Annotated in this window: 52 protein-coding genes; 37 read left to right on the top strand and 15 right to left on the bottom strand. The window is 35.3% G+C overall.

Annotated elements, in window-relative coordinates:
- Positions 1-17 precede the first annotated feature (17 nt).
- The 3 genes from H6W52_RS07340 (at position 18) to H6W52_RS07330 (ending at position 2,900) form a co-directional block, all read left to right on the top strand.
- A complete protein-coding gene (locus H6W52_RS07340; protein ID WP_116097314.1) occupies positions 18-1,610 on the top strand; it encodes a SulP family inorganic anion transporter in 1,593 nt (530 codons plus the stop codon).
- A gap of 53 nt (positions 1,611-1,663) precedes the next feature.
- The gene (locus H6W52_RS07335) at positions 1,664-2,302 is read left to right on the top strand and encodes a carbonic anhydrase family protein (protein WP_076391687.1); all 639 of its coding nucleotides are present in this window, start codon (positions 1,664-1,666) and stop codon (positions 2,300-2,302) included.
- Positions 2,303-2,489: 187 nt separating this feature from the next.
- Positions 2,490-2,900: a hypothetical protein gene (locus H6W52_RS07330; RefSeq protein WP_116097312.1), complete on the top strand. Its 411-nt coding sequence runs from the start codon at positions 2,490-2,492 to the stop codon at positions 2,898-2,900.
- A 48-nt stretch (positions 2,901-2,948) separates the two neighbouring features.
- On the opposite strand, the gene pth is transcribed toward H6W52_RS07330, so the two are convergent.
- The 7 genes from pth to mfd all read right to left on the bottom strand — a co-directional run bounded on the left by pth (position 2,949) and on the right by mfd (position 11,964).
- Positions 2,949-3,512, bottom strand: a complete 564-nt coding sequence (gene pth / locus H6W52_RS07325) for an aminoacyl-tRNA hydrolase (protein ID WP_087708796.1) — start codon at positions 3,510-3,512, stop codon at positions 2,949-2,951.
- Between the two features lie 90 nt (positions 3,513-3,602).
- Entirely contained in the window at positions 3,603-4,544 is a 942-nt protein-coding gene (locus H6W52_RS07320; RefSeq protein WP_116097310.1) for a hypothetical protein, read from the bottom strand.
- Between the two features lie 103 nt (positions 4,545-4,647).
- Entirely contained in the window at positions 4,648-5,499 is an 852-nt protein-coding gene (locus H6W52_RS07315; protein ID WP_116097308.1) for a hypothetical protein, read from the bottom strand.
- A gap of 140 nt (positions 5,500-5,639) precedes the next feature.
- Positions 5,640-6,383, bottom strand: a complete 744-nt coding sequence (locus tag H6W52_RS07310) for a hypothetical protein (protein ID WP_087708713.1) — start codon at positions 6,381-6,383, stop codon at positions 5,640-5,642.
- Between the two features lie 3 nt (positions 6,384-6,386).
- Positions 6,387-7,199, bottom strand: a complete 813-nt coding sequence (locus tag H6W52_RS07305; RefSeq protein ID WP_185216622.1) for a hypothetical protein — start codon at positions 7,197-7,199, stop codon at positions 6,387-6,389.
- Between the two features lie 8 nt (positions 7,200-7,207).
- Positions 7,208-8,032, bottom strand: coding sequence for a hypothetical protein (locus H6W52_RS07300; protein WP_087708709.1), 825 nt, complete (start codon positions 8,030-8,032; stop codon positions 7,208-7,210).
- A gap of 560 nt (positions 8,033-8,592) precedes the next feature.
- Positions 8,593-11,964, bottom strand: a complete 3,372-nt coding sequence (gene mfd / locus H6W52_RS07295; protein WP_116097304.1) for a transcription-repair coupling factor — start codon at positions 11,962-11,964, stop codon at positions 8,593-8,595.
- 230 nt (positions 11,965-12,194) lie between these two features.
- Between mfd and H6W52_RS07290 the strand changes: the two genes are divergently transcribed.
- On the top strand, positions 12,195-12,584 hold the full coding sequence (locus H6W52_RS07290; protein ID WP_116097302.1) for a hypothetical protein: 390 nt from the start codon (positions 12,195-12,197) through the stop codon (positions 12,582-12,584).
- A gap of 56 nt (positions 12,585-12,640) precedes the next feature.
- Here H6W52_RS07290 and H6W52_RS07285 read toward each other — a convergent pair whose 3' ends face one another.
- Positions 12,641-12,979 (bottom strand): hypothetical protein, encoded by a 339-nt coding sequence (locus H6W52_RS07285; RefSeq protein WP_116097300.1) that lies wholly within the window; start codon positions 12,977-12,979, stop codon positions 12,641-12,643.
- 122 nt (positions 12,980-13,101) lie between these two features.
- On the opposite strand from H6W52_RS07285, the gene H6W52_RS07280 reads away from it, so the two are divergent.
- The 24 genes from H6W52_RS07280 to H6W52_RS07165 all read left to right on the top strand — a co-directional run bounded on the left by H6W52_RS07280 (position 13,102) and on the right by H6W52_RS07165 (position 42,448).
- Entirely contained in the window at positions 13,102-13,365 is a 264-nt protein-coding gene (locus H6W52_RS07280; protein ID WP_116097298.1) for a hypothetical protein, read from the top strand.
- A gap of 131 nt (positions 13,366-13,496) precedes the next feature.
- A complete protein-coding gene (locus H6W52_RS07275; RefSeq protein WP_116097296.1) occupies positions 13,497-15,011 on the top strand; it encodes a GH3 auxin-responsive promoter family protein in 1,515 nt (504 codons plus the stop codon).
- A gap of 69 nt (positions 15,012-15,080) precedes the next feature.
- On the top strand, positions 15,081-15,443 hold the full coding sequence (locus tag H6W52_RS07270) for a hypothetical protein (RefSeq protein WP_116097294.1): 363 nt from the start codon (positions 15,081-15,083) through the stop codon (positions 15,441-15,443).
- Between the two features lie 95 nt (positions 15,444-15,538).
- Positions 15,539-16,774, top strand: coding sequence for an MFS transporter (locus H6W52_RS07265; protein ID WP_185216620.1), 1,236 nt, complete (start codon positions 15,539-15,541; stop codon positions 16,772-16,774).
- A 90-nt stretch (positions 16,775-16,864) separates the two neighbouring features.
- On the top strand, positions 16,865-17,509 hold the full coding sequence (locus H6W52_RS07260; RefSeq protein ID WP_116097290.1) for a hypothetical protein: 645 nt from the start codon (positions 16,865-16,867) through the stop codon (positions 17,507-17,509).
- A gap of 30 nt (positions 17,510-17,539) precedes the next feature.
- Positions 17,540-19,630 (top strand): T9SS type B sorting domain-containing protein, encoded by a 2,091-nt coding sequence (locus H6W52_RS07255; protein WP_116097288.1) that lies wholly within the window; start codon positions 17,540-17,542, stop codon positions 19,628-19,630.
- Positions 19,631-19,714: 84 nt separating this feature from the next.
- Positions 19,715-22,060, top strand: a complete 2,346-nt coding sequence (locus H6W52_RS07250) for a T9SS type B sorting domain-containing protein (protein ID WP_228457545.1) — start codon at positions 19,715-19,717, stop codon at positions 22,058-22,060.
- 163 nt (positions 22,061-22,223) lie between these two features.
- Positions 22,224-23,819: a replicative DNA helicase gene (gene dnaB / locus H6W52_RS07245; RefSeq protein ID WP_116097286.1), complete on the top strand. Its 1,596-nt coding sequence runs from the start codon at positions 22,224-22,226 to the stop codon at positions 23,817-23,819.
- A 33-nt stretch (positions 23,820-23,852) separates the two neighbouring features.
- On the top strand, positions 23,853-24,329 hold the full coding sequence (rnhA, locus tag H6W52_RS07240; protein ID WP_116097284.1) for a ribonuclease HI: 477 nt from the start codon (positions 23,853-23,855) through the stop codon (positions 24,327-24,329).
- Positions 24,330-24,490: 161 nt separating this feature from the next.
- The gene (locus H6W52_RS07235; protein WP_116097282.1) at positions 24,491-26,743 is read left to right on the top strand and encodes a T9SS type B sorting domain-containing protein; all 2,253 of its coding nucleotides are present in this window, start codon (positions 24,491-24,493) and stop codon (positions 26,741-26,743) included.
- A 109-nt stretch (positions 26,744-26,852) separates the two neighbouring features.
- Positions 26,853-27,479, top strand: coding sequence for an NAD(P)H-dependent oxidoreductase (locus H6W52_RS07230; RefSeq protein WP_116097280.1), 627 nt, complete (start codon positions 26,853-26,855; stop codon positions 27,477-27,479).
- A 30-nt stretch (positions 27,480-27,509) separates the two neighbouring features.
- Positions 27,510-29,081, top strand: a complete 1,572-nt coding sequence (nadB, locus tag H6W52_RS07225; RefSeq protein WP_116097278.1) for an L-aspartate oxidase — start codon at positions 27,510-27,512, stop codon at positions 29,079-29,081.
- A 16-nt stretch (positions 29,082-29,097) separates the two neighbouring features.
- Positions 29,098-29,739, top strand: a complete 642-nt coding sequence (locus H6W52_RS07220; RefSeq protein WP_116097276.1) for a hypothetical protein — start codon at positions 29,098-29,100, stop codon at positions 29,737-29,739.
- A 10-nt stretch (positions 29,740-29,749) separates the two neighbouring features.
- Positions 29,750-30,610, top strand: coding sequence for a carboxylating nicotinate-nucleotide diphosphorylase (gene nadC / locus H6W52_RS07215; protein ID WP_076391631.1), 861 nt, complete (start codon positions 29,750-29,752; stop codon positions 30,608-30,610).
- Between the two features lie 209 nt (positions 30,611-30,819).
- Positions 30,820-33,549, top strand: coding sequence for a TonB-dependent receptor (locus H6W52_RS07210; RefSeq protein WP_116097274.1), 2,730 nt, complete (start codon positions 30,820-30,822; stop codon positions 33,547-33,549).
- Positions 33,550-33,622: 73 nt separating this feature from the next.
- Positions 33,623-34,366 (top strand): nucleotidyltransferase domain-containing protein, encoded by a 744-nt coding sequence (locus H6W52_RS07205; RefSeq protein ID WP_116097272.1) that lies wholly within the window; start codon positions 33,623-33,625, stop codon positions 34,364-34,366.
- 36 nt (positions 34,367-34,402) lie between these two features.
- The gene (locus H6W52_RS07200; protein ID WP_116097270.1) at positions 34,403-34,630 is read left to right on the top strand and encodes a hypothetical protein; all 228 of its coding nucleotides are present in this window, start codon (positions 34,403-34,405) and stop codon (positions 34,628-34,630) included.
- Positions 34,631-34,665: 35 nt separating this feature from the next.
- The gene (locus H6W52_RS07195) at positions 34,666-35,823 is read left to right on the top strand and encodes a lanthionine synthetase LanC family protein (RefSeq protein WP_116097268.1); all 1,158 of its coding nucleotides are present in this window, start codon (positions 34,666-34,668) and stop codon (positions 35,821-35,823) included.
- 8 nt (positions 35,824-35,831) lie between these two features.
- Entirely contained in the window at positions 35,832-38,090 is a 2,259-nt protein-coding gene (locus tag H6W52_RS07190; RefSeq protein ID WP_116097266.1) for a lantibiotic dehydratase family protein, read from the top strand.
- Positions 38,083-38,964, top strand: coding sequence for a thiopeptide-type bacteriocin biosynthesis protein (locus H6W52_RS07185; protein WP_116097264.1), 882 nt, complete (start codon positions 38,083-38,085; stop codon positions 38,962-38,964). Before H6W52_RS07190 ends, H6W52_RS07185 begins: the two co-directional genes overlap by 8 nt.
- Positions 38,965-39,846 carry a lanthionine synthetase LanC family protein gene (locus tag H6W52_RS07180; RefSeq protein WP_116097262.1) on the top strand — a complete coding sequence of 294 codons (882 nt, stop codon included), beginning with the start codon at positions 38,965-38,967 and terminating at the stop codon, positions 39,844-39,846. It begins immediately after the preceding gene.
- Between the two features lie 86 nt (positions 39,847-39,932).
- Positions 39,933-40,364: a hypothetical protein gene (locus H6W52_RS07175; protein ID WP_087708792.1), complete on the top strand. Its 432-nt coding sequence runs from the start codon at positions 39,933-39,935 to the stop codon at positions 40,362-40,364.
- Positions 40,365-40,396: 32 nt separating this feature from the next.
- Positions 40,397-41,389, top strand: a complete 993-nt coding sequence (locus H6W52_RS07170) for an aspartate-semialdehyde dehydrogenase (protein WP_087708675.1) — start codon at positions 40,397-40,399, stop codon at positions 41,387-41,389.
- A 54-nt stretch (positions 41,390-41,443) separates the two neighbouring features.
- Positions 41,444-42,448 carry a cation diffusion facilitator family transporter gene (locus H6W52_RS07165; protein WP_116097260.1) on the top strand — a complete coding sequence of 335 codons (1,005 nt, stop codon included), beginning with the start codon at positions 41,444-41,446 and terminating at the stop codon, positions 42,446-42,448.
- Positions 42,449-42,467: 19 nt separating this feature from the next.
- Here the strand turns inward: H6W52_RS07165 and H6W52_RS07160 are convergent, their stop codons facing one another.
- The gene (locus tag H6W52_RS07160; protein ID WP_116097258.1) at positions 42,468-42,896 is read right to left on the bottom strand and encodes an exosortase F system-associated membrane protein; all 429 of its coding nucleotides are present in this window, start codon (positions 42,894-42,896) and stop codon (positions 42,468-42,470) included.
- On the bottom strand, positions 42,883-43,413 hold the full coding sequence (xrtF, locus tag H6W52_RS07155; protein WP_116097256.1) for an exosortase family protein XrtF: 531 nt from the start codon (positions 43,411-43,413) through the stop codon (positions 42,883-42,885). Before xrtF ends, H6W52_RS07160 begins: the two co-directional genes overlap by 14 nt.
- A gap of 48 nt (positions 43,414-43,461) precedes the next feature.
- Between xrtF and H6W52_RS07150 the strand changes: the two genes are divergently transcribed.
- From H6W52_RS07150 to H6W52_RS07125, 6 genes are all read left to right on the top strand, one after another.
- Positions 43,462-44,478 (top strand): aminoglycoside phosphotransferase family protein, encoded by a 1,017-nt coding sequence (locus H6W52_RS07150; RefSeq protein ID WP_116097254.1) that lies wholly within the window; start codon positions 43,462-43,464, stop codon positions 44,476-44,478.
- 36 nt (positions 44,479-44,514) lie between these two features.
- A complete protein-coding gene (locus tag H6W52_RS07145) occupies positions 44,515-44,919 on the top strand; it encodes a GxxExxY protein (RefSeq protein ID WP_116097252.1) in 405 nt (134 codons plus the stop codon).
- Between the two features lie 93 nt (positions 44,920-45,012).
- Positions 45,013-45,423, top strand: coding sequence for an RNase adapter RapZ (locus H6W52_RS07140; RefSeq protein WP_116097250.1), 411 nt, complete (start codon positions 45,013-45,015; stop codon positions 45,421-45,423).
- A gap of 116 nt (positions 45,424-45,539) precedes the next feature.
- The gene (locus H6W52_RS07135; RefSeq protein WP_116097248.1) at positions 45,540-46,253 is read left to right on the top strand and encodes an NDP-sugar synthase; all 714 of its coding nucleotides are present in this window, start codon (positions 45,540-45,542) and stop codon (positions 46,251-46,253) included.
- 7 nt (positions 46,254-46,260) lie between these two features.
- On the top strand, positions 46,261-47,013 hold the full coding sequence (locus tag H6W52_RS07130) for a TIGR00730 family Rossman fold protein (protein ID WP_116097246.1): 753 nt from the start codon (positions 46,261-46,263) through the stop codon (positions 47,011-47,013).
- 34 nt (positions 47,014-47,047) lie between these two features.
- Positions 47,048-47,542 carry a DUF6702 family protein gene (locus H6W52_RS07125; protein ID WP_116097245.1) on the top strand — a complete coding sequence of 165 codons (495 nt, stop codon included), beginning with the start codon at positions 47,048-47,050 and terminating at the stop codon, positions 47,540-47,542.
- A 138-nt stretch (positions 47,543-47,680) separates the two neighbouring features.
- Here the strand turns inward: H6W52_RS07125 and H6W52_RS07120 are convergent, their stop codons facing one another.
- Both H6W52_RS07120 and H6W52_RS07115 read right to left on the bottom strand, forming a co-directional pair.
- Positions 47,681-49,027 carry a DUF5689 domain-containing protein gene (locus tag H6W52_RS07120; protein WP_116097243.1) on the bottom strand — a complete coding sequence of 449 codons (1,347 nt, stop codon included), beginning with the start codon at positions 49,025-49,027 and terminating at the stop codon, positions 47,681-47,683.
- Positions 49,028-49,054: 27 nt separating this feature from the next.
- Entirely contained in the window at positions 49,055-51,946 is a 2,892-nt protein-coding gene (locus tag H6W52_RS07115) for a carboxypeptidase-like regulatory domain-containing protein (RefSeq protein WP_087708654.1), read from the bottom strand.
- A gap of 252 nt (positions 51,947-52,198) precedes the next feature.
- Here H6W52_RS07115 and H6W52_RS07110 point away from each other — a divergent pair, with 252 nt between their 5' ends.
- Together H6W52_RS07110 and H6W52_RS07105 are read left to right on the top strand one after the other, a co-directional pair.
- Positions 52,199-53,389, top strand: a complete 1,191-nt coding sequence (locus H6W52_RS07110) for an endonuclease (protein WP_116097241.1) — start codon at positions 52,199-52,201, stop codon at positions 53,387-53,389.
- Between the two features lie 48 nt (positions 53,390-53,437).
- Complete coding sequence (locus tag H6W52_RS07105) at positions 53,438-53,860, top strand: DUF6146 family protein (protein WP_116097239.1); 423 nt, start codon at positions 53,438-53,440, stop codon at positions 53,858-53,860.
- A 50-nt stretch (positions 53,861-53,910) separates the two neighbouring features.
- Here the strand turns inward: H6W52_RS07105 and H6W52_RS07100 are convergent, their stop codons facing one another.
- Both H6W52_RS07100 and rho read right to left on the bottom strand, forming a co-directional pair.
- A complete protein-coding gene (locus H6W52_RS07100; protein ID WP_116097237.1) occupies positions 53,911-54,507 on the bottom strand; it encodes a superoxide dismutase in 597 nt (198 codons plus the stop codon).
- A gap of 499 nt (positions 54,508-55,006) precedes the next feature.
- Positions 55,007-56,851, bottom strand: a complete 1,845-nt coding sequence (gene rho / locus H6W52_RS07095; protein WP_116097235.1) for a transcription termination factor Rho — start codon at positions 56,849-56,851, stop codon at positions 55,007-55,009.
- 146 nt (positions 56,852-56,997) lie between these two features.
- Here rho and H6W52_RS07090 point away from each other — a divergent pair, with 146 nt between their 5' ends.
- Positions 56,998-57,387: a DUF4293 family protein gene (locus tag H6W52_RS07090; RefSeq protein ID WP_076391587.1), complete on the top strand. Its 390-nt coding sequence runs from the start codon at positions 56,998-57,000 to the stop codon at positions 57,385-57,387.
- 113 nt (positions 57,388-57,500) lie between these two features.
- Here the strand turns inward: H6W52_RS07090 and H6W52_RS07085 are convergent.
- Positions 57,501-57,671 (bottom strand): transposase (locus H6W52_RS07085; RefSeq protein ID WP_185216478.1); only part of this gene is annotated, 171 nt, incomplete at its 5' end.

Below are 57,671 nucleotides of genomic sequence, written 5' to 3'. Positions count from 1 at the left end.
TTCACAGCATTTTCATCATGAAAAAAACATCATTAATCGGAGGAATTAAGGAGAATTTCCCTTCAGGACTCGTGGTATTTTTAGTAGCGCTTCCTTTATGCTTAGGGATCGCATTGGCTTCTGGAGCCCCGCCTTTGTCCGGAATCATTGCCGGAATCGTCGGAGGTCTTGTTGTAGGATCCATCAGTAATTCGAATATTTCCGTTTCAGGTCCTGCAGCGGGATTAACGGCAATTGTTTTAACTGCCATTACAGATCTTGGCGCATTCGAACTTTTCCTTTGTGCCGGAATTATTGCAGGGTTGCTTCAATTGATTTTAGGATTTATAAGGGCGGGAAGTATTTCCAATTATTTTCCTAATAACGTGATCGAAGGAATGCTTGCTGCCATCGGAATTATCATTATTTTGAAACAGATTCCCCACGCTTTGGGATTTGATAAGGATTATGAAGGACATGAATCTATATTCGACAATGGTCTAAATTTCGGATATTTTACAGAATTATTCGGAGCGATTCAGCCGGGTGCGATCATTATTACCTTAATTTCAGTAGCAATTCTTATTACCTGGGACAGAGTTCCTGCTCTTAAAAGAATTAAAATGCTTCCCGGAGCTCTGGTTGCCGTTGTAACAGGGATTATCCTGAATCAGATCTTTAAAATGACAGGAAGCTCATTGGAAATCCAGACCCAGCATTTGGTTTCTCTGCCCGTTCCACAGTCTTTTGATGACTTTAAAAATCTTGTGACGATGCCGGATTTTAACGGATTCACCAATCCGAAAGTGTGGATTGCAGGAGCAACAATCGCTATTGTCGCTTCTATTGAAACCCTGCTTTGTATTGAAGCTTCCGACAGACTGGATTTACAGAGAAGAATTACCGACACCAATCTGGAACTAAAAGCTCAGGGAATCGGAAATTTGATCAGTTCATTCATCGGAGGACTTCCGATGACTTCTGTGGTGGTAAGAAGTTCGGCAAATGCCAATTCGGGAGCAACCTCAAAATTATCAACCATTATTCATGGAATTTTATTGCTAATATGCGTTCTGTCGATTCCGGTAGTTTTAAATTTAATTCCACTGGCGACTTTGGCAGCAGTATTAATTATGGTAGGTTATAAACTGGCAAAACCTGCTACGTTTAAACATTTCTGGCATTTAGGAAAGTTTCAGTTCATTCCTTTCATTGCAACGGTGGTGGCTGTTGTGGCAACCGATTTGTTAAAAGGTGTTGGAATAGGTCTTGCTATTTCAGTATTCTATATTCTTCAGGGAAATATGAAAAGAGCTTATTATTTAAGCCGTGAGAAGCTGGATGATGCAGATGAAATAAAAATGAAACTGGCGGAAGAAGTTTCTTTCCTGAATAAAGCAGCTATCAAAAAAACATTAAAAAACATTCAGCCAAATTCTAAAGTAATTATTGATGCAAGAGAAACGTCCTACATCGCAACCGACGTTTTGGAAATGATTCAGGATTTTGCCAATATCCGTGCAAAAGAAGAAGACATTACGGTTGAATTGTTAGGATTTAAAACGTCTTACAGAGATTATGAAAGAGACGAAGAATCTCACATTTTAGTTACGCATAAAAGAGCAATGTAAGCTCAAAACAATAAATTTTATACCTTTAAAAAATTCAATTTAATAAAAATTATATGAAAGCACATACATCCGAAACGCAATCGACGATTACTCCTGAAAAAGCATTAAACTTTTTAAAGGAAGGAAACCAGAGATTTGTAAATAACTTAAAGGCTAACAGAGATCTTTTGGAGCAGGTAAACGCAACCCGTGAAGGACAATGGCCTTTTGCGGTAGTATTAAGCTGTATCGACAGCCGTACTTCTGCAGAACTTATCTTCGATCAGGGATTGGGAGATATTTTCAGCATCAGAATTGCGGGAAATTTCGTTAATCAGGATATTTTAGGATCTATGGAATTCGGTTGTAACGTTGCAGGTTCAAAGCTTGTCGTAGTATTGGGACACACAAAATGCGGCGCTTTAAAAGGCGGTCTTGATGCAGCAAAAATCGAAGGTTTGGGAATGGATAACCTTAACCATCTGATCAACCACTTCAACCCGATTATCAATGATATTATCGAAGAAGGAGAAGAGCGCTCTTCTGCCAATGCAGATCTTTTGGAAAGACTGAATCAGCATAACGTCATTAATGCGATTGATGATATCCGTAAGCAGAGTTCTACCCTTAGAAAACTTGAAGAGGAAGGAAAAATTAAGATCGTGGGAGCCAATTATGATGTAGAAACAGGCGTTGTAACCTGGTTAGCATAAGAAATGTTATAGTTTAGATAAATTGATTGGAAATTAGCTTTAAGAGTACAATCGCAAAGACCATCGGATTTCGATGGTCTTTTGTTTTATTTAAACAGTTTTAGAAAAAATTCAAAGAAAATGATGACCAAAGTATATAAAATCTTACTTTTGATTATTAAATTTTATTCTTTTCATGAAAATACGGATGAAAATATTCTGGGGAACCTTTATTTTGTTTTTTAATACAGATCTGCATGCTCAAAAAACAGTTTCGGATACTTTAGCATATGCCAAAAAATTTGAAACCAATAAGCAAAAATATATTGGAAAACCTTTTTCTTTATTGCTGAAAGACATGACGCAGCTTCAGTTTAAGAAAGCAAAATCCGACATTAAAGAAGATCAGGAAAATGCTCTTCCGAGTACAATTTTCAGGTTTTCTGATAAAGAGCTAAATTCTCCGAATGAAGTAAGTTTTGTGATTAAATGGAAAGCTGACACGGCTCCTGTAACTCCGATAGAATTTTTTGAGCAGGAACATAATTATCGTTTTACACTTAATGAAAGAAACTTTTTCGAAAAGAAGATCATAAAAGATATTGTAGTGTACAAATAACAAAAAACCTCCATTTCCGGAGGTTTTTGACATATTATTTTCTGAGAATTATTTTCCATTGAATGCAGACATCGTATTATTGATTCCTGCGAATACAAATGAGAGACACGCTTTGGAGAATTTTTCAATTCTTTCCGGAAGTTTTTCATTTTCTTCTTCATTCCAGGTTCCCAAAACATAATCTACCTGTCTTCCTTCCGAGAAATCGGCAGAAATCCCAAACCGAAGACGCGCATAATTCTGCGTCTGCAATACTTCATTGATGTTTTTTAAGCCGTTATGTCCTGCATCTGAACCTTTTCCTTTCATTCTTAAGGTTCCGAAAGGCAAAGCCAAATCGTCTGTTACAATAAGAACATTTTCCAGAGGAATGTTTTCTTTCTGCATCCAGTAACGTACAGCATTTCCGGAAAGATTCATGTAAGTATCCGGTTTTAAGACCAGAACTCTTCTACCTTTGTATTTTCCGTCTGCCATCCAGCCGAAATTGGTGGTATTGAAAGAAACTTCCATGGTTTCTGCTAATTTGTCTGCAACTTTAAAGCCTATATTGTGACGTGTATTTTCGTATTCTGCGCCTTTATTTCCAAGACCGACAATTAAATATTTCATTGAGAAATTTTTTGCAAAATTAAAGGATTTCAAATAAAAAAACCCAACCTTCATGAAGATTGAGTTTTTTATTATTTTAATTGTAAATTTTTACAATGGTTTGTAGATGTAATTTACACCATATCCTTTTTGCATATAAGTCTGTGCATCGTAGTTGTAATTTGTGGAGAATACAACCGGTGTAGGAATTGGTGTTCCTAAATCCGTAACGGAATATCTCTGAGGGCTGTTTGGTGACAAAATCCAGCTTTTTACATCATTCGCTTCCGTTGATAATAATCTTGAAATTTTGTACGCATTCGGAATTAAAGTAAACGGATTGATTTTCGTATCATAATTTGTAAACTCGTATCCTAGTTTGGTTGTTGCCGCACCCATAGTTCCTGTAGATCCCATTGGTCCGTAATTTCTTGTTACTTTAGAAACATTATCTCCTGTATATTCATATTTTGTTTTTGAATAAGAGGTATATACAAATGGAGTTCCTGAAGCTTCAGGTCCGTTTCTCATGATAATTGAATCCAGTTTTGCCGTTGCCGCAGCATACTTCAGGGTATAAAGTGTCTTTGTCTTTTTATAAAGCGTCTGTGGTCCCGGTACTAAAGGAGTATATGGAGCTGTAGTACTTCTCTTAAAGAAAGATCTGTTTTCTGAGATGGTTTCTATTCTTCCTGTACTTCCATAAGTAAACTGCTGTGTAAAGATCACGCTGTCTTTATCTAAATCTCCGTTTCCGTCAAGATCTAAAAATCCTCTGAAATCGATTCTGCTTACCTTGTCTCCGCTCCATGCTAAATCTGTAGTAGAGTTCATACTGTCTGTTACCACTTTAGACAATTGAAGACCATTGTAATAATAGGTTGCTAAAGTATCTGAGTCTGTGATCTCTCTGTATAAAGCTCTCGGACCATTCAGTCCTGTATTGTCATTAATATCCACCAGAGGATTTCCGTCTTCATCCAATAAATCTTTACAAGAATGAATTGTAGAAATACCTACCAATAGTAAAACAAAATAAAAAAGTCGTTTCATTCCAATAGGGGATTATTTATTTTTTCACAAATATAATTTTTTTTTGAATAAAAATCACGTTTTTATTCATATTATCATAAAACTAGTAAAAGATAATTCTTCTTTATAACGGTTTATAGATATATTTAATTGTCTGACTCTGATCTGAAACCGGATAATTCTGTGAATCATACAGATACCCTTTAGGATAAGAAATGGCAGCTCCGGCAGGATTCTGTATCGTAACTTTCCCTACATTATTGGCAGACAGCATATAAGAGTTGAGCTGCGTCATAGTGGAAGATACCATAAAATATTCCTTCGGAAGCGTAGTATAAGGGTTTACTTTAATATCATAATTTTCATACAGATAAGAAGTGGTAGATGCCGTGGAAGCCGTAGGAGTTCCTCCGCTCATTAACATCGTGGTGTAATCTGCTTTTACGATATTGTTTGCCGAAAAGGTAAATTTAAGTTCTGTATAATGAGTATAGGAAGTACTTCCTGCCATTTTTTTCTTCTCAACAATTCTGTACAGTACACCGTTTGCATCATAATATACCGTAAAATCGCTGTGGTTAGCCACTCCCATAACAGTCTGATCCATCGTAAATGCGGATAATTTTCCGCTTGTATAAGTAAGTGCGTAAGTATTATCTGTAATGTGCGGAGTTACATTATCCTGAATTTTTATCTGAGAAATCGTAGTTCCTGAATAGGTTACGGTAGAAGTAAGCGTATTGCTGGACGCAGCATCTCTTACAAAAACCTGAGAAAGCGCTCCTCCTGTTGTAACATACTCTTCAAGATCTTTTGTCCCATTGTTTACTTTGGATAAAATTCTGGGACCTGTAATCGTAGTTCCGGATGTTGTATTCTTGTTCTGATTCGGCGGATCTTCCGTTGTATTGTCACAAGAAACCACAAAACCAAGGGCAATTGCAGCAAAAGTGGACAGGATGTAATTTTTGGTCATATTATTAATTTTTAATGCCGTCAAATATAATTTATTTTCTCCTATCAGAGCCTTAAAATCATTAAATAAATATCACTTTAAAATAAAAAAATCTAAAAACTTTCGCTTTTAGATTCTAATTTATGAAAAATAATCTGTTTTTAATAAGGCTGCAAAACAGATGTTGTTAAAACAGACTGAGACATATCGGAATTCAGAAAGTTGGTATTCACTGCCGTTCCTATTCCCAAAGTTCCGCTATTCAGGTTTCGTTTTGTACAGGCAACTTTTACTTTATAATTATTTTTTGGAGTTACATTCGTAAGTGTTGTGTTCATGTTATAAATTTTATAGGAACCGTCTGTCCCGATTAAAACATCGGTTCTTACTGCTTTTAAAAGATCATCCACAAAAATTCCGCACGCAAAACCTGAAGACGAGTTTGAATTATTGGTTTTTTGAGCAGTTGTCTGAAACGTAAAAACAACTTTATTAGTGGTATTGGTTACCGAATACGTATCCTGGGCTCCTGTAATTACTGTCCAATCTGAAGTAAGCGCAGAGTTTTCTGCATAAGGAGAAGTAGAACCGTTATTTCCACTGAAGGTTACTCCTGTCTGATCCGAAACCGTATTCATGGAAAATAAAGACATACTTCCCTGTCCGTCTGCAATTTTCACACTCTTCCAGTCGTTAACTGCAAGATCCGAGTTATTATGAAAAATGGTTCCGGCTGTTCCGGCTGAACCTTTTACGGTATTTGTTCCGCCCATTCTCATTTCTTTATTGATGTTCAGATCCCCGTTGATATCAAGTAAACCTACAGGTGTTGTAGTCTTTATACCGACTTGGGCATAATATCCTAATGAGAATATAGAAAATATTACTAAAGCTATTTTTTTCATGATTTAGTTTAAGATTGAATTAAATACTTGCGGTATTTCGTAAACATCCACTTTAAGCGAGGATTGTGTGATAAAGCTGTCGATATTTGAAGACACGTTAATACCGATACCTAAATTTGCCGTAGTATTGTACGATTTTAATCTGGAGCATGCTACACTCACTGTATGCTGCCCTTTGGTAAGGTTCTGCACCATCCCGATCTGGTTATGCGTAATAAAAGTATTGGTAGCACTACTTGCCTTTATATTTCTCTGTCTTAGATTCACAAGCTTATCGTCTACAAAAATTCCGCATGCATAATCAATAGAAATATCGGTCGTCCCATTGGCAGGAAACGTAGCCTGAACCACTGTTTCAAACTGGAAGTAGGTTTTACTTTCTGTACTGTAAACAAAGAATGGCTGAGATAAAGATGCTATTTTTTTAAACTGATTTAAACTGCTGAAATCTGTATCTTTTACAAGGGTTGTAGATCTGCTTGTTCCATTGGAAGATTCTTCCGTACTGGAAAAAGTAATCCCTGTTTTATCTGAGAAAGAGTTATTAAAAATTAAATAAAATTTATTCGGTTCATATTCCGGAATACGAAGAGACTTCCAGATCGGAGGATTTCCTGCTCCCTGCGAAACAAGTATGTGATCGTTATTTCCCTGTGAAATACTGTTATCCGTAGGATTGAAAACAGATAATTTATCTCTTAAATTAACATCACCGTTTACATCAAGAGTAGATTTCGGAGTGGGTGTTTTTATACCTATTTGCGCAGAAGATAAAATTCCTGCGGAAATACAGAAAGCTAATAATATTTTTTTCATGGAGGGATTTAGTTGCTTTTATACGTTACATATTCAATAATATCCACCTTAAAATCAGATTCAAGATTAAATGCATTGGAAACTGAATTTGAATTCGAGATATTTTTTCCGATGGTAAACTGAGAATTGATATCTGAAGATTCAATTTTTCTGCAGGCGACCTCAATTTTCTGGGTACCTACCGGAACATTCTGCTCCGTATAATTCAGCGTGAAAATATAATCCTGAAAACCTCCTTTATCGGTATTGTTATTGGAAGTAATCTTATCAGGACGTACCGCAACCAGTTTATTGTTTCGGAATATACCACAGGCAAATGTAACACTTTGAGAAGTTGTTGCAGCGGGTGCTTTCATTTCGACTCCTGTCTGAAACTGGTAAGTAAGCCTGTTTTTTCCGTTTTTAATGATGAAGTTATTCTCAAGACCGGCAATCTTTACCCACGTACCGTTTGCAGTAGCAGCAATGTCGTTTCCAACAGAATTTTTATAAATTCCGTCTGCAGCAACACCGTTAGAAAGCGTACTGATACCCACCTGATCGGAAGATAAATACGAGTTGATGAGTTTATACTGACCTTCTTCCATAAAAGTAACATTTATGGATCGCCAGTTTGGGGGAAGACCTTCGCCCTGAGAAACCAGCACCTGTCCGTTCAAGCCGGGATTCCCCAGCGTAGTAGCAGTACCTCCTACTCTCAATTCTTTTCTTAAGGTGGTTTTCCCGTTTACATCGAGAACAGCATTGGGGGTACTAATACCAATTCCCACCTGAGCGTATGCCTGAACAGAAAATAATAATCCGGCTACACAGCTATATAGAGTTTTTTTCATAATAAGGGACTGCAAAGATAAATAAAAAAACATACAGAAAGTAGAGTAGAAATACGTAAACTGATAGAAATTAACTAATTACGCCATAGCAGCAATTGACTAAAAAGTAGAATTATTACTACTAAAACTTATTATTCCATATCAATTTTTAATGATATTTCAAGTTAAATATCCCTTGTTAATGAATTAAACAATTTACTTTTCTTCCGAATTATGATTTACATAAAAATCATATCTTTTTAATATTGAAATATTTACAAATTTAAAAAAGCATTTAACACCTTATTCATTTATCCAAAAATCGTGATAAATAGAACCTTTTTATAACATTTCAAGACTAAAATAAATTCGTTTTTATTATCCAATTTTTTCGATCAGAGCTAAAATTACAAACACGATAAAAATCATGTTACATGCCGTCTTTTTAATCTTTTTTTAATGTTAAATCCCCTTAACATTAAAAAACATAAAGTATTGTTCTTCAGCTATCTTTAAAATATGTGATAAAAAATGCCGCATTGTAGAACAACACGGCAAAATATATCAGATAATACAATGAACTATATTTCACTCTTCAGAATTGTTTTCAGAAGATCATTCACCTCATCTACATTCCTTACTTTATCTTTTCTCATCATCAACTGATTTCCTTCCTTACCTGTCTTTTCCTTAAGCTGTGCTTCTTTAGGATTTTTCGTTAAATAATTAATGATAGTCCTGAATTTATCCGTCTGATAAAATTTATCCTGAGGATTACCCGGAAAATATCCTAAGAACACTCCGTTCTTCATGACGATCTTTTCAAAACCGATGTCTGAAGCGAGCCATTTTAAGCTTACACTTTTTAGTAAATTTACCGCTTCTTTCGGCAATTCTCCAAAACGGTCAATCAGTTCAGATTCAAATTTATTCAGATTTGCCTCATTATCTATCTCCGCAAGTTTCTGGTACAGCAACAATCTTTCTTCTGTATTGGAAATATACCAGTCCGGAAGCATCAGTTCCAGATCCGTATCAATATTAACGTCTTTTGTGGTTTTAAATAATTTGTTCCTTTCTTCTTCATTTTCGAAAAGATTTTCAAATTCCTCATCGTCTTTCAGCTCTTCCAAAGCTTCCTGCATCAGTTTTTGGTAAGTTTCAAACCCCATTTCATTAATAAACCCACTCTGTTCCGCTCCCAGTAAATCTCCTGCTCCACGAATTTCAAGATCTTTCATCGCAATCTGAAAACCGCTTCCCAGATCCGAAAACTGTTCAATGGCTTCCAGACGTTTTCTGGCATCGGAAGTCATCATATCATAAGGCGGCGTAATAAGATAACAGAACGCTTTCCTGTTGCTTCGCCCGACACGGCCTCTCATCTGGTGAAGATCTGCCATCCCGAAACGCTGCGCATCATTAATAAAGATGGTATTCGCATTCGGAACATCTACTCCACTTTCCACAATGGTTGTAGAAACCAGAACATCATATTTCCCTTCCATGAAATCCAGAACGTTTTTCTCCAGTTGTTTTCCTTCCATCTGTCCGTGTCCCGTAATTACTCTCGCATCCGGAACCAATCTTTGGATCAGTCCTGCAATATCTTTCAGGTTTTCAATCCTGTTGTTGATGAAATAAACCTGTCCGTCACGCTGAAGCTCATAGGAAACTGCATCTCTAAGAATTTCTTCGTTAAATCCGATCAATTGCGTATCTACCGGCTGTCTGTTGGGCGGCGGCGTTTTAATAACGGATAAATCTCTCGCTGCCATCAAAGAAAACTGTAACGTTCTCGGAATTGGTGTTGCCGTTAATGTTAAAGTATCAACATCTGCTTTTAAAGTTTTCAGCTTATCTTTTACAGAAACCCCGAATTTGTGTTCTTCATCAATAATCAGCAATCCCAAATCTTTAAACTTGACAGAGCTGCTTGCCAACTGATGTGTTCCTATAATAATGTCTACCTTTCCTTCTTTTAAAGCTGCAAGCGTTTCAGATTTCTGTTTTGCCGTTCTGAAACGGTTCACATACGCAACATTTACAGGAAAATCCTTAAGTCTTTCTTTAAAACTTCTGTAATGCTGAAAAGCCAGAATCGTGGTGGGAACCAAAACAGCAACCTGCTTTCCGTCGGTCGCCGCTTTGAATGCAGCACGGATAGCAACCTCTGTTTTACCGAAACCAACATCTCCACAAACGAGACGATCCATCACCGTATCTGCTTCCATGTCTTTTTTAACGTCGATGGTTGCCTTTTCCTGATCCGGAGTATCTTCGTAAAGGAAACTTGCTTCAAGTTCATTCTGCAAATAAGAATCGGGAGTGTAGGCAAAACCTTTTGCCGATTTTCTTTGAGCGTATAATTTTATTAAATCAAAAGCCAGTTGTTTTACCCTTGCTTTCGTTTTCTGTTTTAAAGATTTCCATGTTGGAGATCCGAGTTTGCTTAAAACAATTTCTCTTCCTTCCGGACCGTTGTATTTTGAAATCTTATGAAGAGAATGAATGCTCACATATAATAAGTCTCCGTTTTTATACGTCAGTTTAAAACATTCCTGAATTTTCCCGTCATTATTCACCTTTACCAATCCCATGAATTTTCCGATTCCATGATCGATGTGGGCAATGTAATCTCCTATTTTCAAAGACATTAAATCCTTCAGTGTCAACTGTTCAGATTTGGCAAATGTATTTTTTGCTTTGTATCTCTGGTAACGGTCGAAAATCTGGTGGTCTGTGTAGACCAGAATTTTATGATCATTGTCTACAAACCCTTCATGAAGTTCAGATTTAAAACTTTTAAAAGGAAGTTTATGTTCCAGCTCTTCAAAAATCAGTTCCAATCTTTCCTTCTGCTTTTCTGTGGAAAAAGAAATCCATGTATCGAAGCCTTCATTCTGTTTGCCTTCAATATCTTCAATTAACAGTTCGAAATTTTTATTAAAAGCAGGTTGTGAAGTCTGCTCTATCTTCATTTCCGATAATTCAATCAGTCCTTCAATAGAAACACTTCCGAAATCAACGGTTTTAAATTTTTTATAATCAAACAGAAATTCCTGATCGGAAATAAACAATTCCTGCGGCGACCTGTGTGCAATGTCCTTGCTTAAGGTTTCATATTTTTCCAGAGATTTTTCATAAAATGATTTTAGTCTCTGCATTCCCACAATTCCGTTTTTAGAAACCACGAAACTCTCTTTTGGCAGCAATTGCAATAAAGAAACCCTGCTTCCCGTTACTGTAAAATTCATATTGGAAACCAACTGAAAATCGCTTACTTTATCAATGGAAAGCTGTGTTTCAATATCAAACGTTTTAATGCTTTCCACTTCATTCCCGAAAAATGTGATTCGATAAGGCTTTTCATTAGAGAACGAAAAAACATCTACAATTCCCCCTCTTACTGAAAATTCTCCCGGCTCCGAAACGAAATCCGCCTGCTGAAAATGGTAATGATTGAGCAGTTCATCCACAAAATCAAAATCCAACTGATCGCCTACTTTTATATGATGCGATATCGCCTTAAAATCTTCCTTTTTTAAAACCTTTTCAGACAGCGCTCCTGCATACGCAACGATTACGCGCGGAGATTTTCCGGATGTGATCTTATTGATAACTTCCGTTCTCAGAACAAGATTGGCGTTCTGCGTCTTTTCTACCTGATACGGCTCCAGATGAGTCGCCGGAAAATAGAGTACTTTATCTTTCCCTAAAAGATCTTCCATTTCCGTATTGGCATACAAAGCATCTTCTTTATCGTCCAAAATATAAAGAATGGTTTTCTTTTGGGTAAGAAATAATTCGGCTACAAAAATAGAAACCGAAGAACCCGCGCTTCCTTTTACAGAAATATGTTGATTATTTTCCAGTTGAATGAAAATCTCTTTTCCGAATTCTTTCTGAAGAAGCTCGGGAAGAAATTTTTCGCTGATGGTTTTTAATTGCATAGATAATTTGGTATAAACGCAAAAAGCGATTTCGGGAGTTTTCCGAAACCGTTTTGGCTATACAAAGATAAGGATAAATATTTTTCTTTTAAGAAGTTGGAAAGTATTTAAACACTTCAAAATTCTTAATTTTTTACTAAAATTTTAAATTAAAAGTTAAAAAAAAATTACTCCTACCACATGGCACTTTGTTTGGATAAACCCTCTACAACCACTAAAGAAATATTATTATGAAAAAAGCAATCAGAATTTTAGGAGCATTCCTATTACTATTCTTTGTAGTCACGACCGTTTCATGCAGCGACGATGATGATCCTGCCAACAACGACTTTTTTGCAGGGACTTACAAAGGCAGCGTCGGTTATAACGACAGCGACAACAACATCAGTTCCAATGACGGAAGTGTATTTGTAACAAAAATTGCGAGCGGCACAAAATACAACTTTGCCTTCTCAAACGGAATCCCGGATCTTAACGGAGTAGAATTTAATCAACAGGGAGACAACACTTTGGTAATGGTAGGATCTACCGCAACATCGTACATTAGAATAGACAACAACGATCTAAAAATCTTATACATAAAAGATGGAAAAACCTGGACAGCAAACTGTACCCGATAAACCAACTTTTCATACATATGTTAGAACCTGCTTTTTCTTCGGAGAAAGCAGGTTTTTTATTTCAGTGGAAGTAAATTGGGATTATTGAAATCAAACTCAATATATTTATCTTTATTTTTGATGACAAGTTGTGTTGATTGTTCAGGCTTGATGATTGAATCTCCAACACTTATGTATTGATCCCAACTTTCAGAAATCATGATACTGTCTTTTTCATAAACAATGTAATGAATGCTTTGATTATCATAGTTAACAAACTTCTTTGCAACAACAGATTTTATCTCTTCTTTTTCTATTTCTTCTTCATACGTTTCATCTTTGTACAGAGATTTATAAATGATTACTAATCCAATAGCAAAAATTACGACCAAAGTATTTTGCGCCTGCTTTTTCATTATATCAAATGTATCATTTAATCTTTTTTTAAGCTGTAATAAACTTTAGTTAAGTTTAAAAAAATAGATTTTTCAGTTGGAATTTTCTCTACCTTTGATTCAACAAAACAAACAAATTCTCTATGAAAAAATTTTTAACCGCAATGTCTATTGTTTTAGGACTTGGACTTGCTTCCGCTCAACAGACGGCTCCGTCTGCAACAAAAGCTCAAACGGTAAAAACAGTAAAGCCCGCTAAACCCGCTCCGGCAGCTACTGTAAAACCTGCAACAGCGCCAACCGCAGCAAAAATGAAAAAAGACGGAACTCCGGACAAAAGATATAAGGAAAACAAAAAACTGAAAAAGGATGGTACTCCTGATAAAAGGTACAAAGTAAACAAGTAAACTCAACATTATTAGTTGTTATTTTCATAATCAAATTTCGAAGAACCGATGCACACTCATTCATCGGTTTTTTTTGTGTCTTATTTTCTGAAAATGACCGCCAGTTGTTCAGTTATTTATAAATTTGAACCATGGTAAACTTCCTAAAGAAATATGCAGCTTTGATCTGGGCGAAAAACCACGTCCGGAAAGCAGAAAAGTTCAAAAAAAATGCGGAAAACGATCAGGAAAAGCTTCTTTTATCCTTAACGGAAACTGCGAAAAAAACGCTTTTCGGAAGAGAACACGATTTTGAAAACATCAAAACGGTAAAGGATTTTCAGGAACGTGTTCCGGTTTCGGATTATGAGGATCTTAAACCTTACATCGAAAGGGTAAAAAAAGGGCAGGCAAATATTCTCTGGACCGATACTCCCGAATATTTTGCCAAAACTTCAGGAACCACTTCAGGATCTAAATACATCCCGATTTCAAAAGAAGGAATGCCTTTTCAGGTAAAAGGAGCTCAAAGTGCATTGTTTCATTATATAGCCCAAAAAAACAACGCCGATTTTGTACAGGGAAAAATGATCTTTTTACAGGGAAGTCCTGAACTGGAAGAAGTGTACGGAATAAAAACCGGAAGACTATCCGGAATTGTAGCCCATCATATTCCCGATTATTTGCAGAAAAACAGACTTCCGAGCTGGGAAACCAACATCATCGGAGACTGGGAAACCAAAGTGGATAAAATCGTAGAGGAAACCGAAAAGGAAAATATGACGCTGATCTCCGGAATTCCGCCATGGCTGATTATGTATTTTGAAAAGCTGATTGAAAAACACGGTAAAAAAATAAAACAGATTTTCCCTAATCTTCAGTTGATTGTTACGGGGGGCGTTAATTACGAACCCTACCGCGACAAAATGGAAGAACTTTTAGGAGGAAAAGTGGATATTGTACAGACTTTTCCTGCTTCGGAAGGTTTTTTTGCATTTCAGGATGATTACACGAAGGAAGGCTTACTGCTATTAACGAATCATGGGATTTTCTATGAATTTATTCCTCTGGAAGAATACGGGCGCGTCGACTCCGATCAGCATAGCACAAAAAGACTGACCTTAAAGGATGTTGAACTGAATAAAGATTATGCTTTAATTTTAACAACAAATTCAGGACTTTGGGCGTATTCCATTGGAGATGTCGTGAGATTTATCGATAAAAATCCGCACAGAATTCTCGTGAGCGGAAGAACGAAACATTTTACCTCAGCTTTTGGAGAACACGTAATCGCCTTTGAAGTGGAGGAAGCCATGAAAGCCACGCTGGAAAAATATCCTGCACAGATTACAGAGTTTCATCTTGCACCACAGGTAAATCCCGATGAAGGACTTCCCTATCATGAGTGGTTTATTGAATTTGAAAAAGAACCTGAGAATTTAAATTTGTTCAAGAACGAACTTGATGATCAGCTCAGAAAGCGCAATACGTATTATGATGATTTAATTTCAGGAAATATTCTGCAGAAACTTCACCTCACTTCTCTGAAGAAAAATGCTTTCCACGAATATGCAAAGTCTCAGGGAAAACTGGGCGGACAAAATAAAACGCCAAGACTTGCAAATGACAGAAAAATCGCCGATTTATTAGAAATTTATAAACTTTAAGCACATTTTTTTGATTCCGGAAACGTATATTCGAAAAAAATTATAAATTTGGAAAACTAAAAAATAATAATGAAAGCATCTGTACTTTTAAAATCATCTTTATTAACGTCGTTATTTGTAATTTCATCTTGTGCAACCACAAAGTATAGTATGGATACTGCTAAAAATGATTATTCTAATCTGGAGGCAGGAAAAGTGTATACTGTAATGATGAGAGATGGTTCCAAAAATCGAAAAATGTTATTCCGTAACGTGGAAGGAGATAATCTTATCGGAACGAAAGGAAAGAAAGACAGTACAGTAGTAACCATTCCTAAAGCCAATGTTGCTGCCGTAAGAGACAGCAGAAAAGCAAGAATTACAACCGGAGCCACCATTATCGGAGCAGCAGGAGTTGCCGCTTTGGTATTTAGTGCTTCAAGAGCAGACTAAAATAGATTTTATCTTTTAAGTCTCATTTAATTTTTCATTTAAAAAAATGACCATAACAGTAGCCTCAAGTTAATATTTGAGGCTATTTTTGTCGGATGATTTCATTTACCCCGCTTCAGACATTGCAAAATGTCGAATTCAGAAACCTTCTTACAGGCAGATTTTTTATCGTTTTAGCTTTCAGAATGCTCGCTACTTTACTTGGATGGTGGGTGTATCAGTTAACAAAAGATCCTTTTTCAATTGGTTTAATCGGACTTTCCGAAGTAATTCCCGCGGTAAGCTGCGCTTTGTACGCCGGTCATGTTATTGATATGAATGAAAAAAAACGGTTGCTCCTGATCTGCAATTACGTCTACATTTTTTTAATCAGCCTTTTACTGATTCCTGCTTTTTTCAATGTTAAAATGCATTTTTCGGGACATGAGATCACTTACTTTATTTACGGAGTTATTTTTTTTACCGGTATTGCGAGAGCCTTCATCGGACCCATTATTCCTGTGATGATTCCCAAAATTGTAAAAAAAGAAAATCTTCCGAATGCCGTTACCTTAAATCAGGCAACATTTCTCATCTCTTCCGTTTGCGGACACGCGGTCGGAGGTTTTCTAATCGGCTATTTTGGTGTAAAGTGGACGCTGGTTGTTATCATTTCGTTAATCTTTTTGGCTTCATTATTCTTTTTTCAGTTAAAAAAACAACATTCCGAATACAAAAAAGAGAATATTAACGTTATGAATAGTATGCGGGAAGGAATTTCGTATATTTTTAAAACAAAAGAAATTCTCGGAGCGCTGTGTTTGGATATGTTTGCCGTTCTTTTCGGAGGTGCTGTTGCCATGATTCCGGTTTATGCAACAGATATTCTGAAGGTAGGAGCGGAAGGATTCGGGTTACTGAATGCCGCATCTGATATTGGATCAATGTGCATCATCACCATTTTATCGGTTATTCCGTTAAGAAAAAATCAAGGTAAGATTTTACTTGGTGTGGTTACAGGTTTTGGGCTTTGTATTATCGGCTTCGGGCTTTCAAATCTGTATTGGCTTTCATTCCTTTTCCTTGTAATGAGCGGAATGCTGGATGGGATTTCGGTAGTGATCAGAGGAACGATTGTTCAGCTAAAAACGCCGGACAACATCAGAGGAAGGGTACTGAGCGTAAACTCAATCTTTATTATGTCGAGCAATGAAATGGGACAGTTTGAGAGCGGATTATCTGCAAAATTACTGGGAGTTGTACGTTCTGTAGTTTTCGGAGGAACCATGACGGTGCTTATTGCAGTTATTGTGGGGGCGACTAATCCAAAATTGAGAAAAATGGAATATTAGGGCAATATACACGTTTTTATTAAATAAATCTTAAAAACTTCAAATTAAAGTTAATAATTTTTTATATTTGTCTATAAAATATTTTCTATTATGGTAAAAAAACTATCTATTCTCCTTTCTATGGTGGTGGCTTCTTACAGCTTTGCTCAAACCTCCGCTGAGAAAGGTATGGAGACTCAGATTGCAAAATTGGAGTCTGCCAAAAAATCTGAAGACTTTCAGCAGTCTAAGGATTATTTCATGAAATATGTAAATACCCTTTCCAGAGGAACCGAAACAAAAAAAGAAGACTGGAGAGCCTATTATTACACTGCTTTATCATTGGTAAGAGCGGAAATCAGTGCTCAAAGACAAGGTACTGCTCAAAATATTGAAGAAACTTCAGGATTGGCAGAAAAATATCTTGCAGGCGTATTTGTAAAAAATCCTAATAATGCGGAAGCCAATATTCTTTTGGCTCAGATATATTTACTTAAATCATCAACTAATCCGGCGGACAGTGCTGCCAATTTATCAAAAGCTAATGAATATCTTGCAAAAGCAGCTTCTGATGATAAAAATAATCCCAGAATTGATATTATAAAAGGTGAGATTGCCTTGAATTCTGATAAAGAAACGGCAAAAACGTATTTCAATTCAGCATTGGCTAAATTTAAAACGTATAGTAAGAAATCCAGTCTGGATCCAAACTGGGGAAGAGATGATGTTAACTACTATCTTTCTACCCTTAAATAATCTGTCATAATCAAGATAAATTCGACTATTATGAAAAAAATCTACCTTATATTACTGTTAATCTTTTCACAATTCTTCTTTGCACAATCAGACTGTGCTTCTGCAATAAGAGTATGTGGAAACTCAGATATTTCTTATTTTCCTACGGGTCCCGGAAGTGTGGATGATCAGGTAAATGCCAACGGAAGCTGTTTAAGTGCAAACGAGCACTATTCGGTTTGGTATGAGTTTACCGTTGCAACAGCCGGAACGTTAACATTTACGATTTCTCCACAGGCTCCTTATACCGCGGATTATGATTTTGCTGTATACGGACCTAATAAAACCTGCGGTACAAAAGGTGCTCCTATTCGTTGTAACTATGCAGGTGCACAAGCTTTTCCTAACCAGACCGGATTACAGACAGGTCTTACTGCAAACTCTGGAGCATGGAGTCCTGCGCTGAATGTTCTTCCGGGAGAAACCTATTATCTTATTGTGGATAACTGGTCCGGAGCAAATGCGGCGATGGCATTTTCATTAACCTGGGGAGGAACGGCAACGTTAACTTCACCGTTCAACGATCCTGCGATTCAGCCTAACCCGTTTAATCCTATCGGAATTCCGGGAGCTACTGCTTCAGATCCTAGAATCATCGAAGTTTGCGACATTTCGGCTCCTTACAATTTCCAGACAAACAGTGCCAATATTGTTAATGGCAACCCTAACTTCTATGTAAAATATTACAGAACATCCAATGATGCTTTAGCGGATACCAATGCTATTACTTCTCCAATTGTTATAAATACAACCAGTACCTATTATTATACAATTCGTTATCTGGATCCAACGAATCCTAATAACCCGACGAATAAATGTTTCAACGTAAATGCATTTAAATTTAAGGATGTTACCTTTAAAGCTACAAATGCAAGTTTAACATCTTGTAATAACAACAACAACGGGGTTGCAGTATATGATCTTACTTCCACAACATTATATACACCAAACCCGAATTATACGTATGTTATAAAGTATTATCCAACACTTGCAGACGCTAATAACGGAACCAATGAAATTTTGAATCCGGCAGCTTACACATCGTCTACAGGAGATGTATATGCAAAAATTACAACCAATTTAGGATGTTCTGATATTGCAAAAATCACCTTAAACTTCTTCCCTGTTGTTGTGGTAACAGATGCAACGTTAAGATCTTGTTATCTTGACACCAATCCTGCAATGGCAACTTTTGATCTTACTTTGGCTCCTGTAACAACTCAGGCAGGAACAAAAACATATTATCCGTCACTTACGGATGCTATCAACGGAACGAATGCGATCCTAAATCCTAGTACCTATACTGCTCCGAACGGTGTAGCATACATTAAAGTAACCAACGGAAACGGATGTTATGCAGTAGCAAAAGTAACTTTAATTGTTCTTCCGCCGGTTTATTCAAGCGTACTTGAAGATAAGATTATCTGTATGGAAGATAAGACAACTTTAGATGCAGGACCTGGATTTACCGCGTACAAATGGAGTACAGGAGCTACCACACAGGCAATTAACAATGTAACAGTTGGAACTTACTGGGTTGAGCTTAAAACAGGAAACTGCGTTACAAAACAGACTGTAAAAGTTTATCCTTCTGAACAGCCGGTAATTTCCAGCATCGATATTACAAACAATACAATAACTGTAAACGTAATCGGAGGAACTGCTCCTTACAAATATTCTTTAGACGGAATTAAATGGCAGGATTCAAACGTTTTTGAAAATGTTGCCAGAGGAGACAATACTGTTTATGTGAAAGATGGTTACGACTGTGATCCTCTTACGGTAACTGTAGTTGTTCCAAACCTAATCAACGTGATTACTCCAAACGGAGACGGTGTAAATGATGTGATCGACTATTCTGCTTTAGCAGGAAAGCAAGGTCTTGTTCTAAGCATTTTCGACAGATACGGAGTAAAAGTTGGCCAGGCTGATAAATCCAACGGATACAAATGGGACGGAACTACCAATGGTAAAAAAATACCTACCGGAACTTATTGGTATACCGTAGAATGGAAAGAGAATGACAAGAAAAATACACCATTCAAATTCTCAGGATGGGTGATGGTTAAAAACAGAGAATAAACACCATAAATTAAATAAAAAACCGCTTGGAAAAAGCGGTTTTTTTCACATCATAAAGTCTAATATATTTTTAAAATCTTTCTAATGAAGAAATTATTACTGCTGACTATTTTATTCCTGTCGCAAATGGTTTTCTCGCAATCAGATTGTATTTCAGCAATTCCTGTTTGTGGAAATTCAGACATTTCTTATAATCCGAGCAGTTCAGGAACCGTTCAGGAAGCCACTTCAGGAAGCTGTCTTGCCGATGAGCATTATTCTGTATGGTATGTTTTTACCGCTGCCACAACAGGTACTATAGAATTCACCATCACCCCAAATACCGTTCCGGGTGTAACGCATTATGATTATGATTTTGCGGTTTACGGCCCCAACATCAATTGTGCGACATGGGATTTTGGAAACGCGATTAAATGTAATTTTTCCGGAACCAGCGGTCCTACAGGATTAAGCTCAACAATCACGGGAAGCCAGTGGGAAACTCCGCTGAACGTAATTGCGGGAGAAACTTATTATCTTCTTATTGATAATTATATTCCGAGTAATCCGTATGGGTTTTCTTTAACGTGGGGAGGAACTGCATCTTTAACTTCTGCATTCAACAATCCTGCGTTAACGCCAAATCCGTTTATTACACCGGGAACACCTGCTGCAAACCCGGCAGATCCTAATGAAATTTTAAAATGTGCTTTACCCTCAATGTTCGATTTCAGCACATTGTCTACAGGAATTATCAATGGTAATCCAAACTTCTCGGTAACTTATCATTTAACAAGTAATGATGCGATTACAGGAACAGCGCCTATTACAACGCCGATCATGGTAAATGCTACAACAATTTATTATTACAGACTTAAATATGTAGATCCGAATAACCCGAATAACCCGATAAACGGATGTTTTCAGGTTGGGAAATTCAAATTCAGATCAGGTAATATTGTTGTAAATAATGCTACGATTACTTCTTGTAACTACGACAATACAGGAATCGGTTATTTCGATTTAAATTCCGCAAACGTATACGGACCGACCAATGTTCTGAAAAAATATTATCCTACAATGGCGGATCTTACGGCAGGAACCAATGAAATAACAACTCCGTCTTCTTATGCATCTCAGGCTCCTAAAACTGTCTTTGTAAAAATTACAACCAATGAAGGATGTACTGCAAATGCAGAAATAACTTTGCAGTTCTTACCAGCACTTGCTGTAGTTCCGGCTACTGTAAAAGCGTGTAACAACAACAATGCAGGAACAGGTGTTTTTGATCTTACAGCTCCTGATGTTTATCCTACATCTACAAACGTAACGAAAAAGTACTATCCTACTTTAGCAGACCTTAATGCAGGAACCAATGAAATTACCAATCCTGCAGCCTACACTTCTGCAGCTCCGAAAACAGTATATGTAAGAGTGAGAAATCCTCAGGGATGCACAGGTTACAACCAGATTAGTTTACAGTTTAATCCGGTAGTAACGGTAAATGATGCTTCCATTGAAGAATGCTACATTGAATCTAATGTAACGACTGCTTCATTTAATTTAACTGTACCAAGTGTAACGACACAGACAGGACACACCAAGAGATATTACAAAACGCAGGCAGATGCTATTGCAGGAATTAATGAAATTTTAAATCCTACAACATATATTTCAACAACAGCCGTGGTTTATGTAAAAGTAATCAGCATAGAAAACTGTTATGCCATTGCAAAAATCAACCTGAAAGTTTTACCTCCGGTACAATCAGCCGTACTGAAAGATAAGATCATCTGTATTGAAGATAAAACAACGTTAGACGCAGGACCTGGTTTTGATGCTTATGAATGGAGCACGGGAGCAACGACTCAGTCGATATCCAATGTTTCTGCAGGAATCTACACGGTAAAACTGAAAACAGGAAAATGCTGGACATTACAGCAGGTGAAGGTTACCGCTTCAGTACAGCCTGTTATTACAAGTATAGACATCAACAATGATTCATTTACAATTAATGCAACAGGAGGAAAAGCGCCTTATAAATATTCTATCGACGGAGTAAACTGGCAGGATTCCAATGTTTTCACAGGTCTTCCGAGAGGTGAAAACAAAGCATATGTAAAAGATGCTTATAACTGTAGCCCGATCAGTGTTCAGGTAACGGTTCCGAATCTTCTGAATGCCATTACGCCAAACGGAGATAACAAAAACGACTATATCGATTATTCTGCTTTAGCATATAAAAAAGATTTGGTTTTCACGGTTTTCGACCGATACGGAAACATGATTTATAAAGCAGACAAGATCAGAAACTACACATGGGACGGAACTTCCGGTGGTAAGAAAATCGTTACAGGAACGTATTGGTACACGATAACGTGGACAGAAAATGATAAGGATAATACACAAACGAAATACAGCGGTTGGGTATTGGTAAAAAACATCCAGTAATCATTTAATCTGATTTTCAAAACATTAAATCACCTCATTTTTGGGGTGATTTTTTTATTCTCTCTGCAAAGCCTTTCTGAATAACGGTTTCAAAAGTTATCCACAATTTTTTGTTAGTTACTCCGTTTCATTTGCTTTTCAAAAAAACTATCTTTGCACTATTATGGCGCAGAAAGAAACATTATCTTCTTTGACGAACGGAAATTTTGCAAAAGAACTCTCCATTGCAGACGGGAAAATGCCTCCCAATGCTCTGGATTTTGAACGATTGGTGATTGGTACTTTTTTAATTGATAAAAAAGGGCTCGATCATTCCATCGATTTGCTTACCCCTGAAGTTTTCTACGATCCGAGACATCAGGTTATATTTTCTACCATTTTAAAATTATACGAAGGCAACCAGCCTGTCGATTTAATGACGATTATTCAGGAGCTTAAAAAAGAAGGAAAGTTAAGCTCTGCCGGCGGAGACAGCTACATCATCGATCTTACGATGGGAGTAAGCTCTTCTGCCCATATTGAATACCACGTCCGTATTATTCTTGAAAAATATATTCTTCGAAGCTTAATTAATGTTTCGGCAAACGTAATTGATGCTTCCTATAAAGAATCTACAGATGTTTTTGAACTTCTGGATAAAGCCGAGCAGTCTTTTTTCGAGATCACAAACGGAACCATTAAAAAAGGATTCGATACCGCCAATTCATTGGTAAAACAGGCAATTGATACCATTAAATCTCTAAAAGACAAAGAAGGACTTTCCGGAGTTCCTTCCGGATTCCGCGATGTGGATAAAGAAACGGGAGGATGGCAAAACTCCGATCTTATTATTATTGCAGCACGTCCTGCGATGGGGAAAACAGCATTCCTTCTGTCGATGGCAAGAAATATTGCAGTGGGACACAAAATTCCTATGGCTCTGTTCTCGCTTGAGATGGCATCAGTACAGCTTATCACAAGGATGATTGCTTCCGAAACAAGAATTTCATCAGAAAAACTCCGAAAAGGAACGCTTGATGATGAAGAGTGGGAAAGACTGTTCTCCAATGTTTCTGAACTGGAAAACGCACCATTATATATTGATGAAACACCATCACTTTCCATTTTCGATTTCCGTGCAAAATGCCGAAGACTTGTCATGCAGCATGGTGTAAGGCTCATCATGGTCGATTATCTTCAGTTGATGACTGCCGGAAGCGGAGGAAAAGGAGGCGGAAACCGTGAACAGGAAATTTCCATGATTTCACGATCTTTAAAAGCGATTGCTAAAGAACTGAATGTTCCTGTTATTGCACTTTCGCAGCTTTCGCGTAGTGTGGAAACCCGTCCCGGAAAAAGACCTCAGCTTTCCGATCTAAGGGAATCCGGAGCAATTGAGCAGGATGCGGATATTGTATCTTTTATTTTCAGACCGGAGTATTATAAAATTACAGTTTGGGATAACGATGAAGAAGGACAGGAAACCTCAACAGAAAATCAGGCGGAATTGATTATTGCAAAACACAGAAACGGTGCAACTGCCGATGTGCGTTTATCTTTCTTAAAACATTTTGCAAAATTCGGTGATATTGAGGCTGCTTTTGACGGAGGAATGAGCGGAGGAGGATATCCATCGAGCTTCGGAAAGCCCGAACCAAGCGGTTTTGATAAAATTAAAACAACCATTCAGCCGGGTGCGGCATTTGATCTTCCCGACAGTTCAAAACTTTCAGGATCTTCAATGAATGATTTTGATGATGACGACGATTTTCCTTTTTAAATTCAGGACTAAGAATAAGGTTAAGAATTAAAAATGAAAATTGAAATATATACCGACGGAGCGTGCAGCGGAAATCCCGGAAAAGGCGGATATGGAATTCTCATGCGTGTCCCTGAAAAAAATTATCAGAAAATATTTTCAAAAGGCTTCCGGAAAACCACCAACAACAGAATGGAACTTTTAGCTGTAATTACGGCTTTGGAAAAACTGAAATCTCCTGACAACGAAATTCATATTTACACAGACAGTAAATATGTTTCGGATGCCATAAACCAGAACTGGTTATCCGGATGGATCAAAAGAGGGTGGAAAAATGTAAAAAATCCCGATCTGTGGCAAAAATTTGTGGCACTTTATAATATACACAAGCCTAAAATGCACTGGATAAAAGGCCATGCAGGACACTTTGAAAACGAATTATGCGACAAACTTGCCGTAACCGCTGCTGCCTCTGAAAATTTAGAGGTCGATTCCTTCTTCGAAAATCTCGAAAATAACACTTTGTTTTAATCTAAAATTACAAGATTCGGAAAAACACTTTTCAGTATTCTTTCATTTTTATTATCATTTATTACAAAATAAATACTAAATAAGGTAAATTTAATATTAAATACATATTATTTAATCAGGATTTAATATATTTACACGTCTAATTTTAAGTATACTAATAAATGAATAAAAATTTACTCCTGTATTTATCCCTCTTCTTATTTTGCTGCTTCGGAAAAATTTCGTCGCAAACCTATCAGCTTACCGGAAATCCCGTAAACACAACAGGCTGGAATATCGTTCCTGCCGCTGTTGTAAATACAGACTTCATCCAGCTTACCGCAGACCAGATCAGTCAGGTAGGAGGCATCAAATTAGACTCTCCCATCAATCTAAAATACTGCGATAAATGGAGAGTGGAATTTGATTTCAGAATCGACGGAAACGGAACAACGGCTTACGGAAGAGGAGACGGTATTGCTTTTTGGTATCTGGCAAATCCACCCGCTTCTTACACCTCTGGCGGAGGATTGGGAATTCCTGCAAACTCTACCGGATTAATGGTAGGTTTTGACATCTTTAATAATACCACAGAAGCACAGATGAGCAAGGTTCATATTTTATATGGAACCAATAATACAACAGGATCAAACATCGAATACAACAACACTGCCGGAAGTACATTTCACTCTCCGGATCTTAATCCTACCCAGCCTTTTGTAGGAACTACTTTCAGACACGTTGAAGTAAACGGACAGGTAAATCCTGCGGCTCCTGCAAGCTGGATCATCACCCTGAAAATCGACGGAACTACGATTGTAAGCCAGTCTTTTGCTCCTTCCGGAGCAGCTGCTACCATGACGACCGGTTATTTCGGATTTTCTGCTTCTACAGGAGGAGCAAGCGCAAGACAATCTATTAAAAACGTAAAAGTTTATATTGATAAAGTAGCCCTTAACCAAACTTTGGTTACGGATACGTTTTGTCCGAATCCTGCAACAGGACAAGGAACAGTGAATTTAACGTCTTATCAGGGACAGTTTGTAACCAATCCTGCCAATTATACGTTCTCATACAGTGTAGGCGGAACTCCGATTACAAATCCTACCAACTATCAGTTCAGTGCAAATACTTCAGTTTCTGTTTTAATTAAAGACAATACAGGATTGCTTTGTGATAATCCGGACGGAAAAATTCAGTTAAATCTTTCTCCATTCACAGCGACCCCAGCAACGCTTACGGAATGCAATAACAACAATACAGGAACGGCAACCTACAATCTTACGCTTGCCAATGTAAATGAACCGACGGGTTCTACCAAGAAGTATTATAAAAATATGGCAGATCTGAACGCCGGAACCAATGAAATTACGAATCCTACCGCTTATACTTCTGCAGCAGGAACCGTATATGTAAAAGTAACAACTCCGCTTGGCTGTCAGGGTTCCGCTGCAATCACTTTGGCGTTTTATCCACAGATCGCCACTACAGATGTCACTTTAGAATCTTGTTTTATTGATAATGCACCGACAACAGGTTTATTTAATCTTACACAGGCAAACGTAACTTCTGCAACAGGCGTTACCAAAAGATATTTTAAAACACAGGCAGATGCATTAGCGGGAACCAATGAAATTCTGAATCCTGCAGCTTACGTAAGCACATCATCCGTAGTGTATGTAAGAATTACTAATGTAACGAATTGCTGGACGCTTGCAAAAATTACATTAAAAGTTTTAGCACCGATCTATTCTTCCGTATTAAAAGATAAAATCATCTGTATCGATGCGAAAACCACTTTGGATGCCGGTTCGGGCTTTGACAGTTACTTATGGAGCACAGGAGCAACAACTCAGTCTATTGCGAATGTAACGCCGGGAATCTACTGGGTACAGCTTAAATCAGGAAGATGTACAACACAGCAGACTGTAAGGGTAAATCCTTCGCAACAACCCGTAATTGCTACAATTGATATAAAAAACAACACGATTACCGTGAATGTGAAAGGAGGAAAAACACCATATCAATACTCTTTAGACGGGATAAACTGGCAAGATTCTAATGTCTTCACAGGTCTTGCAAGAGGTGAAGTGGTCGTATATGTAAAAGATGCATACAATTGTACTCCAATTCAAGTTCAGATTACAGTTCCGAATCTTCTGAATGCCATTACTCCGAATGGAGATAATAAAAATGATTACATTGATTATTCTGCATTGGCGTATAAAAAGAATTTGGTATTCACGGTATATGACAGATACGGAAATAAAATGTACGAAGCCGACAAGATCCGAAACTACAAATGGGACGGAACTACAGGTGGCAAAAAAGTAATGACAGGAACTTACTGGTACACGATTATCTGGAATGAAAATGACAAAAACAGCACTCAGACCTCTTACAATGGCTGGGTTCTGGTAAAAAATATAGAATAACACTTTTAAAGATCATTCGAAAAACGGATGATCTTTTTTTATGCCTTATTTAGAAGAAATATTTTATTTTAAACTAATTTAATTCACATTCAATTCTTAAATTTGAATTATGAATTATTTAGAGGCTTTAAGCAGAAGATACTCTGTAAAAAAATTTAATCAAGAAATTATTCCTCAGGAAATTTTGCATAATATTCTTGAATCAGGAAAATTATCGGCAAGCTCTCTCGGTCTTCAGCCTTACGAAATCCTTATTGTGGAAAGTGAGGAAATGAAGCAGAAATTAATTCCGGCGTTCTACAATCCGTCACAGATTTCCACCTGTTCCCATCTCATTGTTATTGTTTCCAAAAAAATCGTGGACGACAATTACATTAACGGTTATTTCCGACACATTTCAAAAGTACGGGAAACACCGTTGGAAACACTGGATCTTTTTAAAAACAGCATCAATCAGCATATTAATCAAAAAACACAGGATGAAATTTTCAACTGGGCAGAAAAGCAGTCTTACATCGTTCTGGCAAATCTCATGTATGCAGCAGCGATAGAAAATATAGACACCTGCCCCATGGAAGGCTTCCGACAGGAACTTATAGAAGAAATTCTGGAGATAAATCCTGATACCGAAAAAGTAAGTGTAACCCTCGCTTTGGGATACCGTTCGGAGGAAGATCATTTCCAGCACATGAAAAAAGTAAGAAAACCAAACGAAAAATTGTTTAAATTTATTTAACCATTTAGACAATTGTCTTAAACTAAGGATATGATAAAAGCGGATGTACTGGTAATCGGTTCCGGAATTTCGGGACTCTCCTATGCCATAAAAATTTCTGAGCAGCTTCCTGATGCCAAAATAATCATCGTAACAAAATCGGACGAAGATGAAAGCAATACCAAATATGCACAAGGCGGTCTTGCGGTGGTTACAGATTCTAAAAATGATAACTTCGAAAAACATATTGCCGATACGATGCGTGCCGGAGACGGCGAAAACAAACGCGACGTCGTTGAAATGGTGGTTACCGAAGCACCTGCAAGATTTAATGAAATTGTAGAATGGGGGGCTAATTTTGACAAGAAAAACGGCGAATTTGCCTTAGGAAGAGAAGGAGGACATACGGAAAACCGAATAGTACATCATAAAGATATTACAGGTTTTGAAATCGAAAGGGCACTTTTGCAAACCGCAAAAAGCAGTCCGAATATTGAGATTCTCGATCATCATTATGTAATTGATATCATTACGCAGCATCACGTTCCGGGAAAAGAACTGAATGAAGGAGATATCCATTGCTACGGAGCCTATATTCTGGATGAAAAATCCAAAACCATTAAAAAAATCACCTCAAAAATAACACTTGTTGCAACCGGAGGAGCTGGACACGTTTACAAAAACACTACTAATCCGACGATCGCAACCGGAGACGGAATTGCTTTTGTGGCAAGAGCAAAAGGAAAGGTTTCCAATATGCAGTATTATCAGTTTCATCCGACTGCTCTGTACAGCAAGCTCGACGGAATGCTGTTTTTAATTTCAGAAGCCGTTCGTGGTGACGGAGCCAAATTAAGAACCAAAAGAGGCGAGAAATTCATGCATAAATATGATGAACGTGAAGAACTCGCTTCCCGGGATATCGTTGCCAGAGCCATCGATGCGGAAATGAAAATTACCGGTGACGAATTTGTAGGTCTGGATTGCCGTGAAATGGATCATGAAAAATTTCTTGAACATTTCCCGAATATTTATAAAAAATGCAAAGACGAAGGAATTGATCCTTTCAGCCAGCTTATTCCCGTCGTTCCCGCCTGTCATTATCTGATGGGAGGAATTGAAGTTGACCGCGACGGACAGTCTTCTATCCGAAATCTTTTTGCGGTAGGAGAATGTACCAATTCCGGTCTTCACGGAGCGAACAGACTGGCTTCCAACTCATTATTAGAAGGACTGGTTTTCGGACATAATGCCGCAATGAAAACTGTTGAACTTTTAAATGAAAATAATTTCAACTTCGATGATCTGAAAGCTGTTCCGGAGTGGAATGAAGAAGGCATGAAAATAATGGACGAAATGGTGATCGTTTCTTACCTGAGAAAACAGCTTCAGGAAATGATGAGCGATCTTGTAGGGATTGTACGCAGCAACCGCCGTCTGAATATGGCTTTGCAAAAACATCAGGAAATCGCTGCCGCAGTAAACGAAATTTACCACTACTCTATCCTTTCACCACAGTTATCGGAGCTCAGAAACTTAACAACCGTTGCCCACCTCATCATTACGCAGTCTATGGAAATGACGGAGAATAAGGGTGCGTTTTATAATAAAGATCTGGTTTAAGGAGTGGACAAGCAGTATGGAAATCTTCAGTCTGAGAATTTTAACCATCATGAATCTTTTAAACTTTTTAAGAGTCATGTTGATTCTTATCGTTCTCATCGTACTTGGTTTTCTTATTTTTGGAAGCAAGCATCATGATGAAATCTATTTTCTAGGCTGGATGTTCATTTTAGCGGCTGTATCTATTGGGGTTCGATTCTTTAATTATATAAAGAAAAATATCATTTCAAGAGCAAAATATCCTCTTCCATTAAATCTATTGTGCAATATACTTACAATGGGAAAACCTTATTATTTTGGAAAAGATCAATTCGATCTGGATGAAATTATAAATGATAACAAACTTCCTCAGACATTTTATTATATCAACAATCATCAACATCCGATTTTAGAATTTAAAAGAGATAAACTTCTTTTTCATGGGACAGAATATCAGTGGAAAAATTTGAACTGGAAATATTTTCTGTACATAGAAAATCCTGATGCTTACAAACCGCAAGGAAAATATTTAATAGAATTTACAGCAACCAATCAAGACAATATCCGAATAAAAAATAAAATTGAATTCGAAAAAATAAAAGCTGATGAAAATGAAGTAATTTTGCTTTTTGTTATTCACGATTTGTTATTCGGAACAAAAGCATCTTATTATTACTAAAATTAAAAATATGAAAAGACCGGCATACGTAACCGATAAAGTTTTAAAACAGTTTATTAAAAACGCTCTTGAAGAAGATATTCAGGATGGTGATCATTCTACGCTTTCCACGATTCCGAAAGATTTGGAACAAAGTGCAAAACTACTGGTAAAACAGGATTGCATTCTTGCAGGAGTAGAACTCGCTGAAATTATTTTTAAAACTTTTGATAAAAACTTAAAAGTTGAAACTTTTGTAAAGGATGGAGATGCAGTAAAATTTGGAGATATTGCTTTTATCGTAACCGGAAGCGCAAGATCAATCCTTTCAACAGAAAGACTGGTATTAAACTGTATGCAGCGAATGAGCGGAATTGCAACGTTAACGCACGACTGGGATTCCAGACTCATCGGCACCAAAACAAAACTTCTGGACACAAGAAAAACAACTCCCAATTTCAGGGTATGCGAAAAATGGGCAGTTGCTATTGGCGGCGGAACCAATCACCGATACGGTCTTTATGACATGATTATGCTGAAAGACAACCATATTGATTATAACGGAAGCATTACGAATGCCGTAAAAATGGCAAAAGATTACATCAAAAAGAACAAGAAAAAACTTAAAATAGAAGTTGAAACCAGAAATCTGGAAGAAGTTCAGGAAGCAATTGATGCAAAGGTAGACAGAATCATGCTCGACAACATGGATGTAAAAACTATGAAGAAAGCAGTAAAGCTAATTAACGGTTCCTGTGAAAGCGAAGCTTCAGGCGGAATTACCCGTGACCAGCTTAAAGAAATCGCTTCTACAGGCGTTACCTACATCTCTGCAGGGGCACTTACCCACTCAGCAGAAAATATGGATTTAAGCCTCAAAGCCGTGAAATAGCATTGAATTTTTATTAAAAATGATGCCGATTTGTTAAAAATTCAATAATGTGATTTTTTTCATGCGAAATCTCAATTATTATTCAATACATTGTAAATCAATATTTTAAACCTTATTAAGAACCTTTAAAAATTAACATACAGTTAATATTAGTTAAAATAAATTTCCTCAATTTTGCAGAAAATTAAATCTAACTATTACTAACGATTATGAAATTAATCAACAAATCAATGCTAACTGCGATAATTACATTATCCACAGCTAGTGTTTATTACGCTCAACAGGTTAAGGATACTGCAAATACAAGATCCAAAGACATTGAACAGGTTGTACTAACTGGAGTTGCTGATATTGCTAAAGACAGAAAAACTCCTGTAGCAGTTTCAACAATCAAAGCAGCACAAATCGTTGAAAAACTAGGTAATCAAGAGTTCCCTGAAATCCTAAACACTACGCCATCTGTTTATACAACAAAAGGTGGTGGTGGTTTTGGAGACGGAAGAATCAATATTCGTGGTTTTGCCAACGAAAATATCGCTGTTATGGTAAATGGTATGCCGGTTAACGATATGGAAAACGGACAGGTTTATTGGAGTAACTGGGCAGGTATGTCTGATGTAACTTCTGCAATACAGGTACAAAGAGGTCTTGGAGCATCAAAATTAGCGATTGCTTCAGTTGGTGGAACAATTAATATTTTAACTAGAGCTGCTGACAAAAAAAGAGAAGGAACTGTTTCTTTAGGTTTAGGTAATGATGGTTATCTAAAAACTTTATTTGCTTATAACACAGGTAAATCTGCGAATGGATGGTCTACATCATTCTTAATGAGTAGAACAGCTGGTGCAATGTATTTGGATGGATCAGATTTTGAAGCATACAACTATTATCTTGCTGTAGGTTATAAACCAAATGATAAACATGATTTTCAATTTACATTTACAGGGGCACCACAATGGCACAACCAAAACTTCACAAATACTATCGCAACATACCTAGATATGGGTGATGGAAAATTAGACGGAGTAAAAAGTGAAGACCCTAATAGAAAATATAATTCAAACTGGGGAACTTTAAATGGTGAGCAGTATACAACAAATAGGAATTACTATTCAAAGCCTATCATGTCTTTCAACTGGGATTGGAAAATATCTGAAACATCTAAATTGGCAACCGTAGCGTACGCTTCTTTCGGTAGAGGAGGAGGTACAGGTGCTATTGGTACAATCAATGGTAAAACTATTTTCAATTTAGCAAAAACTGCTGACGGACAAATTAGGTTTGATGACATTGTACGTTGGAATCAAGGAGCTGTAGTTTCTGATTTTACTGTAGGAACGACCTCTAATGCTCCTGCAAATACTTTCCCAGCTGGCCCAGGAGTAAACGTCTCAGATTCTCCCTCTGCATCTTCTGCTGCAACAAGCTTCAGAAATGGAAACGGAATCACTATGAGAGCAAACGTAAATTCCCATAACTGGTATGGAGTTTTATCTAACTTTAATCATAAATTAAGTGAAGAGCTTAATTTCTCAGTGGGAATTGATGCAAGATATTATTACGGATATCATCCTGGAATTGTTACTAATTTCCTAGGAGCAAATTCTTTATTAGAAAGAAGAGATTTAAATACTACTACAAATCCTAATTCACTAGTTGGACTCTCCATTACACAAGCTTATTCTCCTACACCTTCTGCAAATCCTTTTGCAAAAGCGGTAAAAGATAAATCGCAAATAGCGAATAGAAATTATGACGGCGAAGTTCTTTGGTATGGAGGTTTTGGTCAATTAGAATATTCTAAAAATAATTTTTCAGCTTTTATACAAGGTGCAATCTCTAATCAAGGTTTCCAGAGGATAGATAATTGGATTGTTGATGGTGTAACTGTACAAAGTGGGCAAACTGTTAATAGAAAATCAGGTTTCAAAAATATCTTAGGATATAATTTCAAGACAGGTGCAAATTATAATTTAAATCAAAATCATAATGTATTTGGAAATGTAGGTTATATATCTAGACAACCATTCTTTAATGGGGTTTATCCAAGTAACAGACAAGTTGTAAACCCTAACCTTACTAATGAAAAAATATTTTCAGCAGAACTAGGCTATGGTTACAGATCATCAAATTTAAGAGCAAATGTAAACTTATTCAGAACATCTTGGAAAGACCGTTTCCAAAGAAGAACAAATCTTACTGTTACTGATGCAAATAATGTTACAGTTCAAAATGCATATGCAGAAGTTTCTGGAATTGAGCAAATCCACTACGGTGCAGAATTTGACGCTACATACTCTATCGGTCAATATGTTGATTTAGAAGGAATGTTCTCTTGGGGAGATTACAGATATCACGGTAATGCCCAAGGTACAGTATTTGATGATAACAACAATCCTGTAAATTTAAAATCAGGATCAAACGTTACTACATTAGCATTAGACAATGTAAAAGTTGGGGATGCTGCTCAAATGACAGCTTCACTAGGTGCCACATTCAAACCCGTGAAAGGAATGAGAATAAATGCAAACTGGAGATGGGTAGATCAACTGTATGCTCGTTTTGATGTAAATGCTTTTGATTCTTCACAACAAACTGCAACTTATACACCTCCTGCCTTGGAAAAAGGTGCATTACGTTTACCTAGTTATAATTTATTCGATGTTGGTGCTTCTTATAAATTCGATATTGGAGCAAAACAAAGTTTAACTTTAGGAGCTAACGTATATAATTTATTTGACACAACGTATATATCCGAGGCTACAACAAACAACCACACAGGTCTTAATGCAAATAACTTTACAGGAACAGCTGCACAACAAGCAACTGCACTAGCAAATTACAATGCACAAGGTACTTGGAAAGGAATCCACCAGTCTAATCAGGTTTATTTCGGTTTCGGAAGAACATGGGCTGCTAATATAACTTTCAATTTCTAATAAATACATTAATTAGATTTTATAAATATCAATCCCGGCTTTTCGCCGGGATTTTTTTATTTTTATAAAAAAAATGGAACAAGCATTAGAGGAATTTATAAATTATTGGAAAGCAAAAAAATATGTTACTGGCATTCTATTAAGCGGAAGCTATGCAGTTGGTCTAGAAAATGAAAATTCAGATGTAGACATAAGATTAGTATTTACAAAAAAGCATAAGAAAAGTATAAAAGGAGTTCAACTTATAAATGGATATAAGTTTTCTTATTTAGGAAGACCTCTTCACACAACTTTAAAAAAGTTTTCTTCTGACTTTCTTGCCAATAATAAATTTGAAATAAGAATTTTTAGCATTGGAAAAATTCTTTACGATAAACAAAAAAGCGTTGACTTACTTATTGAAACAGCAAAAGTTTATTTACAAACACCATTTGTTAAAAGAAAAATGGATAAAGAAACCATAGAAATAAACATGTATTCTATTTATTGTAACAAAATATTTTTAGAGTCATTACCAGAGAGTTCACCTTTTTTTTCTTATCATTATTATAATTTTTTCAAGCAAACATTAAAATTTTATGGATCATATCTTGGCTATGAGTACTATATAGATTCAAAAATTGAAAAAATTCTCACAGATACAACATATCAAAAAATATATTTTTGGGATAAATTTCCTGATCAGGATTTTTTAATAATATGGTTAGATAATCTAAATAAAAATGAACGCAATTCAATAATATTAATCTATCTTTATTTAAGTAAAAAAATACTAAATATTGATGAAAAAAAATTCACAATGTTGTGGATTGAATAATTATTTATTTATATTTGTTAGTGTAAATAAAATAATATGGAAAAGAAAAAATTAAATCTTAAAAAAGTTAAGATTGCCAAGTTATCAACATCTTCACTAACTTCAGAAGCGCTTAAAAATGTAAAAGGTGGTGATTGTTTTTATTCAGTAGTGGAGACTGATACTATCACTCCTACCCCTACAACCATGGCTCCAAGCATTACAAGCTGCTGTGTTACAGGAGGAAGCGCAAATGAAGAAACTTGTAATACAAGACAATCTTAAAAAAATGCTTCTTAAAGAAGCATTTTTATTTTTATATGGATAAAAATGAAATTAGACATCAATTAGATTTAATAAATAAGAATATACTAGAAAGCCATTCTAAACAGAATAACATAGGCCTTCTAAACGGTCTAAATGGTTCATCTCTATTCTTAACATTCTATAATAAATATATACTAAAAAATTGTTCTTTATATAAATTAGAAGAAATTTTCAATGTTTGTATAGAAAAAATAAACAATAGCTATAGAACTGCAACATTTTGTGATGGAATCAGTGGGTTTTTATGGACATTAATCTTTCTTCAAAAAAATAATTTTATTGACAGTACAAATGATGAAATATTTGATTCACTGGATGACTATATTATTGAATGGAGTATGTTTTGTATTAATCATAGTAATTTTGATTTTCTTCATGGATCTACGGGAAGTATTATTTATGTAATTAAAAGAATAGAAAATTCACCAGAGAATTTAAAAAAATTTAAACCATTATTAGAAAATTTCATTAAAGGTTTACAAAAAAGATATTATGAAATTATATCATTTAATAATTTTGAAACTATACAAGAGATTAAAAATAGAACATATTTAGGATTGGCTCATGGCATTGCCAGTATTATCTTCACACTAAGTAAATTAATAGAATGCTCACCTTCTTTTGATACTCATAAATACTTGTTAGACTTATACATAAAATTTTTATTTTCAACCATTAAAAAATCTTCAGATAAAATCTCACTTTTTCCATCATGGCTTTCGCAAGAAACCAATATAAATGTTGCGGAATCTGCCCTTTCTTGGTGTACCGGAGATTTAGGAATTGGTATTTCTCTTCTAAATAATGCAGAAATAACTAAAGATAAAAATATTAGGATAAAAGCAATTGAAATCTTAAAACATTCCGCTATGAGACAAGACTATAAAAATTATCAACTTACAGAACCAGGAATATGCCACGGCTACTTTGGAGCCTTTAAAATTTTCACAAGAGCTTATAATCTTACTGGTATAAAAGACTTTTTTACAGCAAAGGAGTTTTGGTTTAGAAAAGGTTGGGAGTACCTTAATGAAAATGAAATGCCTAATGATTTCTCCATTCTTAATGGCCAAGCCGGAATTGGTCTTGCATTGATTGATGCTTACACTGAAACAGATCATAAATGGGGAGAATGCATGTTAATATCTTAATAATTTAAATGAGCCAATTTCCATATAGAGCCTTAGATAATTTTGTTTTAAGAACACCATCAAAATCATTAAGTTCTTTAAAAAATTTATTACGAAAAGAAGATGTCTTAAATGATGAATTGAAACAGTTTTGCTCTGATCCCCATTTTCAAGAAGCATTATTTTTAGCATCTCCAAATCTTTATGAAGTTTTGATAGATTATTTAAAAACTGAAAAACTAACGTCTAAAAAAAGAGACAAACTTAAGCTAAGTTTACTTAAATATATATCCAGAATGTCTTCAAGAAGTACCCCTTTTGGACTATTCTCTGGATATACAATTGGAACTTTTAATCATAACACAGATTTAGAGCTAAATGACATCTCTATGTTTTCGAGATTTACGCGATTAGATATGCAATATCTTGTAGCTTTGTCTAAAAACTTTACAAAAGATAAATCGATAAGAAAAACCTTATTATTTACTCCAAATACTAGTTTATATAAAATTGGAAATCAGTATAGATACATTGAGATCTCTTACTTAGAAAACTTAAAGAGGGTTCATCATATAGAAGCTGTAGAATCAGACAAATATCTTGAATTTATCTTTAAAGTAACAAAAAAAGAAAGCAAATCAATTGATTTTATTGCAAATGGATTAATCAATTTTGATCCTGAAATAACAATAAAGGAAGCATATTTATATATAAATCTGCTTGTTGACAACCAAATTCTTGTTAGCAATATAGATCCAGTTATCATTGGTAAAGACTATTTAGAAATCATAAGAGACTCCATCTCATCAAAAAACGAATTAAAGACTTTAAATTTATTAAATAAATTAATACAGAATCTTGATGAAGAAGTTATAAATCCTGTTCAAAAATACTACAATATCAAAACTGTTGCTGAAAAATTAAAAACTGAAATAGATTTGAAATATTTTTTTCAGACTGACTTAAAAGTTAATTTAAAGAGCAATTTTCTAGAAAGAAAAATATTGAAGGATTTAAAAGAAGGTATCATTTTTTTAAATAAACTATCAATCATTTCTAAAAATACTTCTGAATCATACCTTGACTTATTTAAAACAAATTTCAAAAAGCGTTACGAAGATCAGGAAATACCTCTTGCAAAAGCACTAGATCCTGAATCAGGGATTGGTTATAAACACAGTGATATGAGTGAAATTATTCCTGATAATAACTTTATCGATCACTTAATTATACCGAAGTCAGGAAATAACAAGAATGAAATTCCTTGGAATAATGTTAATGCAATTTTTCATTATAAAATTTCTCAAGCCTATAAAAATAATGACTATATAATTAAATTATATCCAGACGATCTTCCTGAATGGATCGATGAAACATGGGATGATCTTCCTGATACACTATCTTTAATGACCGAGATTGTATGCAATGATGGAATAAAGAAAATAAAAATTTTAGGAACAGGCGGATCTAGCGCTGCAAATCTATTTGGCCGATTTTGCTTATGCGATCGTCAACTTACTGCTCATGTTAATTCGATTATTGATATTGAAAAAAAGATAAATAGCAATGTTATTTTAGCAGATATTTCACATCTTCCTGAATCAAGAATTGGCAATGTAATTTGTAGACCAGCCTTTAACAAATATGAGATTCCTTATCTTGCAAATTCAGTAAAACCTCAGGATTATCAAATATCTATTGATGATATCATGATCTCTATAGTTAATAACAAAATTATACTTAGATCAAAAAAATTAAATAAAATAATTTTGCCCAGATTAACTAATGCCCATAACTTCTCGGCAAACTCACTTCCTATTTATCAATTCTTGTGTGACCTACAACTTCAAGGAAAACGCTCTGGCCTGGGTTTTAGTTTAGGATCTATGGCAAAAAACTACAAATTTATTCCAAGAATAGAGCTTAACAATGTTATTCTTAACCCAGCAGTGTGGAATTTAAGAAAAAAAGATCTGGAAATATTTACTGAAAATTCAAACATTGATTTTGACTTATTAAACGCAGCAAGAATTACTAGAAATAAATGGAAAATGCCCAAGTATATTCTTCTTACCGAAAACGATAATGAGCTATTAATAGATCTGGAAAATAGAGACAGTATAAAAATGATGGTTGATGCAATAGGAGAAAAAGAAAATTTTATTTTTAAAGAATTTTTGTTCACTGATGATAAACAAATTTTACGAAACGCAAATGAATATCATACAAATCAAATTGTAATAACTTTTTACAATAATCAAAAATTATCAAATATTAATAATGGCTAAAGAAATGCAGCGTAATTTTCTAATAGGTGACGAATGGATTTATTATAAATTTTTTTGTGGACACAATGCATCTAATAAAATCATAACAGAAATACTTCAACCTATAACTAAAGAACTTTTAGCAGATAAAATAATTAGCCAATGGTTTTTTATCCGCTACAATGATCCTTCATACCATGTAAGATTCAGAATTAAATTAACAAATCCAAATTATGTAGGGCATGTAATTTTAAGATTAAATGCTTATTTAAAAACATTCGTTTCAGAAGAACTCATTTGGAATGTGGAAATCGACACTTATAAAAGAGAAATCGAGCGCTATGGATCTAAAACAATGCTAATTTCAGAAAATATTTTTTTTTATGATAGTAAAATAATATCTGATTTTATAGAATTTGATGGAAATACAGATAAAATGCATTATAAAAATTTATTTGGTCTTAACTTAATGAACTTCTATCTTGATTCATTCGGTTTATCACTTGAAAGAAAAATTTCTTTTACAGAATCTTTAAAAAACTTATTTTATAAAGAATTTGGTAACGAAAAATACATAAAAAAACAAATAGATCAGGTCTTTAGTAATAATAATATACTAACAACCAACCTATTATTAAATAAAATAACTAAAAGAAATCCTCTAACAAAATATATTTTTTCATATAAGAAAGAAATGCAATTAAATATTAATATGATAAAAAAGTTAGATAATAAAAACGAATTAGATGTTAATATAAATAATTTAATATCTAGTTACATACATATGTCTATTAATAGACTTTTTAAAGCAAACAACCGTTTGCACGAATTAACAATGTATGACTGTTTGTGGCGATACTATAAAAAATTATATTTTATGTCGAAAATTTCTTAAATGCCTAACTATTTAGACGAATTACACTCAATACTATTACAGCAAAAAAATTGTGAAGATTGGGATTCAGGATTGAATGGGAGAAGTGCTGTTGCGCTATTCTTCTTTTATCATTATAAGCTAACCAATAAAATTGATTCGTACAATAGAGGGATTGAATTAATTGAATATGAATTAAATAATTTAAAAAATATTTCAAGCGTAAGTTTATTTAATGGAATTTCAGGTATAGCTTGGTCTATTAATCATTTGTGCGATGAAAACTTATTAGACTTTGTACATGATGAAATACTTCCAAATCTATTTGAAAAATCTCTGAAAAAAATTTTCTTTTCAAAAGATTTAATATTGTCGAATCAACATTTTGAGACTAATTGCGACATTTTATTTTATTTTGTTGAAAGATTTTCTTCGACAAAATCAAAAAAATTTAAAGAAAAGTATAAAATTTTCATTAACCAAAGCTTAATATTTTTTACTCATTCTTTTTATCAACTTAAAGAAAATAATTACTACGAAAATATATCTGTCAAAATTTTAGAATCATTTATAAAAATTTTAAATCTCCTTAAAAATCTGTTCTCATCGCCACTGATTGATTTTTTATTATCAGAAAGTATAAAATGGATTATAAAAAATCCTCTTATACAATCAAATTCTTCAATTTACAGACATGTTAACATATCTTTAACTTATATAAAAGATGAAAAATTCATTAAGAAAGTAAATATTTTTCTTAATAAAAAATCAACTGAAAATATATCTCTTTGTAACAGTAAAGAAATTGGAATTTGGAACTCGGGCTACAGTAAAGTAGGATTAAAATTAATAACTGAACAGGAAGATTGCATTAAAGATACATTACAATATCTTCTTTATTGATATAATAAATTTTTCCTCAATATCAATCCCGGCTTTTCGCCGGGATTTTTGCTATATTTGTGTCTGAAAAACAGAAAAAAATAAATATGGACTTTTACAACATTTTACTTAATGCTCACAAAGGATTCGGATATCTGGAAATTCTTTTGGTGACGCTGTTTGTTATTGCACTTTTAGCAACCATGTTCGGATTCAGTGGAAAAGTAAATAATTTCCTTAAGAAGACTACTCTTTTCACAATGATCTTTTTCCATGTTCAGTTCTTATTGGGGTTGGTAATGCTGATTATTAATTTCTCTAATGGTTTAAATATGGGTGAAGTGATGAAAAACTCAGCATTAAGATTTCAATACGTAGAACATCCGTTTTCTATGCTGATCGCCGCTGTTTTAATGACGATCGTTAACAAAAAAGTAAAAACCAATCCTACGATTTCTTTAGGAGTCGTAATTATGGGATTAATTGCCGTAGGTTTATTTGCATTCGCGTTCCCTTGGGCGAGAGTCTTCGGGGCATAAATATATTAACAAAATAATTTTTAATTAAATCAATGAAAGTAGCTGTAGTAGGTTCAACAGGAATGGTTGGACAAGTTATGCTTAAAGTTCTCGAAGAGAGAAACTTCCCTATCACCGAACTAATTCCGGTAGCATCCGAAAAATCTGTTGGTAATAAGGTGAAGTATAAACAGGAAGAATTTACGATTGTAAGCATGAAAGACGCTATAGCTGCCAAACCGGATATTGCTATTTTTTCTGCCGGAGGCGGAACTTCTCTTGAATTCGCTCCTATTTTTGCAGAAGCAGGGACAACAGTAATCGACAATTCTTCAGCATGGAGAATGGATCCTGATAAAAAACTGGTGGTTCCGGAAATCAATGCAGATGTATTGACGAAAGAAGACAAAATTATTGCAAATCCGAACTGTTCCACTATTCAGTTAGTAATGGTTTTAGGACCTCTGAACAAAAAATACGATTTAAAAAGAGTCATTGTTTCCACCTACCAATCCGTAACAGGAACCGGTAAAGCTGCTGTAGATCAGTTAAACGGAGAAATCAGCGGAGACGATTCTATTGCAAAAGTATATCCTTATCAGATCTTCAAAAATGCATTGCCGCACTGTGATGTTTTTGCAGACGACGATTACACGAAAGAAGAGATTAAATTAATGAAAGAACCTAAGAAAATTTTAGGGGACGATACCTTTAATTTAACCGCAACCGCAGTAAGAGTTCCGGTTCAGGGAGGGCATTCTGAAAGTGTAAATATTGAATTTGAAAATGAATTTGATCTTGACGAAGTAAGAAAAATCTTATCTGAAACTCCCGGAGTTGTGGTGGTAGATAACGTGAAAAACAACGAATATCCGATGCCGCTGTACTCGGAAGGGAAAGACGAAGTCTTCGTAGGAAGGATAAGAAGAGACCTTTCGCAGCCCAAAACACTGAATCTCTGGATCGTGGCAGACAATCTGCGAAAAGGAGCCGCAACGAACGCGGTACAGATTGCAGAATACCTTGTAGAAAATAACTTAGTATAAACTAACAAACATAAAAAGAGTCTCAGAATTGAGATTCTTTTTTTTATCAAACCTATGAACGTTCAGAAGAATAAAAGTAAAGATAAATTAGCCTTTCAGAAACTTATAGCCGTTTTCGGAGTTATTCTCTTTATCGGAAAAATTATCGCCTGGAAACTTACAAATTCCGACGCTGTTTTTTCTGATGCCATGGAAAGTATTGTAAATGTCATCAGTGCCTTTATGGGGCTTTATTCACTGTATCTCGCAGCAAAACCAAGAGACGACGATCATCCATACGGACACGGAAAAGTAGAATTCGTAACTTCCGGAATCGAAGGAGCCTTAATTGCCATTGCAGGAGTTATGATTATCTACGAAGGCATTAACAGCTTAATTGTCGGAAAAGTTTTAAGCAAAATAGATCTCGGAATCTGGATTATTGCCGCCACTGCCGCTATCAACTATTTATTAGGCTATATTTCCATTAAAAAAGGAAAAGCCGAAAATTCTATCGTTCTTATTTCATCCGGAAAACATCTGCAATCCGACACCTTAACAACACTTGGCGTTGTTGTGAGTTTAATTGTGGTATACTTTACCAGAATTTATTGGCTGGATTCCGTTGTTGCCTTAGGTTTCGGTATATATATTATCGTAGTGGGATACAAAATAGTCCGCAAATCCTTAAGTGGAATTATGGACGAGCAGGATCCCGATCTTCTGGAACAAATCATACAGATTTTAGAAGAAAACCGAAAAAAAGAATGGATTGATGTTCATAATATGAAAATTCAGCAATTCGGAGCCCATCTTCATATTGATGCACATATTACGCTACCTTGGTATTACAGCCTTCGTGATGCACACAATGAAATGGAAAAAATGATCATCCTTTTGGCAAAAAATACAAAAAGAACGGTGGAATTTAATTTCCATATGGATGACTGTAAACCCTTCTCCTGTTCCGTTTGTCAGATATCAAATTGCCCTGTCCGCGAAAAAGATTTTGTAAAAAGAGTGGTTTGGACTCCGGAAAATGTGACTTCTGTGGATAAGCATTCCATTGAAGACAATTAAAACATAACTTCTAAAAATTTTATTGACCGATTTGCTTCCTGTAATAAAACATTGGGATAATCAGAAGTAAAATCAAAGGCTGAATGACAAACCTTCTCATGTAAAAAGAAAAAAGATACCCGATTTCAAACCTGTCATAAATACTGTATAAATAAATCGGAAAAGTAATCGCAAAAATAATCGTAATTAAAATAGCTCCCTGAAACGTCCATTGTCTGTTTTTGAACCAGAAATGAATTACTATACATGAAAATAAGAGATTCAGAACAAAACGGAAAATATAGCCCAAAATCAGCTTTCCCCATTCAAAAGAGGGAAAAGGAATATTTTTATTGGCTTCATGGAAATAATTGAGAAATGGATCATAAAAAATTCTGTCTTCAAGTATTCTTACACTTACAAGACCTAAAATTCCCAATATGACTAAAACCCAGTTAAGATTTTTCATGTTTTAAAGCAAAAAATTTTATCCAGATTAGCCAAAGTAACACGACTGTCCCATATATAACCGCCGGAAAAATATAATCATGAGCTATTTTGCCGTATTCCTCGTAATTAAGAATCACAATGTTCAACCCAATTATTCTTAAAACATTAATAATATAAATCAAAGCCAGTCCCAGAACTACAAAAACAAAGGTCTTTTTTCCTTTGTAAAAGGCAAAAACAAATGCCACAAAAAGAATCATCACAGAAACGGCATTGCAGCCTTCCACCATTCTTGTAGGATATTCGTTCCTGACATAAAAATACACCTGTTCGCCTTTAACATCATCATACAGTTGTGTTGAAAAACCCATAAAGTTCTGGATATCCCTCACCTGCTCTGCAATCATTCTCGAAAAGGGATCAAGACCTTCTTTCTGAAAACTGTTCAGAAAAAACTGATACGCAAAAAGCAGCACCAGATAAATGATGATGAAGCGCAGCAGAATGCCCAAAACAGGTTTAAAATCCTTTAGCATAATGCAAATATAGAAATTAGCCTGTAAATTATTATATTTGTGACATCTATGATTTCCGAATACGCCCAAATTTTTTTTGAAAATTATACTGGAAAACAACCTTCTGAGTTGATCACTTTAGCTCAAAGTGGTTCCGCGAGAGTAAATTTTATTGCGAAAACTGATAAAAAGTATATTATTACCTACAACGAAAACATCGCGGAAAATGAAAGTTTTTTGTATTACTCAGACCTATTTTCAGATTTAAAGCTTAATACGCCTAAAATTTTTGCCGTTTCGGATGACCGTAAAATCTATATTCAGGAGTTTTTAGGAGACCATACTCTTTCTGAAATCATCTCAAAAGAAGGTTTATCTGAACATGTAAAATCTTTGGTAAAGCAAACCCTGCAAAAACTGTATCAGTTACAGATTTCAACGCAGAATAAAATAGATTTCACAAAAACTTTCGAATATGAGAGCTATGATGAACTTCCGGTAATGCACGATCTGTATTATTTTAAAAATTTCGTGGCGGATGTTCTGGAGCTGGAATATCACAAATCTACCCTTCTGAAAGAATTTAAAAAAATTGTCAGCCTTATCGAAAATCTGGAACCCAAAGGATTAATGATCCGCGATTTTCAGGCAAGAAATATCATGGTGAATGATCAGAATGAAGTCTCGTTTATCGACTATCAATCGGCAATGAAAGGTCCTTTGATGTATGATGTGATTTCTTTTCTGTTTCAGGCAAAAGCAAACTTTCCGGAAGATTTCAAAAATGAGATATTGAATCTGTATATAAATCAGTTTGAAAGTCAGGAAATTAAAGACAAACTAAATTTTTCGGTAAAACCAATTCAACTGATGCGGTTTCTTCAGGTTTTGGGAGCTTATGGTTTCCGGGGATTAATTCAGAGAAAACCACATTTTATTTCAAGCATAGAAAAAGGAATAGAAAACATTACTGCATTTGCGCAAAACTGGGAAAATATGAACGATAACCCTGAACTGGAAAAAGTGATTAATCAATTAAATTCAGATAAAACAAAATTGAAAATTGAAGAAATATTAAACCATTAAGATTTATATTTAAGAAGTTAAGCATCGTTAAGTGTTATGACGAAAAAAGAAATCACACAATTGTCTTATGAAATTACCGGTTTTGCCATAAAAGTTCACAAAACACTTGGACCCGGCTTACTTGAAAGTATTTATGAAGAATGTTTAAAAATTGAACTCATTAACAATGGATATGATGTAAAACAACAACTTTATACAACCATTAATTATGAAGGTGTTGATATTAAAACAAAACTGGTTGTTGATCTGCTCGTAAATGATGCTGTTATCGTAGAATTAAAAGCGATCGAAGAAATTTTGCCTATCCATGAAGCTCAATTATTAACATACATGAAAGTTTTGAAAAAGCCTCAAGGTCTGTTAATCAATTTCTTCACCGATAATATAACCAAATCTTTAAAACCTTTTATTAATGAATATTTTAAAGAGCTTCCAAACTAAATTTTGATTTATCAAAAATCTTAAATAAACTTAACTTCTTAAATATAAATCTTAACGGTTTAAGAATAAATAAATAATTATAAAATTAAAAAAATGCTACACATCGACATACACAGTTTTTCGTACAAAAAAGGAGGAATTCCGAAAGATGAAACTGGAAACGGAGGAGGTTTTACATTTGACTGCCGCGGAATTTTAAATCCGGGAAGAGTGGAAGAATATAAAACCCAGACCGGAAACGACGTCGGCGTTCAGGAATATCTGGAAACCAAAACCGAAATGCCTAAATTTCTGGAATTAATCAAGAATCTTGTTTCCATTAATATAGACAATTATCTGGAAAGGGGATTTGAAAATCTCCAGATCAACTTCGGCTGTACAGGAGGACAGCACAGATCGGTATATTCTGCGATAAAAATCGCTCGTTTTATTGAAGAAAAGTATGGTGAAAAAGTGGAAATCAGTCTTCATCACGACGAGCAGCATCAACTTAACAATAAGTAATGAGTAATGTGCAATAAGTAATATTTTTAAAGTCGTTGATATTTTATTATTTATTGTTTTTAATTTAACCAAGATTATTTTATTACTCATTACCAATTACTTATTACCTATAAAAAATGAAGGCACTTATTTTCGCAGCCGGAAAAGGAACCCGACTGAAACCATTCACCGACCATCATCCGAAAGCTTTGGCAAAAGTGAATGAAGTTCCGCTTCTGGAAAGAAATATTAAATATTTAAAAAATTTCGGAATAAACGATTTTGTCATAAACATTCATCATTTTGGAAATCAAATAGTTGATTTTTTAAAGCAGAACGATAATTTCGGATGTAAAATAGAAATCTCCGACGAAAGTGAAGAGCTTCTGGAAACCGGAGGCGGCTTGGTTTTTGCTAGAAAATTTCTCGATCACGGAGAAGATTTCCTGATCATGAATGCCGATATTCTTACCAACATTAATATTACGGAATTAGTAGAATATCATAAAAAGATAAAAGATTTTGCTACTTTAGCCGTATCGGACAGAGAAAGCTCCAGAAAACTGCTTTTTAACGATGATATGGTATTAAGAGGATGGCTGAATGTACAGACCGGAGAACAGAGACTTGCAGAATTCAACAAAGGATTCAAAGCTTTGGCTTTTAGTGGGGTTCATTGCATCAATCCGCTTATCTTTGAAAAAATAAAAAGGACAGGCAAATTTTCTGTTATGGAAGAATATCTGGATCTTATGCAGACCGAGCATATCCATGGTTTCCTTCACGACAGCATTTTAATTGATGTCGGAAGACCGGAATCTGTAACGGAAGCCGAAAAACACTTTAAATAATTGTACAATGGGAATTGAAGGAACGAGGGATGAAAGCTTGGTAAATCCTGAATTTGATAGTAACGAAACAAGATTACAAAACAGTCTGCGACAAAAAACCTGGGACGAAACCATTACGAAAGACAGTTGGATGGTTTTTAAGGTAATGGCGGAATTTGTAGATGGCTATGAAAAACTGGCTAAAATTGGTCCGTGTGTTTCTATTTTTGGATCTGCAAGACTGAAGCCGCAAAGCAAATACTACAAAATGGCGGTGGAAATTGCGGAGAAAATTACAAAATTAGGCTTCGGAATCATTACCGGAGGAGGTCCCGGAATTATGGAAGCCGGAAATAAAGGTGCTTTTAATGCACAGGGAAAATCCATCGGTTTGAATATCGATCTGCCTTTTGAGCAGCATTTCAATCCTTACATCAATAAATCGTATTCGATGAATTTTGATTACTTTTTTGTAAGAAAAGTAATGTTTGTAAAATATTCGCAGGGATTTGTGGTTATGCCGGGAGGATTTGGTACATTAGATGAACTTACGGAAGCTTTAACGCTGATTCAAACCAACAAAATAGGAAGATTCCCAATTGTTTTGGTAGGGTCGGAATTCTGGAGCGGATTATTAGACTGGTTTAAAACTACGTTGCTTAAAGAAAAGATGATCCACGAAGAAGATCTGGAACTTTACCGTGTGGTAGAAACCGCAGATGAAGCGGTAGCGCACATTAAAGCTTTTTATGATAAATACTCTGTAAACGTTAACTTTTAATTGGCACATTATTTGTGACTTAAAACTAACAATCATGATTGTAAATCTATTATCCAAGATGAAAAAAATTTTATCTATATCAGGAATTTTAACACTTTTTGTGTTAATGAGTTTCACATATGTAGACTTTTTCTCTTCAATGACCAAGGTGGATTATATTGATGGAAGCAAAACGTTGAAGTTCACTACAAAAATGAATACAAATCATATTTCCGATGCTATAAAAATTAACCCGAATACGGCAGGATTTGAGGCAGAAGTTAAAAAGTATGTAAACAATAATTTTGATGTGTATGTCAATGGCTCACCCAAAACAATTACATTTACGGGAAGTCAGGTAAGCGGAGAAACAGTATGGGTATATTTTGAGACAGGAGGTGTTTCAGATATCAGTACCTTGAAAATAAAGAATACGATCCTCTTAAGCGCATTTCCGAAGCAGATTAACCTCGTTAATATTGCATACAAAGGAAGCCAGAAAACAATGAATTTTCAGCGCGGAAAAGAGGTAAACGAAGTTTCTTTTTAAAGACAATGAAATTAACAACGATACCACTGCTTTTGCGGTGGTTTTTTGTTGGAGCCGAATCTTCTCTCTAAGACCTAAGAAAATACAAAAGCCGAAAGAAAACTTCCGGCTTTTATATTATTTATAATTAAAATAATCTTAAGGCGTTTTGAAAACTTTTACGTTATCAATTTCCACTGCACTTGCAACTGTTGTTGATGGGTTTGTATACTTAAATGCAATTCTGATATTTTGATTTAAGTAAGGCGTAAGGTCAATCAATCCGGAACCTACAAAACCTCCAAATGAAGCAATATCTGTATCTATAACAGCATTAAGCGGTGTCCAGTTTAATGTATTAGGATTACCTCCCGCGTAAGTATCTGTAGTAATTAAAACCTGTAATGGATTTCCGGGAAATCTTACGTCTGTTTCAAAATAAAGTTTAGCTGCTGTAGCTCCTGATAAAGAAAGAGATTTTGAAATCAACCAGTCTTCATTAACACCTCCTAATCCACTTATGTAAGCAGAAGGTGCAGGGTTACCAAAGTTTGTAGTTCCCCAAACCTGTGTACCGGAAACATTGAAGGCAGTCCACGCATTAGCGGTCAAGTTTGCAAAAGGCTCGTTCAGCACTAATGTTGCAGGCGTTAATCTAGGATTCTTAAATTCAATATCACTGATTCCTCTTATCACATTTTGGAATGAGCTATTATATTTACTTACTACAAATGTAATGTCTCCGCTTGTATTTGGAATTGCATAAGTAGGCTTAAAGAATCCGTCAGTTCTAACGGTTGCCTGAGTTCCATAAATATCAATGATATGCCTATCTGTATCTACTGCAGTACCCGACGCATCGGTATTCATTAAATTTAAACCTACTTCAGCATCAACAAACTGAACATTCTTTACTTTAGCAAGCGTATTGATATATTTATCATTTTTAATATCTGCAAGAGTAAGTTCACGAGGAGTGATCGTAGCAATATCCAACCCTGTTCCGTTACAAACACCTGCAATATATCTGCTGATAATAGACTCCGGAATTCTTCCGATAGCAAAATCTGGATCTTTAACTCCTAAAGTAATAACCCCAGCAGATTTTCCGATAACCATACCGTTTGCTCTGATTCTGATGTGTGCTCCTACAGGGAAATCTGCATAGTTTAGAGATTTGTTAATCCCAACTACCAAACCTACTGTAGGATTTTGAGGTTTGTCCTGAAAAACAAGAGTTTTATAGAAGTTTCCGTTTGCATCAGATGAAACAACATATCCATCAAAAATTACCTCTGGATGAGTTGCATCCTGTGCAGGAACTGTATATACTCCTGAAGATGGTGATAATGCCACAAAATCTGCCATCGTCATGGTAGGTGCAGCAAATTTATTGTTACATGTAATTTCTGGTGCATCCCACTTATCATCATGGATGCAAGAAAGCTGAGTAGCTCCTAATACAGCTACACCTAAGCTAATTTTTAAGAAGTTTTTTATATTCATTTTTTTATATTTCTAAGATTAAATTTATTAGAATCTCACTTGCAGGTTTACGAAGTAAGAACGTCCTTGTGTATACCAGTATTTAGGTGCAAAGTTTGGATATCTGCTGTTATAATCGTTTTCGAAATCAACATTACCATTCGCACTTCTTATTTGCTCGAAACCTCCTGTAATATATTTTCTGTTATCAAGAATATTATTTACTGAACCAGAAATCAATACATAATACTTACCGATAATCCATGATTTTCCAACATTGGCATTCACGAAGAATGATGAAGGAAGTTTTACCTGTTGCATATAACGCTCAATTTTAGGATCATCAAGATTCACGAAAGGAGTACTGCTGTTATTGTTTTGAATAAAATCGTTCGTTCTAAGAATTGCAGATGGATCAAGATTATTATCATCAAGATAATTCCAGCTCGCTCCAAACCACCAATACTTAGGAGAATTGTATCTGAATCCTGCAGAGAAAGCTTTCTGAGCAGTTCCTCCTACTTTAAAATCTTTTATATATGCTGTTCCTAAATTAGCATAAGGTGCAGCCATTACATCAGAAGATATGTAAACATTAGGATTGTTGGTATATTTATACTCTCCCCAACTTGCAACTCCCTGTAATGAAAGAGTCGGAAGTACTTTTACATCTACACCAAGTTCAGCACCCATGTTTCTTTTGTTCACATTAGACATAGTCTGTGTTACAAACGCACTGGCTGTTTTATCTTCAGATCCTGTATCTGCTTCGGACACATTAAGAACTAAACCGTCTGCAAAAAATCTCTGAACATTGGTATCATTTTGTGTATTAACAATATAACCCGTTGCTCTTAATTTTAAGAAAGGCGTAGAAATAACATAGCTTAAATCATTTGCACTGATTACTGCATTCTTAATATTTGGAACTGTATAATTATTAGCTCTAGGATTAATGAAAATATCTTCTAAGAATGGAGCCTGTGAAAAATATGCACCATTATACACAAAGAAATTTCTACCGTTAAGTCTATAAATAATTTGTCCTTTTAAACCATAATTCCAATAATTATAGTCTTTACTTTCTCCAAATGAATTGTTTTGATAAAGATAATTTTTAAAAAGCCCCTCTCTATTTGATGTTGAATATCCGAAAAGACCACTAACAAATACATCAAACTGTCCTGTAGATAATTTCAGTCCCGGATTTACTTTTACTTCTTGTCTTCTAAGAATATAATCATAATTGATCTTATCACCAACATGTTTTGCCAATTGGGTATCATTCATATCAAACAGACCTGAAGAACCTGCTTTGTTGGAATCTGCATACGGATCGACATTTAATGCATAATCTGCCCCTAACAAATCATTAACCTCTCTATAATATTCCGACTTAAAGTTTTGATAAGAAACATTTAACAAAAATCTTGTCTTATCATTAAAGTTATAGGTATAATGTGTAGCAGCATTAAAAATCTTATCGTCGCTTACATCATTTACTAAAAAATACTTAGCTCTTTTCCCTGTAAGTCCAAATCGTGTAGACATCTCAGCCTGATCTACAACATCATTTGCAAGATTGGCAGCATATAAAGAACTCCAGTTAATCTGAGTTACATCTTGATTATTATTGATCCAGTTTTCATTCGCAGCCTGATATCCTTGCAATAATAAATCATAATTAGCAGCTGGAGTATTATTATGATATTGGCTGTAAATAATACTGTTTAAGTAATAACTCGGTAATTTTTTATAATACGTTGGAGAAGGGTTTTGTGCATTCTGCCAATCTAATCTTGACCCTTTATCTTTTCCAAACTGGTAAGAAACACTCGTCCACAAATTAGATTTTTTGTTGATTTTTAAAAAATCCTGAATCTGGAAGATTGGCTGAAAACCTTTTCTAACTCTTTCACTTCTTTTTTCGCCATCTTGCCATCCCCAATATGAGTTATAATGTACTCCTCTATAATCAAAAACTTCCTGAGTACTCGGACTTGCTGTTGACCTTCTGTAAGGAGAAGCAAAAGCATTAAATGTAATCGTATGATTATCGTTAATTCTCTTCTCAATACCTAAATAAGTTCCGTAAGCATCATAAAACGTTCCTTCCTGAATACCTTCTTCAGCCCATCTTTTAGCTCCCATCACAGTGAACGCCCAGCCTTTTTTACTCATTCCGGAAGTGTACCTCAAAGAAACTCTCTGACGATAATTTCTGTTAGTAATGGAATAAGTTGCCTGAAATCCTTTTCTATACTCACTCGCTTTAGTATTTTTGTAAATAATTCCGCTTGCCCCACCAAATGCATATTCTGAAGGTGAATGGTTAGAGAAAATTTCAGGATATCTCACGATTTCATTAAGGCCTCCCCAATTAGAAAAGTCTACATTTCCGTTATCAGATTTTACCATGGAAACTCCATTCATCATATTTTCGGAAGTTCTTCCGTCAATACCTCTTGGTCTGAACCAATATGCTCCCAAATCAAAACTGGCAATTCTGTTAAATACATCCTGAGAAGATTGTAATAAACCAACCGTAGAAGCTTGTCCGCTACTTCCGTCTTCATCATCACTTCCACTATTGTCAATGATTGCTAAACCTTGATCCGCGCTTGTAAGTGCAGAATATAGGGTGATTGTCCCTAAATCCTTTTTCTTCTCACTGTCCATTACATCAAACTCCATTACTTTGGTTTCGTAATTCGGTTTTGTAATCACAATTTGGTAATGCCCCGGCTTCAGGTCTACAAACTGGAAGTATCCGATTTTGTCAGCCGTTACATCATTGTCATTCCCTTTAAGATCTACTTCTGCCCTTTCAACGGGCTTTCCTTCAGCATCTTTTAAATAGGCAGAAACCGTAGTCTGTGCAAAATAGTATGATGCTGGAAGTAAAGTAAATAAAGAGACTAATGATAGTTTTTTAATCATGAGTATATTTATTTTTTTAAATACTTTTCTTGTTAATTCTCAACAGTTTAAAAGTTGGGGACGCAAATTTAGTCAAAATTTAGAATTTACAACTTTTTTTACGTTATTTTTTCTTAACATTGCAAGCTTTTAAGAATCATTATAAATAAAAACGTAAATACCACATTTTAAATTTACAAATATTTAAAATAGCGGGAAGTTAAAAAAAAGTAAATTTGCAGATTAAATAATATTAATAATAACTCTAAGAGAATGAAGAAATTTTTGAGTTTTTTTGCCATCATTTTTTCGATAATGGCATTTTCACAACAGCAGGGAAAACTGAGAAAGGTGGCTACTGTAGGTTTTTTGAATGTGGAAAACCTTTGGGACACCATTCAGTCAGCAGATTATATTGACGGGACTAAAGATATTAAAAATCCGGCTTTTCACAGAAGTATTCCTTTGGATTCCGTTAAGTTTTTAGAAGCTGAAAAATACGACGGACCATGGAGCGATGGCGCTTTAATTGGTAAAAAAGTAGTAAGATACCAAGGCGGTTCTGAAGAATTCACTCCAAAAAGTGCTAAAAACTACAATACGAAAGTGTATAAGGCGAAACTTGCCAACGAAGCCAAAGTAATTTCTGAAATGGGAGCGCAATACACTAAAACGGCTCCTGCAGTCGTAGGTTTAATTGAGGTGGAAAACAGGCAGGTTATTCAGGATCTTATTAATGAACCGGCACTGAAAAAATATGATTACGGAATTATTCATTACAATTCTTATGATTACAGAGGAATTGATGTGGCTTTGATCTATCAGAAAAGAAGATTTACCCCTACCAATTCTTTGAAAAAGGAACTTAAAGTTTTCGGTGATGAAGGAAAAAGAGAATATACAAGAGATATTTTGGTGGTTACAGGCTTCCTTGATAATGAAAAGGTAGCATTCTTTATGAATCACTGGCCTTCAAGAAGAGGAGGCGAAGCGGTTTCTCTTCCTAAAAGAAATGCAGCAGCAGCTTTACTGAAACAACAAATGGACAGTGTAAGAGCAGCAGATCCTTCAACAAAATTATTTGCAATGGGAGATTTTAATGATGATCCTGTAAGTGCAAGTTTAAAAAATCACCTGAAAGCACAGCCAAGCCCGAAAGATTTAAGTGATGCCAATCCTTATCTTAACTTAATGTACCCTTTATACAAAAAAGGAGTTGCTTCATTAGCGTATCAGGATGCACCGAATTTGTTTGACCAGATTATTGTTTCTAAAAATTTAGTTTCAGATCAGGTAACAAAAGATTATTCGGTTTATAAGGCTGAAATTTTTGCTCCTGCTTACTTAGTGAATAAAGAAGGAAATTACAAAGGCTACCCTTTCCGATCATGGAACGGCGACCAGTTTACCGGCGGTTACAGCGACCACTTCCCGGCATTTGTAGTTCTCCAGAAAGAACCATAAAAGTACAAGACACTCAGATTGAGTGTCTTTTTTTTGTAACTTTATGAGATGAAAAATTTAGTTTTACTATTAATACTTTCTTTATTTTCAGTCTATTGCTCTGCGCAAAGCGATCCTAAGAATGAAAAAGAAAAGTCGGAAATGAAACCATCAAAGAATGATGATGGAGAATGGGATCTTACGGTAATCGACACTCAGTTTGATTATTTTCTGAATGCCATTGCCAAGCCACTCAGCCAATATTCTGAATCTTATCTGAAAAACAGAAATACTTTTCTGGTCACAGAATGGAATTCGTATTACAATTCCGGAAGGTACAGAAACGTCATCGAATCCTCGATTGATTATGATCCGAAAGAAAAATACGGTATTAAATTCGAATACAAACTGTATCAGGTTTTTGCGTATGTAAACTGGAAATACGGTTTAAAAATGAACGGACTTTCCGGAAGTGATGCCACAAGATATTAAAAAAGGTTCAGAGCAATTCTGAACCTTTCTTTTTTATAAACCGTTGAAAATTATTTGTTGAATAATTCTTCTACTTTATCCCAGTTTACCACTTCAAAGAATGCAGATACATAATCAGGTCTTCTGTTTTGGTAATTTAAATAATAAGCGTGCTCCCAAACGTCAAGTCCTAAAACAGGAGTTCCTTTTACTTCTGCAACCGGCATTAACGGGTTATCCTGGTTTGGAGTTGAAGAAACGATAACAGAACCGTCAGCATTTTTTACCAACCAAGCCCATCCTGAACCGAATCTTGTTTTAGCAGCATCAGAAAAATCTGTTTTGAATTTTTCGAAACCTCCGTAAGCTTCGATAGCAGCTTTTACATTTCCTACAGGTTCTTTGCTTCCTCCCGGAGTTAAAATTTCCCAGAATAAGGTGTGGTTAAAGTGTCCTCCTCCATTGTTTCTTACTGCTGGTTTATCAGTTCCTGTCTGGCAGATTTCTTCAATAGTTTTTCCTTCAAGATCAGTTCCTTTAATCGCATTATTTAAATTGTCTACGTATGCTTGATGATGTTTTGTATGGTGGATTTCCATTGTTCTTGCATCAATTGTCGGCTCTAATGCGTCGTAAGCATATCCTAGTTTTGGTAATTCAAATGACATAATTTTATTTTTAATGTTATTACCCAAATTTAGCCATTATTTAATCTATATTCAAAAAATGGGGATTACTTTAATAAATCTTTAACATTGATATATTGATTTAGAATGAATTAAATTTTCATGGTAAGAAAGTCTAATGACGGAAGTTTATCAATTTTGAAAAAATTTATTTTTGAATTAAAGCTGATAACAAACCAAAGGGTTCAAACAAGAATTTTTTCAGACTTTATTTTAATGCTATATTGAACTCTTTCAGGATCACAAATTTTGTGGATCCAATGATGTACTGAAATATCAGACAAAAACCCTAGCCTCGATTGCAGCAATTGTCTGAGCTCATTTTAGGATTTCGGCGGCGGCTTTGCCCCCGCCGAAATCCTAAAATAGCGAGTGCGGAAAGCGAGATAAAGCTCCAAAAAAATAATTTAATTTCAAACCAAAAACTAAAAAAGCACGAACATTAAACATCCGTGCTTTTTCTTAACAAATTAAATTCAATTTATTTATTCATCGACATTAGGAATTCTTCGTTATTTAACGTTCCTTTGATGTTTTTGTCTACAAATTCCATTGCTTCGATTGGATTCATTTCAGAAAGGTATTTTCTAAGAATCCACATTCTCTGGGAAGTAACTTCATCCAGAAGCAGATCGTCTCTACGGGTACTTGAAGCCACCAAATCAATTGCAGGATAAATTCTTCTGTTGGCAATTTTTCTGTCCAACTGAAGTTCCATGTTTCCTGTTCCTTTAAATTCTTCAAAGATTACCTCATCCATTTTAGAACCGGTATCGATAAGAGCTGTTGCGATGATCGTTAGAGAACCTCCTCCTTCAATCTTTCTTGCCGCTCCGAAGAATCTTTTCGGTTTATGGAGTGCATTTGCATCAACACCTCCCGATAAAACTTTACCTGAAGCAGGCGTTACGGTATTGTAAGCTCTTGCCAATCTTGTGATGGAGTCTAATAAAATCACAACATCATGACCACATTCTACCATTCTCTGTGCTTTCGCCAGAACAAGGTTAGCCACTTTTACGTGCTTTTCTGCCGCTTCATCAAAAGTAGATGCAATAACTTCTGCATTCACGCTTCTTTCCATGTCGGTAACTTCTTCCGGACGTTCGTCAATCAGAAGAACCATCATATAAACTTCAGGATGATTGGCAGCGATAGAGTTGGCAATATCTTTCAGCAACATCGTTTTACCGGTTTTCGGCTGTGCTACGATCATTGCTCTCTGTCCTTTCCCGATGGGTGCAAAAAGATCCACTACTCTTGTAGAAATGGTAGATCCTTTTCCGGCAAGGTTGAATTTTTCCTGTGGGAAAAGAGGGGTTAAATATTCAAAAGCAACACGGTCTTTAATAAAAGCAAGATCTCGCCCGTTAACTTCTGTAGGTCTTAATAAAGAAAAATATTTTTCTCCTTCTTTCGGTAATCTTACAATCCCTTTTACGGTATCTCCTGTTTTCAGACTGTAATTTCTGATCTGTGCCGTAGAAACGTATACGTCATCCGGTGAAGAGATATAACTGAAGTCTGAAGAACGTAAAAATCCGTAATTGTCCGGTAAAATTTCCAAAACCCCTTCAATGCTTACCATTCCGTCGAAACTGAAATCCTTTTTAGGCTGTTCGTGCTGTTCCTCCGTTTTCTCAGAATGCTGCTGTTGCTGCTTATTCTGATGCTGGTTTTGGTGTTGATTAGGATTTTGGTTATGGTTTTGATTTCTATGCTGGTTTCCGTTGTTGTTCGGATTGTTGTTTTGTCCTTTTGGGGATCTGGCCTGCTGTTGAGGGGTATTATTCGGCTTTTCTTCTGCCGGAGCAGCTTCCTGAGATTCTGTGTTTTTTGGAGCTTCTGTTTTTTCCTGAGGTGCTTCTGCATTGGTTGTACTGGCAGGAGAAACTCTTTTCCTCTTTTTCTTAGCTTGTGCTGTTGCAGTCTGTTCTTCTGTTGCTGCTGCAGGTTCCTCTTTAGTTTCTTCAGATTTTTGTTCTTCAGAAATGGGTTCTTTTACTTCTGCTTTTTCTTCTGCTTTAGGTTTTGTTTCTTCGGCAGGTTTCGCTTCAGCTTTTGTCTTTGCTGCCGTTTTTTTCGGAGCCGCTTTTCTGGCAGGAGCCTTCGCAGGTTTTTCTGCCGGTTTTTCTTCAGTATTCGTACTGATTTCAGTAGCGTTGAAATATTCTTTTGCTACTTTTGGATTGGAGGCCTGAAAGTCAAGAATTGCAAAGATTTTGTCATTTTCAGTGCTGTTTCTTGCCACTTTAACGCCCAAATCCTTTAAGATTTTAGTCAGTTCCGTTACGGATTTTGACCTTAACGTTTCAATGTTAAACATATTTAGTGTAAAAAATGTAATTAATTGTGAATAAGAAAAGTAAGTCAGGTGACTGTTGTTTTCAAGTACATTCGTATAATGCAAATCTACACTTATTTTTGAATTGTGCAAAATTTATATTACTTTTGCGTAGAATTAAATATTCAATGCTACAAAGAATACAGACTATATGGACTTTTTTAGCAGTGTTGGCTGCTGTATTTCTGTTCATTACAGGAGAAGATGTTGTAATTTCAGACAGCTTTCCTGTGATCAATATCGGATGTATTGTCCTTGTTTTGGTGGGAGTACTCAGTATTTTCAGCTTTAAAAACAGAAAAAGACAAATTCTGCTGAATAACATCAGCATTATTATAAACGCTTTGTTGATTGGTGTATTGATGTACTGGTTACTAAAATTATCCGGAGGAATAGATTTTCCTGAGAAGGGTATTGAGCCGGTTTTCTCATTAATTGCGGTGATCTGTCTGCTTATAGCAAACATTTACATCAAAAAAGATGAGAGGCTCGTAAAATCTGTGGACAGACTTCGATAACCTTACAACGATTTTTTGAGTGAGAACAGCTTCTTTTAGGAGCTGTTTTTTTATTTGTGTATTTTCAGAATTATTCGTCTTTAGGAGATGGGATCAATCGCAAAACTTGGGGGCTATGCAAAAAGTTTAGTTAATCTGAATAGAAAGAAAGTTCTGTCTTTTACTCCCCGCAGCTGCATTCTGAAGTTTTTGATTTTGGCATTGAAGGATTCCGCAGCGGCATTGGTGCTTCTTTGATGAAAATAGTTTAAAATATCCCTGTAATGATTCATTATTGTTTTTCT

The organism is Chryseobacterium sp. C2(2020), from assembly GCF_014218915.1.
GTDB lineage: Bacteria > Bacteroidota > Bacteroidia > Flavobacteriales > Weeksellaceae > Chryseobacterium > Chryseobacterium mucoviscidosis.
The sequence above is the reverse complement of the archived record's forward strand: the minus strand, read 5'-3'. Positions and strand labels throughout refer to the sequence as shown.

What these genes read in the sequence shown, in the direction of transcription:
- xrtF (WP_116097256.1), bottom strand. Translation starts at nt 43,413, where the DNA reads ATGCTAAAGGATTTTAAACCTGTTTTGGGCATTCTGCTGCGCTTCATC.
- H6W52_RS07110 (WP_116097241.1), top strand. Translation starts at nt 52,199, where the DNA reads ATGAAGAAATTTTTGAGTTTTTTTGCCATCATTTTTTCGATAATGGCA.
- nadB (WP_116097278.1), top strand. Translation starts at nt 27,510, where the DNA reads ATGATAAAAGCGGATGTACTGGTAATCGGTTCCGGAATTTCGGGACTC.
- H6W52_RS07335 (WP_076391687.1), top strand. Translation starts at nt 1,664, where the DNA reads ATGAAAGCACATACATCCGAAACGCAATCGACGATTACTCCTGAAAAA.
- mfd (WP_116097304.1), bottom strand. Translation starts at nt 11,964, where the DNA reads ATGCAATTAAAAACCATCAGCGAAAAATTTCTTCCCGAGCTTCTTCAG.
- H6W52_RS07175 (WP_087708792.1), top strand. Translation starts at nt 39,933, where the DNA reads ATGGACTTTTACAACATTTTACTTAATGCTCACAAAGGATTCGGATAT.
- H6W52_RS07170 (WP_087708675.1), top strand. Translation starts at nt 40,397, where the DNA reads ATGAAAGTAGCTGTAGTAGGTTCAACAGGAATGGTTGGACAAGTTATG.
- H6W52_RS07315 (WP_116097308.1), bottom strand. Translation starts at nt 5,499, where the DNA reads ATGACCAAAAATTACATCCTGTCCACTTTTGCTGCAATTGCCCTTGGT.
- H6W52_RS07100 (WP_116097237.1), bottom strand. Translation starts at nt 54,507, where the DNA reads ATGTCATTTGAATTACCAAAACTAGGATATGCTTACGACGCATTAGAG.
- H6W52_RS07150 (WP_116097254.1), top strand. Translation starts at nt 43,462, where the DNA reads ATGATTTCCGAATACGCCCAAATTTTTTTTGAAAATTATACTGGAAAA.
- H6W52_RS07115 (WP_087708654.1), bottom strand. Translation starts at nt 51,946, where the DNA reads ATGATTAAAAAACTATCATTAGTCTCTTTATTTACTTTACTTCCAGCA.
- H6W52_RS07270 (WP_116097294.1), top strand. Translation starts at nt 15,081, where the DNA reads ATGAAAGCATCTGTACTTTTAAAATCATCTTTATTAACGTCGTTATTT.
- H6W52_RS07235 (WP_116097282.1), top strand. Translation starts at nt 24,491, where the DNA reads ATGAATAAAAATTTACTCCTGTATTTATCCCTCTTCTTATTTTGCTGC.
- H6W52_RS07185 (WP_116097264.1), top strand. Translation starts at nt 38,083, where the DNA reads ATGGCTAAAGAAATGCAGCGTAATTTTCTAATAGGTGACGAATGGATT.
- H6W52_RS07205 (WP_116097272.1), top strand. Translation starts at nt 33,623, where the DNA reads ATGGAACAAGCATTAGAGGAATTTATAAATTATTGGAAAGCAAAAAAA.
- H6W52_RS07290 (WP_116097302.1), top strand. Translation starts at nt 12,195, where the DNA reads ATGAAAAAAGCAATCAGAATTTTAGGAGCATTCCTATTACTATTCTTT.
- H6W52_RS07130 (WP_116097246.1), top strand. Translation starts at nt 46,261, where the DNA reads ATGGGAATTGAAGGAACGAGGGATGAAAGCTTGGTAAATCCTGAATTT.
- H6W52_RS07265 (WP_185216620.1), top strand. Translation starts at nt 15,539, where the DNA reads ATGATTTCATTTACCCCGCTTCAGACATTGCAAAATGTCGAATTCAGA.
- rho (WP_116097235.1), bottom strand. Translation starts at nt 56,851, where the DNA reads ATGTTTAACATTGAAACGTTAAGGTCAAAATCCGTAACGGAACTGACT.
- H6W52_RS07330 (WP_116097312.1), top strand. Translation starts at nt 2,490, where the DNA reads ATGAAAATATTCTGGGGAACCTTTATTTTGTTTTTTAATACAGATCTG.
- H6W52_RS07090 (WP_076391587.1), top strand. Translation starts at nt 56,998, where the DNA reads ATGCTACAAAGAATACAGACTATATGGACTTTTTTAGCAGTGTTGGCT.
- H6W52_RS07190 (WP_116097266.1), top strand. Translation starts at nt 35,832, where the DNA reads ATGAGCCAATTTCCATATAGAGCCTTAGATAATTTTGTTTTAAGAACA.
- rnhA (WP_116097284.1), top strand. Translation starts at nt 23,853, where the DNA reads ATGAAAATTGAAATATATACCGACGGAGCGTGCAGCGGAAATCCCGGA.
- pth (WP_087708796.1), bottom strand. Translation starts at nt 3,512, where the DNA reads ATGAAATATTTAATTGTCGGTCTTGGAAATAAAGGCGCAGAATACGAA.
- H6W52_RS07320 (WP_116097310.1), bottom strand. Translation starts at nt 4,544, where the DNA reads ATGAAACGACTTTTTTATTTTGTTTTACTATTGGTAGGTATTTCTACA.
- H6W52_RS07105 (WP_116097239.1), top strand. Translation starts at nt 53,438, where the DNA reads ATGAAAAATTTAGTTTTACTATTAATACTTTCTTTATTTTCAGTCTAT.
- H6W52_RS07145 (WP_116097252.1), top strand. Translation starts at nt 44,515, where the DNA reads ATGACGAAAAAAGAAATCACACAATTGTCTTATGAAATTACCGGTTTT.
- H6W52_RS07135 (WP_116097248.1), top strand. Translation starts at nt 45,540, where the DNA reads ATGAAGGCACTTATTTTCGCAGCCGGAAAAGGAACCCGACTGAAACCA.
- dnaB (WP_116097286.1), top strand. Translation starts at nt 22,224, where the DNA reads ATGGCGCAGAAAGAAACATTATCTTCTTTGACGAACGGAAATTTTGCA.
- H6W52_RS07275 (WP_116097296.1), top strand. Translation starts at nt 13,497, where the DNA reads ATGGTAAACTTCCTAAAGAAATATGCAGCTTTGATCTGGGCGAAAAAC.
- H6W52_RS07280 (WP_116097298.1), top strand. Translation starts at nt 13,102, where the DNA reads ATGAAAAAATTTTTAACCGCAATGTCTATTGTTTTAGGACTTGGACTT.
- H6W52_RS07180 (WP_116097262.1), top strand. Translation starts at nt 38,965, where the DNA reads ATGCCTAACTATTTAGACGAATTACACTCAATACTATTACAGCAAAAA.
- H6W52_RS07300 (WP_087708709.1), bottom strand. Translation starts at nt 8,032, where the DNA reads ATGAAAAAAACTCTATATAGCTGTGTAGCCGGATTATTATTTTCTGTT.
- H6W52_RS07220 (WP_116097276.1), top strand. Translation starts at nt 29,098, where the DNA reads ATGGAAATCTTCAGTCTGAGAATTTTAACCATCATGAATCTTTTAAAC.
- H6W52_RS07285 (WP_116097300.1), bottom strand. Translation starts at nt 12,979, where the DNA reads ATGAAAAAGCAGGCGCAAAATACTTTGGTCGTAATTTTTGCTATTGGA.
- H6W52_RS07340 (WP_116097314.1), top strand. Translation starts at nt 18, where the DNA reads ATGAAAAAAACATCATTAATCGGAGGAATTAAGGAGAATTTCCCTTCA.
- H6W52_RS07160 (WP_116097258.1), bottom strand. Translation starts at nt 42,896, where the DNA reads ATGAAAAATCTTAACTGGGTTTTAGTCATATTGGGAATTTTAGGTCTT.
- H6W52_RS07230 (WP_116097280.1), top strand. Translation starts at nt 26,853, where the DNA reads ATGAATTATTTAGAGGCTTTAAGCAGAAGATACTCTGTAAAAAAATTT.
- H6W52_RS07255 (WP_116097288.1), top strand. Translation starts at nt 17,540, where the DNA reads ATGAAAAAAATCTACCTTATATTACTGTTAATCTTTTCACAATTCTTC.
- H6W52_RS07200 (WP_116097270.1), top strand. Translation starts at nt 34,403, where the DNA reads ATGGAAAAGAAAAAATTAAATCTTAAAAAAGTTAAGATTGCCAAGTTA.
- H6W52_RS07120 (WP_116097243.1), bottom strand. Translation starts at nt 49,027, where the DNA reads ATGAATATAAAAAACTTCTTAAAAATTAGCTTAGGTGTAGCTGTATTA.
- H6W52_RS07195 (WP_116097268.1), top strand. Translation starts at nt 34,666, where the DNA reads ATGGATAAAAATGAAATTAGACATCAATTAGATTTAATAAATAAGAAT.
- H6W52_RS07165 (WP_116097260.1), top strand. Translation starts at nt 41,444, where the DNA reads ATGAACGTTCAGAAGAATAAAAGTAAAGATAAATTAGCCTTTCAGAAA.
- H6W52_RS07310 (WP_087708713.1), bottom strand. Translation starts at nt 6,383, where the DNA reads ATGAAAAAAATAGCTTTAGTAATATTTTCTATATTCTCATTAGGATAT.
- H6W52_RS07140 (WP_116097250.1), top strand. Translation starts at nt 45,013, where the DNA reads ATGCTACACATCGACATACACAGTTTTTCGTACAAAAAAGGAGGAATT.
- H6W52_RS07250 (WP_228457545.1), top strand. Translation starts at nt 19,715, where the DNA reads ATGAAGAAATTATTACTGCTGACTATTTTATTCCTGTCGCAAATGGTT.
- H6W52_RS07305 (WP_185216622.1), bottom strand. Translation starts at nt 7,199, where the DNA reads ATGAAAAAAATATTATTAGCTTTCTGTATTTCCGCAGGAATTTTATCT.
- H6W52_RS07125 (WP_116097245.1), top strand. Translation starts at nt 47,048, where the DNA reads ATGATTGTAAATCTATTATCCAAGATGAAAAAAATTTTATCTATATCA.
- H6W52_RS07260 (WP_116097290.1), top strand. Translation starts at nt 16,865, where the DNA reads ATGGTAAAAAAACTATCTATTCTCCTTTCTATGGTGGTGGCTTCTTAC.
- H6W52_RS07210 (WP_116097274.1), top strand. Translation starts at nt 30,820, where the DNA reads ATGAAATTAATCAACAAATCAATGCTAACTGCGATAATTACATTATCC.
- nadC (WP_076391631.1), top strand. Translation starts at nt 29,750, where the DNA reads ATGAAAAGACCGGCATACGTAACCGATAAAGTTTTAAAACAGTTTATT.